This is a genomic window from Streptomyces sp. SID12488 (assembly GCF_010548275.1).
Taxonomy (GTDB): Bacteria; Actinomycetota; Actinomycetes; order Streptomycetales; family Streptomycetaceae; genus Streptomyces.
Window position 1 is genome coordinate 1 of record NZ_JAAGLT010000012.1, and the last position, 57,671, is coordinate 57,671.

34 protein-coding genes and 1 tRNA gene are annotated in these 57,671 nt (G+C 70.5%); 23 read left to right on the forward strand and 12 right to left on the reverse strand.

Annotation, left to right across the window (positions count from 1 at the left end):
• Nucleotides 1-97: 97 nt before the first annotated feature.
• Complete coding sequence (locus tag G3I56_RS19745; protein ID WP_164410680.1) at nt 98-1,111, reverse strand: substrate-binding domain-containing protein; 1,014 nt, start codon at nt 1,109-1,111, stop codon at nt 98-100.
• Nucleotides 1,112-1,394: 283 nt separating this feature from the next.
• On the opposite strand from G3I56_RS19745, the gene iolC reads away from it, so the two are divergent.
• The 5 genes from iolC (at nt 1,395) to G3I56_RS19770 (ending at nt 7,070) form a co-directional block, all read left to right on the forward strand.
• Nucleotides 1,395-2,375: a 5-dehydro-2-deoxygluconokinase gene (iolC, locus tag G3I56_RS19750; protein WP_164410682.1), complete on the forward strand. Its 981-nt coding sequence runs from the start codon at nt 1,395-1,397 to the stop codon at nt 2,373-2,375.
• A 70-nt stretch (nt 2,376-2,445) separates the two neighbouring features.
• Nucleotides 2,446-3,324 (forward strand): deoxyribose-phosphate aldolase, encoded by an 879-nt coding sequence (locus G3I56_RS19755; protein ID WP_164410684.1) that lies wholly within the window; start codon nt 2,446-2,448, stop codon nt 3,322-3,324.
• Nucleotides 3,325-3,421: 97 nt separating this feature from the next.
• The gene (gene iolB, locus G3I56_RS19760; RefSeq protein ID WP_164410686.1) at nt 3,422-4,318 is read left to right on the forward strand and encodes a 5-deoxy-glucuronate isomerase; all 897 of its coding nucleotides are present in this window, start codon (nt 3,422-3,424) and stop codon (nt 4,316-4,318) included.
• On the forward strand, nt 4,318-6,195 hold the full coding sequence (gene iolD, locus G3I56_RS19765; RefSeq protein ID WP_164410688.1) for a 3D-(3,5/4)-trihydroxycyclohexane-1,2-dione acylhydrolase (decyclizing): 1,878 nt from the start codon (nt 4,318-4,320) through the stop codon (nt 6,193-6,195). The genes iolB and iolD overlap by 1 nt, the downstream gene beginning before the upstream one ends.
• Before the next feature lie 89 nt (nt 6,196-6,284).
• Nucleotides 6,285-7,070 (forward strand): GntR family transcriptional regulator, encoded by a 786-nt coding sequence (locus G3I56_RS19770; RefSeq protein ID WP_164410690.1) that lies wholly within the window; start codon nt 6,285-6,287, stop codon nt 7,068-7,070.
• 83 nt (nt 7,071-7,153) lie between these two features.
• On the opposite strand, the gene G3I56_RS19775 is transcribed toward G3I56_RS19770, so the two are convergent.
• The 4 genes from G3I56_RS19775 to G3I56_RS19790 all read right to left on the reverse strand — a co-directional run bounded on the left by G3I56_RS19775 (nt 7,154) and on the right by G3I56_RS19790 (nt 28,074).
• Entirely contained in the window at nt 7,154-7,390 is a 237-nt protein-coding gene (locus G3I56_RS19775) for a hypothetical protein (RefSeq protein WP_164410692.1), read from the reverse strand.
• Nucleotides 7,387-8,961: an amidohydrolase gene (locus G3I56_RS19780; RefSeq protein WP_164410693.1), complete on the reverse strand. Its 1,575-nt coding sequence runs from the start codon at nt 8,959-8,961 to the stop codon at nt 7,387-7,389. Before G3I56_RS19780 ends, G3I56_RS19775 begins: the two co-directional genes overlap by 4 nt.
• A 67-nt stretch (nt 8,962-9,028) precedes the next feature.
• Nucleotides 9,029-9,256 carry an MbtH family protein gene (locus tag G3I56_RS19785; protein WP_164410694.1) on the reverse strand — a complete coding sequence of 76 codons (228 nt, stop codon included), beginning with the start codon at nt 9,254-9,256 and terminating at the stop codon, nt 9,029-9,031.
• A gap of 53 nt (nt 9,257-9,309) precedes the next feature.
• A complete protein-coding gene (locus tag G3I56_RS19790; protein ID WP_343240008.1) occupies nt 9,310-28,074 on the reverse strand; it encodes an amino acid adenylation domain-containing protein in 18,765 nt (6,254 codons plus the stop codon).
• A 167-nt stretch (nt 28,075-28,241) separates the two neighbouring features.
• Here G3I56_RS19790 and G3I56_RS19795 point away from each other — a divergent pair, with 167 nt between their 5' ends.
• The 4 genes from G3I56_RS19795 (at nt 28,242) to G3I56_RS19810 (ending at nt 32,056) form a co-directional block, all read left to right on the forward strand.
• Nucleotides 28,242-29,267, forward strand: a complete 1,026-nt coding sequence (locus G3I56_RS19795) for an iron chelate uptake ABC transporter family permease subunit (RefSeq protein ID WP_164410695.1) — start codon at nt 28,242-28,244, stop codon at nt 29,265-29,267.
• A 2-nt stretch (nt 29,268-29,269) separates the two neighbouring features.
• A complete protein-coding gene (locus tag G3I56_RS19800; RefSeq protein ID WP_164410696.1) occupies nt 29,270-30,370 on the forward strand; it encodes an iron chelate uptake ABC transporter family permease subunit in 1,101 nt (366 codons plus the stop codon).
• A 97-nt stretch (nt 30,371-30,467) separates the two neighbouring features.
• The gene (locus G3I56_RS19805; RefSeq protein ID WP_164410978.1) at nt 30,468-31,319 is read left to right on the forward strand and encodes an ABC transporter ATP-binding protein; all 852 of its coding nucleotides are present in this window, start codon (nt 30,468-30,470) and stop codon (nt 31,317-31,319) included.
• Entirely contained in the window at nt 31,319-32,056 is a 738-nt protein-coding gene (locus G3I56_RS19810) for a hypothetical protein (RefSeq protein WP_164410697.1), read from the forward strand. Before G3I56_RS19805 ends, G3I56_RS19810 begins: the two co-directional genes overlap by 1 nt.
• 155 nt (nt 32,057-32,211) lie before the next feature.
• Here G3I56_RS19810 and G3I56_RS19815 read toward each other — a convergent pair whose 3' ends face one another.
• Both G3I56_RS19815 and G3I56_RS19820 read right to left on the reverse strand, forming a co-directional pair.
• Nucleotides 32,212-32,757: a GNAT family N-acetyltransferase gene (locus G3I56_RS19815; protein ID WP_164410698.1), complete on the reverse strand. Its 546-nt coding sequence runs from the start codon at nt 32,755-32,757 to the stop codon at nt 32,212-32,214.
• Between the two features lie 72 nt (nt 32,758-32,829).
• The gene (locus tag G3I56_RS19820) at nt 32,830-33,777 is read right to left on the reverse strand and encodes a methionyl-tRNA formyltransferase (RefSeq protein ID WP_164410699.1); all 948 of its coding nucleotides are present in this window, start codon (nt 33,775-33,777) and stop codon (nt 32,830-32,832) included.
• 85 nt (nt 33,778-33,862) lie between these two features.
• Between G3I56_RS19820 and G3I56_RS19825 the strand changes: the two genes are divergently transcribed.
• The 4 genes from G3I56_RS19825 (at nt 33,863) to G3I56_RS19840 (ending at nt 39,898) form a co-directional block, all read left to right on the forward strand.
• Nucleotides 33,863-35,215 carry a lysine N(6)-hydroxylase/L-ornithine N(5)-oxygenase family protein gene (locus tag G3I56_RS19825; protein WP_164410700.1) on the forward strand — a complete coding sequence of 451 codons (1,353 nt, stop codon included), beginning with the start codon at nt 33,863-33,865 and terminating at the stop codon, nt 35,213-35,215.
• 98 nt (nt 35,216-35,313) lie between these two features.
• The gene (locus tag G3I56_RS19830; protein WP_164410702.1) at nt 35,314-37,011 is read left to right on the forward strand and encodes an ABC transporter ATP-binding protein; all 1,698 of its coding nucleotides are present in this window, start codon (nt 35,314-35,316) and stop codon (nt 37,009-37,011) included.
• Complete coding sequence (locus G3I56_RS19835) at nt 37,008-38,837, forward strand: ABC transporter ATP-binding protein (protein ID WP_164410704.1); 1,830 nt, start codon at nt 37,008-37,010, stop codon at nt 38,835-38,837. Before G3I56_RS19830 ends, G3I56_RS19835 begins: the two co-directional genes overlap by 4 nt.
• The gene (locus G3I56_RS19840; protein WP_164410706.1) at nt 38,837-39,898 is read left to right on the forward strand and encodes an iron-siderophore ABC transporter substrate-binding protein; all 1,062 of its coding nucleotides are present in this window, start codon (nt 38,837-38,839) and stop codon (nt 39,896-39,898) included. The genes G3I56_RS19835 and G3I56_RS19840 overlap by 1 nt, the downstream gene beginning before the upstream one ends.
• A 66-nt stretch (nt 39,899-39,964) precedes the next feature.
• Here the strand turns inward: G3I56_RS19840 and G3I56_RS19845 are convergent, their stop codons facing one another.
• On the reverse strand, nt 39,965-41,452 hold the full coding sequence (locus G3I56_RS19845; protein ID WP_164410708.1) for a family 43 glycosylhydrolase: 1,488 nt from the start codon (nt 41,450-41,452) through the stop codon (nt 39,965-39,967).
• Between the two features lie 293 nt (nt 41,453-41,745).
• Between G3I56_RS19845 and G3I56_RS19850 the strand changes: the two genes are divergently transcribed.
• Nucleotides 41,746-46,962, forward strand: coding sequence for a family 43 glycosylhydrolase (locus G3I56_RS19850; RefSeq protein ID WP_164410710.1), 5,217 nt, complete (start codon nt 41,746-41,748; stop codon nt 46,960-46,962).
• Nucleotides 46,963-47,462: 500 nt separating this feature from the next.
• On the opposite strand, the gene G3I56_RS19855 is transcribed toward G3I56_RS19850, so the two are convergent.
• Together G3I56_RS19855 and G3I56_RS19860 are read right to left on the reverse strand one after the other, a co-directional pair.
• Nucleotides 47,463-47,777, reverse strand: a complete 315-nt coding sequence (locus G3I56_RS19855) for a hypothetical protein (RefSeq protein WP_164410712.1) — start codon at nt 47,775-47,777, stop codon at nt 47,463-47,465.
• 181 nt (nt 47,778-47,958) lie between these two features.
• Nucleotides 47,959-48,032, reverse strand: a tRNA-Pro gene (locus G3I56_RS19860).
• 101 nt (nt 48,033-48,133) lie between these two features.
• Between G3I56_RS19860 and G3I56_RS19865 the strand changes: the two genes are divergently transcribed.
• The 3 genes from G3I56_RS19865 (at nt 48,134) to G3I56_RS19875 (ending at nt 51,673) form a co-directional block, all read left to right on the forward strand.
• Nucleotides 48,134-48,670, forward strand: a complete 537-nt coding sequence (locus G3I56_RS19865) for a DUF309 domain-containing protein (RefSeq protein WP_164410714.1) — start codon at nt 48,134-48,136, stop codon at nt 48,668-48,670.
• A gap of 47 nt (nt 48,671-48,717) precedes the next feature.
• Nucleotides 48,718-49,506: a precorrin-6A synthase (deacetylating) gene (gene cobF / locus G3I56_RS19870; protein WP_164410716.1), complete on the forward strand. Its 789-nt coding sequence runs from the start codon at nt 48,718-48,720 to the stop codon at nt 49,504-49,506.
• A gap of 76 nt (nt 49,507-49,582) precedes the next feature.
• Nucleotides 49,583-51,673 carry an MDR family MFS transporter gene (locus G3I56_RS19875; protein WP_164410718.1) on the forward strand — a complete coding sequence of 697 codons (2,091 nt, stop codon included), beginning with the start codon at nt 49,583-49,585 and terminating at the stop codon, nt 51,671-51,673.
• A gap of 13 nt (nt 51,674-51,686) precedes the next feature.
• On the opposite strand, the gene G3I56_RS19880 is transcribed toward G3I56_RS19875, so the two are convergent.
• Nucleotides 51,687-52,481, reverse strand: coding sequence for a sulfite exporter TauE/SafE family protein (locus G3I56_RS19880; protein WP_164410720.1), 795 nt, complete (start codon nt 52,479-52,481; stop codon nt 51,687-51,689).
• 158 nt (nt 52,482-52,639) lie between these two features.
• On the opposite strand from G3I56_RS19880, the gene G3I56_RS19885 reads away from it, so the two are divergent.
• The 4 genes from G3I56_RS19885 to G3I56_RS44765 all read left to right on the forward strand — a co-directional run bounded on the left by G3I56_RS19885 (nt 52,640) and on the right by G3I56_RS44765 (nt 54,873).
• Complete coding sequence (locus tag G3I56_RS19885; protein WP_164410722.1) at nt 52,640-53,488, forward strand: alpha/beta hydrolase; 849 nt, start codon at nt 52,640-52,642, stop codon at nt 53,486-53,488.
• Nucleotides 53,489-53,599: 111 nt separating this feature from the next.
• A complete protein-coding gene (locus tag G3I56_RS19890) occupies nt 53,600-53,842 on the forward strand; it encodes a WhiB family transcriptional regulator (protein ID WP_164410724.1) in 243 nt (80 codons plus the stop codon).
• 36 nt (nt 53,843-53,878) lie between these two features.
• Nucleotides 53,879-54,361 carry a DNA starvation/stationary phase protection protein gene (locus G3I56_RS19895; protein ID WP_164410726.1) on the forward strand — a complete coding sequence of 161 codons (483 nt, stop codon included), beginning with the start codon at nt 53,879-53,881 and terminating at the stop codon, nt 54,359-54,361.
• A 386-nt stretch (nt 54,362-54,747) separates the two neighbouring features.
• On the forward strand, nt 54,748-54,873 hold the full coding sequence (locus G3I56_RS44765) for a hypothetical protein (protein ID WP_275406763.1): 126 nt from the start codon (nt 54,748-54,750) through the stop codon (nt 54,871-54,873).
• 124 nt (nt 54,874-54,997) lie between these two features.
• Here G3I56_RS44765 and G3I56_RS19900 read toward each other — a convergent pair whose 3' ends face one another.
• Nucleotides 54,998-56,164, reverse strand: coding sequence for a histidine kinase (locus G3I56_RS19900; protein WP_164410728.1), 1,167 nt, complete (start codon nt 56,162-56,164; stop codon nt 54,998-55,000).
• 154 nt (nt 56,165-56,318) lie between these two features.
• Here G3I56_RS19900 and G3I56_RS19905 point away from each other — a divergent pair, with 154 nt between their 5' ends.
• Both G3I56_RS19905 and G3I56_RS19910 read left to right on the forward strand, forming a co-directional pair.
• Nucleotides 56,319-56,687, forward strand: a complete 369-nt coding sequence (locus G3I56_RS19905; RefSeq protein WP_164410730.1) for a DUF4333 domain-containing protein — start codon at nt 56,319-56,321, stop codon at nt 56,685-56,687.
• 35 nt (nt 56,688-56,722) lie between these two features.
• Entirely contained in the window at nt 56,723-57,409 is a 687-nt protein-coding gene (locus G3I56_RS19910) for an ABC transporter ATP-binding protein (RefSeq protein WP_164410732.1), read from the forward strand.
• Nucleotides 57,410-57,671 lie beyond the last annotated feature (262 nt).

The window sequence follows — 57,671 nt, forward strand, 5'->3', positions numbered from 1 at the left end:
CGCCCCAGGGACCGCTGGTTGGTGCGCCCGTCCTTCTGAGCGGCCGGCGGAGCCGGCGGCGAGGAACTCGCCGCCGGAGCCGTTGCCTGACTCGACATCACCGAGTGCCCTTCGCGGCGAACGCGGCGATCTTCTCGACGTTGGACTTGTCGACGAACGCCGGGCCGGTCAGCACGGGCTGCTCACCGCCACCGCTGTAGTTGCCGTTGTTCTTGAACAGCCACATCGAGTCGACGGCCAAGTAGCCCTGGAGGTAGGGCTGCTGGTCGACCGCGAACTGGATGTCGCCCTTCGTGATGGCGTCGGTCATCTCCTTGTTGAGGTCGAAGGTCGCGACCTTGGCCTTGCTGTTGGCGTCACCCACCGACTGCACGGCGGTCAGCGCGTAGCTGGCGCCGAGCGCGACCACGTAGTCAATGGCCTTGTCCTGGTTGAGCTTTGCGGTGATCGTCGACTTCACGGACGGCATGTCGGTGCCGTTGACGTTGAGGACCTCCAGCGTGCCGGTGAACGTCTTCTTCACACCGTCACAGCGCTGGGTGAGGCCGACGTTGCCCTGCTCCTGGATCACACAGACGGCCTTCTTGGAACCGAGCTCGTTCAGCTTCTTGCCGAACGCCTCGCCCGCGACGGACTCGTCCTGGCCGAAGAACTGCTGGAGGCCCAGCCTCTTCCAGTCGCTCAGACCCGAGTTGAGGCCGACCACGGGGATGCCCGCCGCCGTCGCCTTGGCCACGACGTCCTTCATGGCGTCCGGCTTGGCCAGCGTGATGGCGATGCCGTCGACCTTCTGGTCGATCGCGTTCTGCACGAGGTTGGCCTGGTTGCCCGCGTTCGGGTCGGCCGAGTAGACGAGCTTGATGTTGTCCTTGTCCGCGGCGGCCTGGGCACCCTTGCGGACGATGTCCCAGAAGGTGTCGCCGGGCGCCTGGTGGGTGACCAGGGCGACGGTCATCCGAGGGGTGGTGGCCTTGCCCGCCGAAGCGTCGGCGCTGCTGTCCTCGGACTTTTTGCCGCCGGAACTGCTGGAGCAGCCCGCGAGGACCAAGGCCGCTGCCGCGGCAGCGGCGACGACGGGGGCGATTCTGCGGGAGCGAGAAGAGCGGTCCATCTTTCCTGCACCTCACTGTGCGACCGGGGAGAGGGAGGGATCTCAGCGATCCCTGGCCCGGGTCCCGGAGGTCCGGGCCGTGTGCCGCGAACACGGCGGTCGTGCTGGGACCGAATCCAAATCCTTGGACATGTCCGCTGTCAATACTTTGTTAAGACATCATTTCACGAGCAGGTCAGAATGTAAGAACAAACTCTTGACAGCGTCACCCTTCGAGTCCTACACCTGGGAGGACGACAGGCCCCTCGGGACCCGCATCCTCCGCAGCTCGAAGGAGCATCGCATGACCGAGTCAGCCCCGCCCTTCGACCTGGTCACCATGGGCCGCATCGGAGTTGATCTTTATCCGCTGCAGTCCGGCGCACCGCTGACCCTAGTGCAGACGTTCGGTAAATTTCTCGGTGGGTCGGCCGCCAACGTCGCGGTCGCGGCGGCCCGTCTGGGCCGTTCCTCGGCCGTCGTCACCCGGACCGGCGCGGATGCCTTCGGCGACTATCTGCACCAGGCTCTGAAGGAGTTCGGGGTCGACGACCGCTGGGTAACTCCGGTCGAAGGGCTGCCGACCCCGGTCACGTTCTGCGAACTCTTCCCGCCGGACCATTTCCCGCTCTACTTCTACCGCCAGCCCACCGCGCCTGACCTGCAGATACGCACCGAAGAGCTGGATTTCTTCGGCATCCGGGCCGCCCGCGTCCTCTGGATCACCGGCACCGGTCTGAGCGAGGAACCTAGCCGCTCGGCCACGCTCGCCGCCCTCAAGGCCCGCGACCGGGCGGGCATCACCGTGTTCGACCTGGACTGGCGACCGGCGCTGTGGAGCGACGCGGCCTGGAGCGACCCGGATGAAGCCCGTCCGTACTACGCCGAGGCACTGCGCCACGCGACCGTGGCGGTGGGCAACCTCGACGAGTGCGAGATCGCCACCGGTGTACGCGAACCGCGCGCCTGCGCGGAGGCGCTGCTGGCGGCCGGGGTCGAGCTGGCCGTCGTCAAGCAGGGCCCCAAGGGTGCGCTGGCGGTGCACCGCGACGGCACCAGCGCCGAGGTACCGCCGGTACCCGTCGAGGTCGTCAACGGCCTGGGCGCGGGTGACGCGTTCGGCGGCGCCCTGTGCCACGGACTGCTGTCCGGCTGGGAGCTCGAGCGGACCATGCGGTACGCCAACGCGGCCGGCGCCCTCGTCGCCTCCCGTCTCGCCTGCTCGTCCGCGATGCCGACCGGGTCCGAGGTCGACGACCTCCTCGCGAGCGGATCGCCCCGATGAGTGAACGCCGGACCGCGACGATTTCGAGGGCGCTCGAACGGGCGCCCCGCACCCCTGAACGGAGCCAGTTTTGACCATCAGCATCGCCGACCTCGCCACGGTCAGGGCCCGGCACCCGGAGGCCGTCGCGGAGGCCGCCGCCCGCCGGGTCCGGCGACCGCTGATCGGCGACAGCGGACGGCTCATGATCGTGGCCGCAGACCATCCGGCACGCGGCGCCCTGGGCGTAGGCGACCGTCGGCTCGCCATGGCCAACCGCGCCGACCTGCTGGAACGCCTGTGTACGGCTCTGTCGCGGCCCGGTGTGGACGGGGTGCTGGCCACCGCCGACATCCTGGACGACCTGCTGCTGCTCGGGGTCCTGGACGGCAAGGTCGTCATGGGGTCGATGAACCGCGGCGGGCTGGCCGGCGCGGTCTTCGAGATGGACGACCGCTTCACCGGGCACCGCGCCCAGGACATCGCCCGGCTGCGCTTCGACGCGGGCAAACTGCTGCTGCGCGTCGACTACGACGACCCGGGTTCGCTCACCACCCTGGAGTCCACCGCCCGGGCCGTGGACGAGATGGCGGCGCGCCAACTGCCTTTGTTCGTCGAGCCGTTCATCTCGCGCCGGGTCGACGGCCGGGTGCGCAGCGATCTGTCAGCCGAGGCGGTCACCCGCTCGATCGCCATAGCGTCGGGGCTCGGCGGCACCTCCGCATACACCTGGCTGAAACTCCCCGTGACCGACGACCCGGACGACATGGCCGAGGTGCTGGAGACGTCGACGCTGCCCACGGTGTTGCTGGGCGGTGAGGTCGGCGACGACCAGGAGGGGGCGTACGAGCGCTGGCGCAAGGTGCTGCGGCTGCCGACCGTGCAAGGGCTGGTCGTGGGCCGGTCGCTGCTCTACCCGTCTTCGGGCAGTGTGGAGTCAGCCGTGGACACGGCGGTGGGACTGCTGTGAACCGCATCAACAGCGACGCTGTTGTGAACCGAGATGACAAAGGTATGGCCGTGAACTGGGTCAACACAGGACCCGCTGTGAACAGGAGTGACAGATCATGACCACCGCCTACCACCTCCCGGCCGGCAAGGCTCTCGGCGGCCCGTACGTCGTCGACGTCAACCCCGAGAAGGCCGGCTGGGGCTACTCCAGCCTCCGGGTGCTGGAACTGCCCCCGGGCGGCTCGCACACCTTCTCCACCGGCGACAGCGAGTGGATCACGCTGTCCCTGAACGGCGCCTGCACGGTCGAGACGACCGACGATTTCGGCCACACCACCTTCGAGGTGCACGGCCGCGACAGCGTGTTCAGCGGCGTCAGCGACTTCGTGTACATGCCCCGTGACGCGCGTACGACCATCACCTCCGCCGCAGGCGGGCGCTTCGCGCTCACCGGCGCGCGCTGCACCCGGCGGCTGCCCGCCCGCTACGGGCCCGCCTCCTCCGTCCCGGTGGAGCTGCGCGGCACCGGGAACTCCTCCCGGCAGGTCAACAACTTCGGCGCGGCCGGCGTCTTCGAGTGCGACAAGCTGATCGCCGTCGAGGTGATCACACCGGGCGGGAACTGGTCGTCCTTCCCGCCGCACAAGCACGACGAGCACCGGCCCGGCGAGGAGTCCGTCCTCGAGGAGATCTACTACTTCGAGTTCGCCGACCACGAGGGCACGCCCGGCCTCGGCTACCAGCGGGTGTCCCCGTCCGGGCAGGGCCGGAACACGGATGTGCTGGCCGAGGTGCGCGGCGGGGACGTCGTCCTCATCCCCGACGGCTGGCACGGGCCCTCCATGGCCGTGCCGGGCCACCACATGTACTACCTCAACGTCATGGCGGGCCCCGAGGCCGACCGCGCCTGGCTGATCTGCGACCACCCCGATCACGCCTGGGTCCGCGGCACCTGGCCCGAGCAGCCCGTCGACCCCCGTCTGCCCCTCTACACGGCCCCGGAGAAGTCCTGATGAGCACCACCCCTGTCCGCCGTCTGACCGTCGCCCAGGCGCTGGTGCGGTTCCTGTCCGTTCAGTACACCGAGCGCGACGGCGTCCGCCACCGGCTGATCGCCGGCACGTGGGGCATTTTCGGCCACGGCAACGTGGCGGGCCTCGGTCAGGCGCTTCTGGAGGCCGGTGAGGACGCGATGCCGTTCCACCAGGGCCGCAACGAGCAGGCGATGGTCCACGCGGCCGTCGGTTACGCCCGTCAGCTCAACCGGCTCTCGACACAGGCCGTCACCACGTCCATCGGCCCGGGCGCCACCAACCTCGTCACCGGCGCCGCCCTCGCGACGATCAACCGCCTTCCGGTGCTCCTGCTCCCCGGCGACTACTTCGCGACGCGCACCGCGGACCCGTTGCTCCAGCAGCTGGAGCACCCGGTCGAGGCCGATCTGTCCGTCAACGACACCCTGCGCCCGGTCTCGCGCTACTTCGACCGGGTGACGCGCCCCGAGGCGCTGATCCCGTCCGCGCTGAACGCCGTGCGCGTCCTCACGGACCCGGTGGAGACCGGTGCGGTCACGCTCGCCCTGCCTCAGGATGTGCAGGCGGAGGCGTACGACTGGCCGGAGGAGTTCTTCGCCGAGCGCGTCTGGCACGTCCGGCGTCCCGCGCCCGACCCGTACGAGCTGGCCGAGGCGGTGAAGGCGATCCGGGCCGCCGAGCGCCCGCTGATCGTCGCGGGCGGCGGGATCCACCACAGCCAGGCCGAGGACGCGCTGAAGGCCTTGGCGGACGCCACCGGCATCCCCGTGGCGTCCACCCAGGCAGGCAAGGGTTCCCTGCGCTACGACCACCCCGCCGACCTGGGAGGCATCGGCCACACCGGTACGGCTGTCAGCAACGATCTGGCCCGTTCCGCCGATCTGATCATCGGCGTCGGCACGCGCTACACGGACTTCACGACCGCCTCGAACACCCTGTTCCAGAACCCCGCCGTGCGGTTCCTCAACGTCAACATCACCGCCTTCGACGCCCACAAACTGGCGGCACGGACGCTGGTCTGTGACGCGCGGGCGGGCCTCAGGGCGTTGACGGAGGCACTGTCCGGCCACCGTGTGAACTCGGCTTACGAGACCGAGTACCGCGTAGGCAAGGACCGCTGGGAGCAGGTTGTCGACGCCGCTTTCACAGCTGCCGACGACTCCGCTGTGCCCACCCAGACACAGCTGCTGGGCGCCCTGGACTCGGTCGTCGGTGACGACGACGTGATCATCAACGCGGCCGGTTCACTCCCCGGCGACCTGCACAAGCTGTGGCGGGCCCGCAGCCCCCGCCAGTACCACCTGGAGTACGGCTACTCCTGCATGGGCTACGAGATCCCGGCGGGGATCGGCGTCCAGCAGGCCGCCCCGGACACACCCGTCTGGTCGCTGGTCGGCGACGGCACCTATCTGATGATGCCGACCGAGATCGTCACCGCCGTCCAGGAGGGCCTGCCGGTCAACCTGGTCCTCATCCAGAACCACGGCTACGCCTCCATCGGCGGCCTCTCCGAGTCTGTCGGCGGTGAGCGCTTCGGCACCCCCTATCGCTACCGGGCCGCCGACGGCACCTTCACCGGGGAGCCGCTGCCGGTCGACCTCGCGGCCAACGCGGCCAGCCTCGGCATGGACGTCCTGCGCGCCAAGACCGTGGGCGAGCTGCGCACGGCCCTGGCGACGGCCCGCGCCTCGGACCGGCCGACCTGCGTGTACGTCGAGACGGACCCGACGCCGACCGCTCCTCCGGCGGAGGCCTGGTGGGACGTACCGGTCGCCGAGACCGCCACCCGCGAGTCCGCCGTACGGGCCCGCGAGGAGTACGACCGCCAGGTCGTCGATCGTCGACGGCACCTCTGACTCCCCGGTGGACGGCGGTATCAACCTCGTTCCCCCCAGCTGCTCCTGACACATCGTCATCGAATGAAGGAAATGAAGGGAGGTGCCCGGTGGCGACACCCGGTGATCGTTCCCGTGCGGTGTCCGGCTCCCCGCTCGACACCCTGGACTTCACGCTGGACCGCTCCAGCCCGGTTCCGCTCTACTACCAGCTTGCTCAGCAGCTGGAGGCGGCGATCGAGCACGGGGTCCTGGCGCCGGGCAATCTCCTCGGCAACGAGATCGACCTGTCGGTCCGCCTGGGCCTGTCCCGGCCCACGGTCCGCCAGGCGATCCAGTCCCTGGTGGACAAGGGCCTGCTGGTGCGTCGGCGAGGCGTGGGTACGCAAGTGGTGCACAGCCAGGTCAAGCGCCCGCTCGAACTGAGCAGTCTGTACGACGACCTGGAGTCGGCCGGACAGGGGCCCACCACCCAGGTCCTGCGCAACGAGCGGCAGCCGGCGTCCGCCGAGGTCGCCGCCAACCTCGGGGTGAAGGAGGGCAGCGAGGTCGTCGTGCTGGAGCGGCTGCGCTGCACGCACGGCGAGCCGGTGGCGTTCCTCTGCAACTATCTGCCCTCCGGGCTCCTCGAACTCGACGGCGCCCGGCTGGAGTCGACGGGCCTGTACCGGATGATGCGCACCGCGGGCATCACCCTGCACAGCGCCCGCCAGACCGTCGGCGCCCGCTCGGCCACGGCGGCGGAGGCCAAACGCCTGGAGGAGGCGGAGGGTGCCGCCCTGCTCACCATGCAGCGCACGGCGTACGACGACACCGGACGCGCCGTGGAGTTCGGCACGCACATCTACCGGGCGTCGCGATACGCCTTCGACTTCCAGCTACTGATGCGCCCCTGAGGCGTCCCCGGTCCCCGACCCTGTTCCCGCTCCCGTCCCTGTTCCCGCTTCTGTTCCTGTTCCTTCCACCGTCGTTCGTACGGTCATCGGGAACAGGGGCGGCCCGGGTACTCCGCGCTCTCCGGTACGCCCGCCGCGCGCATCCGGCGCAGCACCTCGGCCCGGATCGCGTGGTCGTCGATGTAGAGGGGGCAGTTGACGTCCCGGTCGAACACCAGAACGTCCCCGGCTGTGTCCCAGAGCACCCACCGAGGTGCGTGGGGCGAGTCCTGCCACAGCTGGGTGTACTCGCCGATGACGTCCGTCGTCGGAGCGCTCACAGCGTTCCCTCCTCGCTCTCCCGGCCGTCGACGAGTGTCGCCACGACCTCGATGTCCCCGATACGTGAGCTGTCGACGCTTCGGGGGTCGTCTCCCAGCACGACCAGATCGGCCCGCTTGCCGGGCGTGACGCTGCCCGCGCTGTCCTCCCAGTGGCAGGCGTGTGCGCCGTCGACGGTGTACGCGCGCAGCGCCTCGTCGACGGTGATCCCCTCGTCCGGCCCGATCAACTGCCCGGACAGCGAAGCCCGTTCAACCATGAACTGGATGGCTCGCAGCGGCGACCCGTCCGCCACCGGCCGGTCGGAACTCCCCACCAGCCGGATGCCGTGCTCCAGGAACCCCCGCCCCCGGTACAGCCAGGGCGCCCGCTCCTCCCCCATGATCGACGCGTAGTCGTCGCCGAAGTACCGCAGGAAGTTGGGCTGTACGACGGCTGTCGCACCGAGCCGTGCCAGCCGGGGCAACTGGTCGGGACGGATCAGCCCGGCGTGCTCGATCCGGTGCCGGGCGTCCGGCCGGGGCCGCAGCCGCTGCGCCTCCTCCAGCGCGTCGAGGGCGACATCGGCGGCGCGGTCGCCGATGGCGTGCACGGCGAGCTGCCAGCCCGCGAGATGCCCGTCCACGATGGTCCGCTTCAGGAGTTCGGGGTCCTCCTGCAACTGCCCTGCGGTGTCGAGCCCTTGATAGGGACTGGTGAGGGCGGCGGTACGGGCCATCATGCCGCCGTCGGTGTACACCTTCAGCGCGCCGACGGACAGCCAGTCGTCGCCGAACCCGGTACGCAGCCCGAGGTCGAGCGCGCGCGGGATGCCGTCGGCCTCGTGGGCGGTGACGGAGTGCAGCCGGTCGGCGGCCACCATCAGCTGGACCCGCAGCGGCAACAGGCAGCGTTCCCGGGCGAGTTGGTAGGCGCCCAGCTCGACCGGGCTGTTGCCGAGCAGGGCGCCGCTGATGCCCGCCTCGGCGCACGCGGTGACGCCCTCGGCCAGGCAGGCGCGGGCGGCGCGTCCGATCGCCTCCGCCAACTCCTCCTGGGAGTGCGGCAGTCGAAGGGCTCGGGCCGCGCCCATGGCTCCCTCGGCGAGGAAGGCGCCCTCGTGCGGGATCACACCGGGCAGCAGTTCCAGCACCGGACTGCTGACCGCGCAGCCGTGTCCGGAGTCGTGCATGAGCAGCACCTTGCGCCCGCCGGCGGCCTTGTCGAGCTCGGCGAGGGTCAGATGCCGGCCGAGTCCCCGCTGGTCGTACCCCGCGACGTCCACCCAGCCGCCGGGCGGTACCTGAGCCGCGGCCTGCGCGACGACCGCGAGCACGTCCTCGACCCGGACGCAGGGCGCCACCGTGGGCGTGGCCGCCTTGAACCCCGTCCAGGCCAGGTGCACATGGCTGTCGATGAACCCGGGCAGCACGGTCGCGCCCTGGAGGTCGATCACCCGCTGCGCGGGCAGCCCGGTCACCGCCTCGTCCAGGCCCACGATCCGGCCCCGCCAGATGCCCAGGTCGTGGGCGACGGGGTGGTCGGGGTCCATGGTGAGGACGCGGGCGTTGGTCAGTCGCGTGGTGAGCATGGGAAGTCAGTTCCTCGTTCCGGTTCCGAAGCCGATCCGGTCCATCGGATCAGATCCGATCACGGCCTCAGCCGGTCCGCTCCATGCGTTCCGCGAGGCTCTTGGGCCGCATTTCCGTCCAGTTGGCCTCGATGTGGTCCAGGCACTCCTGGCGGGGCGCCGGGCCGTGCACGACGGTCCAGCCGGCCGGTACGTCGACGAAGTCGGGCCACAGGCTGTGCTGGCCCTCGTCGTTGACGAGCACGGAGTAGACGCCGTCGGGGTTCTCGAAGGGGTTGGTGCTGCTGCCGCTCATGCGGGTCCTCCTTGGTTGGGGTGGATGAGTGGGGTCGGTGCCGGTCAGAGGGATCAGGGCCGGTCAGGGGATTCGGCGCGGGAGACGAGGGCCCTGAGTGCCCGGAACCAGGTCTCCGCCAGGTCCCGGACCGACTCCTCGGACAGGACGGCGGCGGGCCAGGACCAGTGCGCGGCGAGGACCGGGCCGTCCGCGCGGTCCTCGGTGACGACGTTGATGCCGAGGGCGTGGCCCTCCCGCATCCCCGGTTCGGCGCCGATGTCCGAGACGTCCTCCTCCGGGGCGTACGACCAGTCCGTCGCTTCGGGGATGCCGAAACGGCCGAGGTAGTTGAACTCGATCGCCGGTGCCGCGAAGCCCGCCAGGACGGGCGCCGTACGGGGGTTGAGGTGGCGGAGCATGCCGTATCCGGCGCCGTTCGCGGGCAGCGAGCCGAGGTGGGCGCGCACCCGGGCGAGCGCCTCCTCGATCTCCGGACCGCCTGCCAGGGCCGCGTCCAGGTCGACGGGACCGGGATCGAGGAGGACCGGGAAGACGCTGGTGAACCAGCCGACCGTACGGGACAGATCGGCGTCGCCCGCCAACTCCTCTTCGCGGCCGTGGCTTTCGAGGTCGACCAGGGCCGGACCGCCCTTGTCGTCCCCGTGCCGCCGCCGCCAGTCGGCGATGGCAAGGCCGAGGCCGGTGAGCAGCACGTCGTTGACGTTCACGGTGAAGGCGGACGGCACGGCGGACAACAGCGGGCCGGTGATCTCGGCGGGCAGCCGCAGTTCCAGGTTCCGTACCGTGCCGGTCGTGTCGCGGGCCGGGTCGAGCGGCCTGTCGAGCGGGAGGGGCACGGCTCCTTCGAGTACGCCGGTCCAGAACGGCAGTTCAGCCTCGCGGGCCGGATCCTGGGCCAGCTCTTCGAGCGTGCGGGACCAGGTGCGGAAGGAGGTCTCGACGGGCGCGAGTTCCGCCGGCCGCCCGGCCTCGACGTCGGTCCAGGCAGCCGCCAGGTCGGGCAGCAGGACTCGCCAGGACACGCCGTCGGTGACGAGGTGGTGGCCCATCAGCAGGAGCCTTCCGGGTTCCGTGCCGGCGTCGAACCACACGGCCCGCACCATGGCGCCCGTGTCCGGGTCCAGTGCCGCGCGGGCGGCGTGCGCACTGTCTCCGACGACCGCCCGCAGCTCCTCCGCGTCCAGTCCGGCGACGTCGACCCGCTCGATCCACGCCCCGGTGTCCACCGATCCGGCCGCCGGCACCTCCAGGGTCCAGTGTCCGGCTTCCGTGCGGACGAGGGTGCTGCGCAGCATGGCGTGCCGGTCGGCGAGCGCCAGGAGCACCGCGGCGAGCTTCGGCCGGTCCAGGGCGGCGGGCGTCTGGACGAGGGCCGACTGGTGGTAGCCCTTGAACGGGCCGCCCAGTTCGCGCAGCCAGTGCATGACCGGCGTGAGAGGCACGGTGCCGGTTCCGTCGTCCACGGGACGGACGGCGGCGGAGCCGGTGGTGGTCGCCACTTCGGCGAGACCGGCCACCGTACGGTGACGCAGCACGAGTCGCGGGGTGATGCGTACGCCCACCGCCCGTGCCCTGCTGACCAGTTGCATCGCCATGATGCTGTCGCCACCGAGGGCGAAGAAGTCGTCGTCGACGCCGATCTCCTCCAGACCGAGCACGTCTGCGAGGACACCGCACAGAGCCTTCTCCAGGGCGGAGCCGGGAGCCCGGCCCGTGGAGAGGGCGGCGAAGTCCGGGGCGGGCAGGGCCGATCGGTCCAGCTTGCCGTTGGCGAGTTCGGGCAGCCGGTCCAGGAGGACGACGGCGGCCGGCACCATGTGGTCGGGCAGTTGCCGGCCGACCTGACCACGCAGCCGCCCCGGATCGGGCAGTTGCCCCGGGACGGGGACCACGTAGGCCACCAGCAGCTTCCGCGCGCCGTCCTGACGAACCGTCACCACGACCTGCGCCACGTCCGGTTCGGCCGAGAGTACGGACTCGATCTCGCCGGGTTCGATACGGAACCCCCGGATCTTGACCTGGTCGTCGGCCCGGCCGAGGTAGTCCAGGTATCCGTCGGCGGTCCACCGGGCCAGGTCACCGGTCCGGTAGAGCCGGGAGCCCGGCGCGCCGAACGGGTCGGCGACGAAGCGCTCGGCGGTCAGCGCGGGGCGGCCCAGATAGCCACGGGCGAGGCCGCCGCCGGCCAGGTACAGCTCGCCCGTCACGCCGGGCGGTACGGGCTGCAGCCGGTCGTCGAGGACGTACGCCCGGGTGCCGGCCACGGGACGGCCGACGAGCGGCCGGTCGCTGTCGCGCACCCGTGCCACGAGGGCGTCGACGGTGGACTCGGTGGGTCCGTACAGGTTGAACGCCTCGGTGCCGGTCAGGCGCCCGAGCCGCTCCCACAGCGCCACCGGTACGGCCTCGCCGCCGACGCCGACGACGCCGAGAGGGCAGCTTCCGTCGTCACGGACGAGGCCCGTCTCGGCCATCTGTGCGAAGAACGACGGCGTGACCTCGAGGAAGTCGAAGCCGTGCTCGACGACGGCTGCCGCGAGCAGCTCCGGGTCACGGCGGGTCTCGTCGGACACCACGTGCACGCAGTGCCCGTCGAGCAGCCACAGCTGCGGCTGCCAGGAGGCGTCGAAGGAGAACGCCCAGGCGTGTCCGGCCCGCAGATGACGGCGGCCCGCGACGGCCTTCGCCGGTGCGTACAGCGTCTCGCGGTGGCTGTGGAAGAGGTTGCCGACGGTCTCGTGGGTGATGACCACGCCCTTGGGGCGGCCGGTGGAGCCGGAGGTGTAGATGACGTACGCCGGGTGGCGCGGGGTGAGGGGTGCGAGGCGGTCGCCGTCCAGGAGGTCGGTCGTGGCCTGGGCAGCGAGCAGTTCGGTGGTCGCCGGGGCGTCCAGCTCCAGCATCGGCGGGCCGTCGGCGGGCAGCAGCCGCGCGATGTTCCGCGTGGTGAGCGTCAGTACCGGGCAGGCGTCGTCGAGCGTGTCGCGGAGGTGACCGGCCGGGGCGTCCGGGTCCAGCGGCAGATAGGCGGCGCCCGCCTTCTGTACGGCGAGGATGGCCAGCAGCGTGCGGGCGGTTCGGGGCAGGGCGAGCGCCACGAGCCGCTCAGGGCCTGCGCCCCGCGCGACGAGCAGCCGGGCGAGCCGGTTGGCCTCGGTGTTGAGCTGCGCGTACGTCAGCTCGATGCCGTCGGAGGCGACGGCGGGAGCGTCCGGGGACAGTGCGGTCTGCCGCTCGAAGAGAGCCGGCACTGTCGTCGGTTCGGCGAGCAACGGCCGGGCGTTCCACTCGGTGAGGATCCGGTGGCGTTCGGCGGTGCCGAGGATGTCGATGCGGCCGATCGGGGTGTCAGGGGCGGCGACCACCGCCCGCAGGAGACGGACCAGGCGCTCACCGATCGCCTCGGCGGTCGCGGCGTCGAAGAGGTCGGCGCTGTACTCCAGCACACCGTCGACGCCGTGTCCGCCGGCACGTTCCACGAAGTCGAAGGACAGGTCGAACTTGGCGCCGGTGGCGCCGAGTTCCTCCCGCCTCGACTCCAGCCCGGCGAAGCCTCCTTCGTCCGCACCTGCGGCCAGGTACACCACCATGACCTGGAAGAGCGGATGCCGGGAGAGCGAACGGGCGGGGTTGAGGATGTCCACCACCCGCTCGAACGGCACGTCCTGGTGGTCGAAGGCGGCCAGGTCGGTCTCCCGCACCCGGGCGAGCAGTTCGCGGAACGCGGGGTCGCCGGAGGTGTCGGTGCGCAGCACCAGGGTGTTGAGGAAGAACCCGACCAGATCCTCCAGCACCTCTTCGGTGCGTCCGGCGATCGGGCTGCCGAGCGGGATGTCCGTACCGGCGCCCAGTCGGGTCAGCAGTGCGGCCACCGCCGCCTGGACGATCATGAACATACTGACGTTGTTCGCCCGGGCCAACTCGCGCAGCCCGGCCGTCAGTTCCTCGTCCAGCGCGATGTCCGCCATGCCGCCGCGGTAGGTGGCCTCCAGCGGGCGCGGCCGGTCGGTGGGCAGCGCGAGTTCCTCGGGGACCCCGCCCAAGGTCCGCTTCCAGAAGGCAAGTTGACGGAAGGCCAGGCTCTCCGGGTCCTTCTCGTCGCCGAGCATCGCCCGCTGCCACAGGCTGAAGTCGGCGTACTGCACCGGCAGTGGTGCCCGCTCCGGTGCCCGGCCCGCCGCGCGCGCCTCGTAGGCGGCGGCCAGGTCACGGGTGAGCGGCGCGTCGGACCACTCGTCGCCCGCGATGTGATGGAGCAGGAGCAGCAGTACGTGCTCGTCCTCGGCGGTGCGGAAGAGGTGCGCGCGCAGCGGCGCTTCCCGGTCCAGCTCGAAGCCGTACGAGGCGGCCTCGGCGAGGCGTTCGGCAAGATCCTCCTCGTTCGTGGCTGCTGCCGTCCGCAACTCGATCCCGGTCTGTCCCGGCTCCAGGATCAGCTGGTACGCCCGCCCGTCCTCCTCCGGGAAGACGGTGCGCAGCGGTTCGTGCCGGGCGACCAGATCGTCGACGGCCAGTCGCAGCGCGTCGGCGTCGAGCTGTCCGTTGAGCCGCCAGGCGAGCGGGATGTTGTATGTGGGGCTGGGGCCCTCCACCCGGTACAGCACCCACAGGCGCTGCTGCGCGAAGGAGAGCGGCAGCCGCTCCGGCCGCTCGGCCGGAGCGAGAACGGGCAGGCCGACACCTGTCTCCTCGCCGCCTTCCCGGAGGCGCTCGGCGAGCCGGGCGACCGTGGGCGCCTCGAACACCGTACGCAGGGAGACCTCGGCGGCGAGCGCGGCCCGGATCCGCGCGGCCAGTCGCATCGCGACGAGGGAGTGCCCGCCGAGGGTGAAGAAGTCGTCGTGGACGCCGACGCGTTCGAGGCCCAGGACGTCCGCGAACAGGCCGCAGAGGATCTCCTCGCGCGGGGTGCGCGGCAGTCCCTCGCCCGTCCCGGTCGCCGCCGCTGTGAAGTCGGGGGCGGGGAGGGACTTGCGGTCGAGCTTGCCGCTGGGGGTGAGGGGCAGCGCGTCGAGGACGACGATGGCCGCGGGGACCATGTGCTCGGGGAGCGCGGCGGCCGTGTGCCGGCGGAGTGCGGAGGTGTCGACGGGAGCGGATGCGGCGGCCGGCACCACGTAGGCGACGAGCTGCTGGTCGCGGGCGACGACAGTCACCTGGGCGACGGTGTCGTGGCGAGCGAGGACGGACTCGATCTCGCCCAGCTCGACACGGAAGCCTCGGATCTTGACCTGGTCGTCGGTCCGGCCCAGGTATTCGAGTGTTCCCTCTGTTGTCCAGCGTGCCAGGTCACCCGTGCGGTACATGCGTGAACCGGGTTCACCAAAGGGATCTGCTGTGAACCGCTCCGCCGTGAGCCCCGGGCGGCGGAGATAGCCACGCGCCAGCTGCACACCCGAGAGATACAGCTCCCCCACCACACCCGGCGGCACCTGGCGCAGGCCCGCATCAAGGACGTACGCACGCGTGTTCCACACCGGACGGCCGATCGACACCCGGTCGGTCGCCTCCGTCACCTGAGCCGCGGTGACGTCGACCGACGCCTCCGTCGGCCCGTACAGGTTGTGCAACTCGGCCGGCAGTACCGCCCGGAACCGCTGGGCCAGTTCGTCGGGCAACGCCTCTCCGCTGCACATCACCCGCCGCAGCCCGAGGCAGGCCGACGCCGAGGGTTCCTCCAGGAACATCTGGAGCATCGACGGTACGAAGTGCGCGGTCGTGATGCCCTGGTCCTGGATCAGCCCGGCCAGGTAGACGGGGTCCTTGTGCCCCTCCGGCTTGGCGACAACGAGGGCCGCTCCGGTGATCAGCGGCCAGAAGAACTCCCAGACGGACACGTCGAAACTGGTGGGCGTCTTCTGCAGGACGCGATCGTCCGCGCCCAGCCCGTACTCACCCTGCATCCACTGCAGACGGTTCGCGATGCCCTCGTGCGGCACGACAACACCCTTGGGCGTGCCGGTCGAACCTGAGGTGTAGATGACGTACGCGGGACTCGACGGGTCGTAGAACTCGGGGAGTTCGGCCTCCGTCTCCGCCGCATGGAGGGCCGCCTCCGGGAGGGCGTCCCGGATCACGACCACCGGCTTGGCGTCCGCCAGCATGAAGGCCAGCCGCTCCGCCGGATAGTCGGCGTCCAGCGGCAGATACGCCCCGCCCGCACGATGCACCGCCAGCAGCGCGACCACCAGGTCCACGGAACGGGGCAGCGTGACGGCGACCGTGCGCTCCGGGCCCACGCCCATACCGGCCAGCACGCGGGCGGTCCGCTCCACGCGCCCGTCCAACTCCGCGTACGTCAGCCGCTGTTCGCCGAACACCAGCGCCAACGCGTCCGGCGTACGGGCCACCTGGGCCCGGAACAGCTCGGGCAGGCTGGTGGACGCCACCTCTTGGGCGGTGTCGTTCCAGTCACCCAGAACGGCCCGCTCGGACTCCGCCAGCACCTCCAGGTCCCGCACCGGCACGTCGGGCTGGCCCGCCACCTGCTCCAGCAGCCGCACCAGGCGCCCCGCTGTCCGGGTGGCCGTCGGTTCGTCGCAGAGGTCGGTCGCGTACTCCAGGAGAAGGGTCAGGCGGTCCGGCTCGTCCACGAAGGTGAAGTGGAGGTCGAACTTGGCCATGCCGGTGTCCATGTCGAACCACTCGGTCGGCATGCCGAGCACGTCGGGGTCGCCGTCGGGCCGGTAGTGGTAGCCCAGCATGACCTGGAAGAGCGGATTGCGGCCGGACACGCGGGCCGGGTTGAGCGCCTCGACGACCTGGTCGAAGGGGAGGTCCTGGTGCTCGAACGCGGCCAGGGACGACTCCCGTACGCGGGCCAGGAGTTGGCGGAACGTCAAGTCTCCGCCCGACAGGTCCGTCCGCAGCACCAGCGTGTTGACGAAGAAGCCGACGAGGTCGTCGAGGGCGTCGTCCGTGCGGCCCGCGATGGGGGCGCCCAGGGGGATGTCGTCCCCGGCGCCCAGGCGGTGCAGCAGCGCGGCCGTGGCGGCCTGGAACAGCATGAACATGCTGGTGCCGGTGGTGCCGGACAGGTCACGCAGAGCGAGACCGGTGTCTGTCGGCAACTCCAGCCGGACCTTGCCGCCACGTCCGGTGGGCTCGGCCGGGCGCGGCCGGTCCAGGGGCAGCCGCAGTTCCTCCGGGAGGTCGCGCAAAGTCCCGGCCCAGTGGGCGAGTTGGTCCGCGCCGACCTGGGCGAGCAGTTCGTCCTGCCAGAGGGTGTAGTCGGCGTACTGGACCGGCAGCGGTGCCCACTCGGGGGCGCGGCCCGCGCGCCGGGTCCGGTAGGCGGTGGTGAGGTCGGCCAGGAACGGACGGTCGGACCACTCGTCGGTGGTGATGTGGTGAAGGACGACGGCCACGACATGGTCGGCCGGGCCGACCCTCAGCACCTCGCAGCGCAGCGGGAGTTCGGCGGTGAGATCGAAGGGACGGCGCTGGGCCGCCTCGATCCGGTCCGCCAGCTCCCCCTCCCCGCAGTCCGTCACGGTGAACTCGGGGTCGGCCTCGGCCGCCGGGACGATCAGCTGGTACGGCTCACCGTCCTGCTCGGGGAACAAGGTCCTCAGCGCCTCATGGCGTTCGGCCACATCCCGTACGGCTGCCCGGAGCGCGTCGAGGTCCAGGTCGCCGCGGAGGCGGAAGACCAACGGGAAGTTGTAGGCGACGCCGCTGCCGGTGATCCGTTCGACCAGCCACAACCGGCGCTGGGCGGCCGAGAGCGGGATACGCTCGGGCCGGGCGGCGGGGGTGACGGCCGGTCGGGCCGGGCGTGAGGTGTCCGCGCGGGCCGCGAGTTGCTCGGGCGTGGGCGCCTCGAACAGGTCCCGGATGGCCAGTTCGGCACCCAGTTCGGTGCGGGCCCGGCTGATCAGACGGGTGGCGAGCAGGGAGTGACCACCGAGGTCGAAGAAACCGTCCTCGGCGCCGACTTCGGGCAGACCCAGCACCTCGGCGAAGAGCCGGCAGAGCACCTCTTCCTGCGGGGTGCGCGGCCCCCGGCCGGTGCCGAGGGCGACGGCCGGTTCGGCGTCCGGCAGGGCGCGCACATCCAGCTTGCCGTTGTCGTTCATGGGCAGCCGGTCGAGGGTGACGAACGCGGCCGGGACCATGTAGTCGGGCAGCCGCTGCTTGAGGTCGTCACGGAGCCGCCGGATCAGGCTGTTGGCATCGCGCGCGGCCGTCGGGGAGTTGGCGTACGGGGCCTCTCCGCCGCCGGGGAGATAGAGCCCGGCGGTCAGCGGAGGTACCTCGCCGGTGACGAACACGGCGTCGAAGGTGCCCTGTTGGCCGGACCAGGTGGTCAGGACGCGGTGTCCGAGTCCGGCGACAAGGTCACGCAGGGTCTCCGGGTCGACTCCCCCGGCGGCGCCGATACGGGCGTCGGGGATGCCGGTGAGGCGCAGCGGGACCGCGGTCAGCAGCTCCGCCAAGTCATCGCTGTTGGCGCCAAGTTGCTGGTCGTTGAAGGGGACGGTCGGTACATCTGTCAACCGCAGGCCCGGCTCGTCGGCGTACAGCACGGCGTCGTAGCGGTATCGGGTGAGTTCGTTGTGGTGGCGGGCCTGCTTGGTGCGCAGGTCGACGCCGTAGCCGAGGGTGGTGAAGTAGTCGGGGTCGACCAGGAGTTCCTTCTCCAGGCGCAGGCCGCGTTCGACGGCCCGGCCCAGCGCGTCGCCGGTGACGCCCTTCGTCTCCTGGATCTCGGTCTGGAAGGTGCGGGCGAGTCGCAGGTTGCGGACGTCGCCGACGAACAGCGCGCCGCCGGGTGCCAGCAGCTCCATCGCGCCCCGGATCACCGAGGTCAGGTAGTCGATGCTGGGGAAGTACTGGATGACGGAGTTGATGACGATCGTGTCGAAGTAGCCGTCGCCGGGCAGGCCCGTGAGGTCATCGGCAGGCTGGGCGCGGAGTGTGACCCTGGACGCCAACTCCGGGTCCTGGAGCAGCTCCTGGCCGATCTTGCGGATGACGGGGGCGGCGAAGTCGGTGGCCCAGTAGGCCTCCGCGTCCGGGGCGAGCCTGGACAGGAGAAGGCCCGAGCCGACGCCGATCTCAAGAATCCTGCGGGGCTTCAGCGAGCGGATCCGCTCCACCGTGGCCTCGCGCCACTCCCGCATGTGGTCGAAGGGGATGGGCTGTCCGTCGTAGGAGGAGTCCCAGCCGGCGTACTCCTCGGTGAAGACGGCGGTGCTGATCTCCTCGTACTCGTCGGAGTAGATCTCCTGCCACTCGCCGACCTGGTCGCGCTCGGCGAAGGCCCGGTCGTCGACGGTGAGCTGGGCGGGGACGACGTATCCGACGAGGCGTTCGTCGCGGACGATCACGGCGGCGTGGGCGACCCGGTCGTGCTGGGCGAGGGCGGTCTCGATCTCGCCGAGCTCGACGCGGTAGCCGCGGATCTTGACCTGGTCGTCGGTGCGGCCGAGGAAGTCGAGGTTGCCGTCGGGGTTGCGGCGGACCAGGTCACCGGTGCGGTACATGCGCTCGCCCGGTTCACCGAACGGGTCGGCGACGAACCGCTCGGCCGTGAGGGCGGGCCGGTCCAGATAGCCGCGGGCCAGGCCGATTCCGGCGATGTACAGCTCACCCGGGACACCCTCGGGGACCGGGCGCAGCCAGGCGTCCAGGATGTGGGCGCGGGTGCCACGGATCGGACGGCCGACGGTGGGTGTGGCGCTGTCGAGCGTGCCGCCGCCGAGCGTGTTGATGGTGTACTCGGTCGGCCCGTAGAGGTTGTAGCCGTATGTGCCCTCGGTGTCGCGCAGCCGGTTCCACACCGTCTCCGACACGGCCTCGCCGCCGAGCAGCACCAGCGGCGGGCGATGGCCCTCCAACAGGCCTTCCTCGATGAGGAGATGGGCGTAGGTCGGGGTCACGTTGACGACGTCGACGCGATGGCGCTCGCAGTAGGCGACCAGGGCCTCGGCGTCGCGCCTCAACTCCTCGTCGCAGATGTGGACTTCATGCCCCTCGACGAGCCACAGCAGTTCCTCCCACGACATGTCGAAGGCGAAGGAGACGGTGTGCGCGATGCGCAGCCTGCGTCCGCCCGACGACGCGATCGCCGGTTCGAAGATCTCCTTCTGGTGGTTGAGCTGCATGTTGGTCAGACCCCGGTACGGCGTGACGACGCCCTTGGGGCGGCCGGTGGAACCGGAGGTGTAGATGACGTACGCCGGGTGTTCCAAGCTGAAGGTGCGGGAGACCAAGTCGCCCGGTAGCGCATCGAGTTCGGCGGCGGTCTCCGGGTCGTCGAGGAGCACGCGAGGTGTGTCGCCCACCAGTCGCGCGGACACGGCGGCCGTGGACAGCAGCATCGTCGGCCGGGCGTCGTCGAGCATCGCGGCGAGCCGGTCGTCCGGGTAGTCCAGCTCCAGCGGCAGATAGGCGGCGCCCGTGCGCAGTACGGCGAACAGGGCGACGACCATGTCGAGCGAGCGGGGCAGCCCGAGGGCGACGACCCGCTCGGGGGCGGCGCCCCACGCGATCAGGAGCCGGGCCATCTGGTTGATACGGCTGTCGAGTTCGGCGTAGGTCAGGGTGCGGTCGCCGAAGACGACGGCCGTGGCATCAGGGGTGGCGGCGGCCTGGGCGGCCAGCAGGTCGGCGATGGTGTCCGTGGGGTCGGGGACCCGTCCGGAGGCCCGCTCGTGCCCCAACTCGGCCTGCTCGGCCGGGAGCAGTGGGTCGAGGCCGCCCACCGGGGCGTCGAGGTCGTGGGTGAGCCGGTCCAGGAGGAGGGTGAAGCGGTCGAGCAGGTCCTGTGCCTGGGGGCGGGCGATGACGTCGGCGCGGTGGGTCAGGGTGACCCGGATGGAGCGGCCCGGGGTGACGACGAGGTTGACCGGGTAGTGGGTCGCGTCGACGTTGGCGACGGCCGTGGCGCCGTGCCGGCTGCTCAGCTCGGCGAGCCGCTCCTCGGTGTCGTTGTTGCGCAGCACGAACAGCGTGTCGAACAGCCGTCGGTGCCCGGTCTCGGCCTGGAGCACACCCAGACCCAGATACTCGTACGGCATCACGGCGAGCCGCTCGTCCTGGACGCGGCGCAGCAGCCCGAGCACCGGCTCGGCCGGGTCATAGGCGATGCGGGCCGGGACGGTGTTGAGGAACATGCCGATGACGTTCTCGATGTCCGGCACCTCGCTCGGCCGGCCGGCGACGGTCGTGCCGAAGACGACGTCGGTACGGCCGGTCGCGCTCGCCAGGGTGAGCCCCCAGGCCGCGTTGAGCACGGTGTTCAGGGTCAGCCCGTGGAGCCGCCCGATGGCGCGCAGCCGTTCGCCCACCTCGTCGGGGACGAGGACGTCGAGGCTTTCCGGGATGTCGGGTTCCAGGCCCTGGTCGGCGGCGGCGAGCAGGGTGGGTTCGTCGAGTCCGGCGAGGGCGCGGCGCCAGGCGCCGGTGGCGACGGCCGTGTCCTGGACCTCCAGCCAGGTCAGGTAGTCACGGTAGTTGCCGGGGGCGGGCAGGGTGCTCGCGTCGCCGCCGTTCTCGTACAGGGCGAAGAGCTGGTCGAGGAAGATCCAGGCCGACCAGCCGTCCCAGAGGAGCAGATGGCGCCCGACGACGAGCCGGTCGCCCCGGTCCGCGCCGAGGCGGACGAGGAGCATACGGAAGAGCAGGGGCCGGGTGAGGTCGAAGCGACGGGAGCGTTCGGCGTCGGTCAACTCCCGCAGCCGTACGTCCTGTTCGGCTTCCGGCAGCCCGGACAGGTCGACCTCTTCGAGCGGGATCTCGGGGTCGCGCACGATGAACTGCACCGGCTGGCGCAGACCCTCGCTGGTGAACCCGGCGCGCAGGCTGGGGTTGCGGGCAAGCAACACCCGTACCGCGGTGCGGAGTCGGTCGGTGTCGAGGGGTTCGGCGAGGTCGAAGGACTCGTGGACGGTGTAGACGTCCAGGGCGCTGTCGTCGTACGTCGAGTGGAAGAACAGGCCTTCCTGGAGCGGGGCCAGCGGCCAGATGTCCTCGACGGGGGCGGGGCTGAGCCGGTGGACGCGCTCGGTCTCCTCGGCCGTGAGGGTGAACGAGGAACGCAGGGCGGACACTTCGGCCACCGGCGCCGCCGCTGCCGCGAGGGCGGCCGGGGTGCGGTACTCGAAGACGTCACGCGGGTTGAGGTCGAGGCCCGCCCGGCGGGCACGGCTGGAGACTCCGATGGAGGTGATGCTGTCGCCGCCGAGCATGAAGAAGTCGTCGTCGATACCGACGCCTTCGAGCTTCAGTACGGCGGCGAAGATCCCGGTGAGGGCGAGTTCCCGCTCGTTGCGCGGGGCGCGCGTCTCGGCTCGTACCGCGTGCGGGGCGGGCAGCGCGGCCCGGTCCAGTTTGCCGCTCGGAGTGAGCGGGAGGACGTCGAGGACGACGTAGGCGGCCGGGACGACGGCGGCGGGCAGCTCCTGGGCGAGCGCGGCCTGGAGTTCGGCGGGCGGCGCGACATCGGCATCGTGGGCCGGCACGACGTACGCGACCAGTTGGCCGCCGTGCACGGTGACGGCGGACTGAGCGACCGTCGACTGACGGCTCAACGCGGCCTCGATCTCGCCGAGTTCGATGCGGTTGCCCCGGATCTTCACCTGACGGTCGGTGCGGCCGAGGTACTCGATGACACCGTCGGCACGTCGGCGCACGAGGTCACCGGTGCGGTACATGCGTGCGCCGGGCTCCCCGTACGGGTCGGCGACGAACCGCTCGGCGGTCAGCTCCGGCCGGGCGTGATAGCCGCGCGCCAGCTGGACGCCCGTCAGGTACAGCTCGCCGGGGGTCCCCTCGGGCGCCGGGCGCAGGCAGGAGTCCAGGACCCGCAGGCCCGTGTTCCAGACCGGGCGCCCGATGGGCACGGTGGTGCCGGGCGTGCCGTCGTAGGGGTGGTACGTCACGTCGACGGCCGCCTCGGTGGGGCCGTACAGGTTGTGCAGCGGTACGCCGGTCAGCTCGCGCCAGCGGGCGGCGGCGGCGCCGGGCAGCGCCTCGCCGCTGCTGAAGACGTTGCGCAGGGACGCGGCCCAGGCCGGGTCGGCGGTGATCTCGTCGGACTGGAGGAAGGCCTCCAGCATCGACGGCACGAAGTGCAGTGCGGTGACGCCCTGTTCGCGGATCAGCCCCGCGAGGTAGGCGGGGTCACGGTGTCCGTCCGGGCGGGCGAGGACCACGGCGGCGCCCTCGCGCAGCGCCCAGAAGAACTCCCAGACGCTGACGTCGAAGCTGGCCGGGGTCTTTTGCAGCACCCGGTCGCCGGCGGTCACTCCGTACTCACCCTGCATCCACGCAAGCCGGTTGAGGATGGCCCGGTGGGTGACGACGACGCCCTTGGGGCGGCCGGTGGACCCGGAGGTGTAGATCAGGTAGGCCGGGTCGTCGGGGTGTGCGGGAAGGGGAGGGAGCGGTTCGGGGCCCGCCTTCGACGGGGCGTCGAGCAGCACAAGGGCGTGCCCTGTGGGGAGTTGGGGGGCGGTCGCCGAGGTGGTCACCACGGTCTCGGCACCGGAGTCGGCGAGCATGTGGGTCACCCGGTCGGCGGGATAGTCCACGTCGACCGGGAGATAGGCGGCGCCCGACTTCAGTACACCGAGCAGCGCGACCATCAGCTCGGCCGAGCGCGGCACTGCGACGGCGACAACAGTGCCGGGCCCGGCACCCCGGGCGGTCAGTCGACCCGCCAACTCGCCCGCTCTGGCATCGAGTTCGCGATAGGTGAGCGTCTCACCCTCGTACACGACCGCCGTGGCCTGCGGGCTGCGGGCCACCTGTGCCTCGAAGGCCGCCGCGAGGGTCGTGCCGGGGATGTCACGGTGTTCGCCGGTCGGGTGGGCCTCGAGGAGTTCCTCGGCCGACAGCAGGTCCACGTCGGCGACGGACTGCCCCGGGTCAGCGGCAAGGGCGTGCAGGATTCGGGAGAGTCGCTCCGCGATCCGGCGTACGGCCTCGGCGTCGAGCCGCTGGGCGTGGTGCTTGAGCCGCAGGTCGAGACGTCGGCCCGGCTTGACGATCAGGGCGAGCGGATAGTGGACGGCGTCGTGGAACTCGTGGCCCGTGAGCCGGAGCGTGCCGGTCGGGTCGGCGAGGCCGGTCGCGGCCGGGTAGTTCTCGAACACGACCAGGGTGTCGAAGAGTTCACCGGCGCCCGCGAGGCCCGCGACGCGCTGGAGTTCAGCGAGGCCGAGGTGCTGGTGGTCCAGCAGCTGGGCCTGCTCGTCCTGGAGTCGGCCGAGGAGATCGGCGAGCGTGTCGGAGGGCTCCCAACGGAAGCGCGTCGGGAGGGTGTTGATGAACAGGCCGATCATGGACTCGATGCCCTCGACCTCGGCGTCACGCCCCGAGACCGTCGTACCGAACACCACGTCCTGGCGTGCGGTGAGCCGCCCGATGAGCAGCCCCCAGGCGCCCTGGACGACCGCGCCCAGGGTCACTCCGTGCTCCCGCGCCCGCGCCGCGAGACGGGCGGTCACCTGCTCGGACAGTTCGAGACGGATCTGCGCGGGCTCGACGGGCGTACCGTCGGCCGGGGCCTCGACGAGCCGGGTGGGCTCCTCGACCCCGGCGAGGGCCGTACGCCAGGCCGTGCGCGCGGCCTCGCGGTCGGCGGTGGCCAGTCGGCGCAGGTAGGCGCTGTACGGCGCGGGCTGCGGCAGCGCGGCCGGGGTGTCCCCATATGAGGCCATCAGCTCGCGGTGCAGGACGGGCAACGACCAGCCGTCGGCGACGATGTGATGGAACGTCAGGAGAAGTCGACTGCGGTGCCCGTCGAGGCGGATCAGCGCGCAGCGCATGAGAGGCGGGTTGGCGAGGTCGAAGCGGCGGGCGCGTTCGGCGGCGGCGGCCGCGTCGGCGAGCGGTGTGCGGGCGGGCCCGTCGTGGACGGTCAGGTCGACTTCGCGCCAGGGCAGTTCGAGGTCCGCGGCGATGATCTGCACGGGCTGCCCGTCCGGGCGGCGGCGGAAGCAGGCGCGCAGCGGGGCGTGCCGGTCCAGGACACGCTGGGCGGCCCGGCGCAAGGCTGTGCCGTCGACCGGTCCGGTCAGTTCGAGGGCCTGCTGGACGACGTACGCGTCGAGGTCCGCGCCGTCGACGAGGGAGTGGAAGTAGAACCCCTCCTGGAGCGGGCTCAGCGGCAGCGACTCCTCGATGGTGACCGGGAAAGCGCCCTGGATCTCAGCGAGTTCGGCATCGGTGAGGCTGATGAGCGGGGCGCCCGGCGCCGCGTCCTGAGGGTCTTCGCGGACGAGATCGCCGGCTGCCGCCGCGAGCGCCGCGACCGTGCGGTGCTTGAAGACGTCCCTTGAGGTGAGGCGCAGGCCGGCGCGGCGGGCGTGGACGAGGAGCTGTATGGCGGTGATGCTGTCGCCGCCAAGGGCGAAGAAGTCGTCGTCGATGGTCGCGGAGCGCAGGCCGAGGACATCGGCGTAGGCCGCGCACAGGAGTTCCTCGCGGGTGTCGCGGGGCGGGCGGCCGGTGCTGAGGGCGCCGTAGTCGGGGGTCGGCAGCGCGGCGGCGTCGAGTTTGCCGCTGGGGGTGACCGGGAGGCGGTCGAGGGGGACGACGGCCGCGGGGACCATGTACTCCGGCAGCTGGTCGACCGCGTACGAACGCAGCGCCCGCATCAGGGCGTTGACATCCCGGAAGGGTGCCGGGCGGTTGGCGTGCGGGGCGTTGCCGGACGGGCGGTAGAGGCCGGTGAGGGGGGTGTCACCGAGGGCGAAGACAATGTCGAGGCTGCCGTCGTCGGCGGTGCCGTTCCAGGTGACGGCGGTCCGGTGGCCGTACCGCGCGCCGAGCGCGTGGAAGACCTCCGGGTCCGGGGCGTCCGCCGTGCGGCTGCTGTCGTCCAGGGCGGACAGCGCGGCGAGGTCCTCGGCGAGACGGGCGTTGGGAACGCCGGTGACCCGGAGCAGCGAGGGCCCCTCGGCCAGGCGGGCTTCGAGTGCCTCCGGCCCGCCCCAGACGATCTCCTCGGCGTCGGCAGGCTCCCGGGCAGCGGTTCGCTTGCTGAGCACCACGTCGTAGCGGTACCGGGTCAGTTCGTTGTGGTGGGCGCCGCGCTTGACGTGGATCTCGGCGTCGAAGCCGTCGAGGGCCGCGAAGTAGTCGGGGTCCAGGAGGAGTTCGCCCTCCCAGGCGACCGACCGCTCGACGGCGGCCCGCAGGGCCTGCTTGTCCTCCGTGTCGCCGGTGCGGCGGCTCTCGACGGCCGCGCGCAGGCAGCGCAGCAGCCGGGCGTTGCGCACATCACCGATGAACAGCCGGCCGCCGGGGGCGAGGAGGGTACCGACCGCCCGGACGACGTCGGTCAGATAGTCGGCGCTCGGGAAGTACTGGGCGACGGAGTTGATGACGACGGTGTCGAAGTGGCCCTGCGGCAACCCCGTGGTGTCGTGGGCGGGCTGGGCGGACAGCCGGACCCGGTCGGCGAGTTCGGGTATCGCGTCGACCTGGGTGCGCAGGGCGCGCACCGCCTCCTCGGAGAGGTCGGTGCCCCAGTACTCCGCACAGTCGGGTGCGATGCGGGAGAGGATCAGGCCGCTGCCGACGCCGATCTCCAGGACACGGCCGGGCGCGAGTTCCCCGATGCGGGCGACGGTCGCCGAGCGCCACTCGCGCATCTCCGCGACGGGGATGGGCAGCCCGTCGTACATGCTGTTCCAGCCCGCGAAGTTCTCGCGGAACCCGGCGAGTTGTTCCTGGCTGCCCTCTGATCCGGCTGCCGCGTAAAGGAGTTCGTGGAGGTCCTTCCACTCCCGGACCTGCTCGGTGGCGTCCGGGACGGTCTCGCCGTCCAGGGCCGGGACGATGTACGCGGCGAGCCGCCGGTCCCCGGGCCGGTCCTCGCGTACGACGACCGCCGCCTGGTCGACGGCCGGGTGGCCGCGCAGTACGGACTCGATCTCGCCCGGCTCGATACGGAAGCCGCGGATCTTCACCTGGGAGTCGGCGCGGCCCAGGAACACCAGACGGCCGTCGGCCTGCCAACGCACCAGGTCGCCGGTGCGGTAGAGGCGTTCGCCGGGGGCGCCGAACGGGTCGGCGACGAACCGCTCGGCGGTCAGGTCGGGGCGCCCGAGGTAACCGCGGGCCAGTCCGGCGCCGCCGAGGTACAACTCGCCCGGAACACCGGCCGGGACGGGCTCCAGGCGGGCGTCCAGGACGTACGCACGCGTGCCCGGGTCCGGGAGGCCGATGGGGACGATGGAGCCGGCCGGGATGTCCGGGTCGCACAGGCCGAGGGTGGAGTTGGTGGTGGCCTCGGTCGGGCCGTACGCGTTGAACATCATCCTGTCGCGCGCGTACCGTCCGACCAGCTCGGGCGAGACGCGTTCGGTACCCGCGAGCAGGGTGGCGGGCGGGAGTTCGACGTCCTCGGGCATCGCGGCGAGCAGCGCGGGCGGCAGGATCATGAACGTGATGCCGTGCGCGTGGGCGTAGTCGGCCAGCGCCGGGCCGGGTACCCGGCGTTCGGACGGTACGACGACGAGCCGCCCGCCGGACAGCAGGCCGAGGCACAGGTCCCAGAACGCCACGTCGAAGCTGGGCGAGGCGAACTGGAGCACCCGGCTGTGCGGGCCGATCCCGAACCGCTCGGTCTGCGTGGCGACCAGCTTGGCGACGCCCGCGTGGGTGAGGACGACGCCCTTGGGGCGACCGGTGGAGCCGGAGGTGTAGATGACGTAGGCGGCGTTGGCGATGGTCAGCGCGCTCGGATCGGCGCCTGTGGGCCGACGCTCCGCCAGTTCACCTATGACGTCGGGCGAGTCGAGGACGACGACGGCCATGCCGTCGTTCGCCGGGAGGTCCGCGGCGACCTCGGCGGTGGTGACCAGGCAGACGGGGTCGGCGTCGGCCAGCATGTAGGAGATGCGGTCGGCCGGGTAGTCGGTGTCGACCGGCAGGTAGGCGGCGCCGGACTTCAGTACCGCGACCTCGGCGACGATCAGTTCCGCCGAGCGAGGTACCGCGAGGGCGACCACACGCTCGGGTCCGGCACCCCGGGCGATCAGTGCGGACGCCAACCGGCCCGCACGGTCGTCGAGTTCGGCGTAGGTGAGCGAGGTGCCCTCGAAGACCAGCGCGATGTCGTCCGGGCGCAGCTGTACCTGGTCGGCGAACATCTCCGGCCAGGTGCGCAGCGGGATGTCGTGGCCGGTGTCGTTCCACTCGAGCAGGACGCGGTGGCGCTCCTCGGCGCCCAGCAGCTCCAACTCACCCACGGGGGTGTGCGGGTGGGCGAGGGCGGCGGTGAGCAGGGTCGAGTAGTGGTCGGCGATGCGCTCGGCGGTCGCGGTCTCGAAGAGGTCCTGGCGGCAGGTCACATACAGGTCGCCGGCGCGGACTCCGAGCACGAGGTCCAGCAGGTCGTCGTCACCCCGCATGTCACCGAACGCGGTGTTGAACAGCAGGCCGCCACCACGGGTGGGCTCCGGGCTCAACCAGCCGACCAGTGTGGCATGTTCGACCCGGTGGGCCCGCAGGTCCTCGCACGCCCGGGCCACCTGACGTACGAGGTCCGTGAAGGACGCGCCGCCGTCGACAGCGATCCGGAGCGGCAGACCGTCGTACCCGAAGGTGATGTCGTGGCCGCCGCTGTAGCGGTGCAGGAGTGCGGCGTACGCGGCCAGGAGGGTCGATTCGTCCGCCTCCACCGCCAGCGGGCGGCGGAGGGTGTGCCGTTCACCGGTGGGGCGCAGCGGGTACGGGAAGTCGACCGGGACAGCGGTCTCCTGCGGGAGCGGTGCGAGGCGCCGCCGCCAGAAAGCCGCTGGCGCGCCTTCCGCGTCGTCGTCGACACCGGGCACACGTACTTCGAAACCGGACACAGGCGACCGTGCCTCCAGGGTGTACGGACCGGCTGAGCCGGAGGACCGCAGGCCATACTAAGGTAAGCATTACCTAACCAAAAGACCCCACTCTCGGCGGACCCGCCTCTCACCACTACTATTAAGGCCTGCCTAACCTAAGGGAGTTATCCGGTGGAGACCGCACGGTGACGCCGGGGAGAAGGGTTCGCCCCGTTCTTCTCGTGGCAGTTCTCGGCGCCGTCCTGCTCGGACTGTGTCTTCTGTCACTCGCCCTCGGCGCGGCCAGCATTCCGCCCGATCAGGTGGTGCGGGCACTGTTCGGTGACGCGCCCAGCCGGTTCGTGGACAACGTCATCTGGACGGCGCGGGTACCTCGTACGGCGCTCGGTCTGACCGCCGGGGCGGCGCTCGGTCTGTCGGGCGCGCTCATGCAGGCGCTGACACGCAACCCGCTCGCGGACCCCGGGATCCTCGGGGTGAGTGCCGGTGCCTCGTTCGCGATCGTGCTGGCTGTCGGAGTGTTCGGAATCGGTACGTTCTACGGATACGTGTGGTTCGCGTTCGCGGGTGCGATGGCGGCCAGTGTCCTCGTGTACCTGCTGGGCGGCCTCGGGCGCTCCGGGCTCACACCGGTCAAACTGGCGCTCGCGGGCATCGCCGTGACCTCCCTACTCTCCTCCTTCACCAGCGCGATCGTGCTCACCGACCCCGACGCGCTCAACCGCTACCGCTTCTGGTCGGCAGGTTCGATGGCCGACCAGGACGGCGAGACCGTCCTGCGGATCCTGCCCTTCCTCGCGGTGGGCGCGCTGTTGGCCTTCGCCACTGCTCCCGCCCTCAACAGCATGGCCCTGGGCGACGACGTGGCCGCCTCCCTCGGCCGGCGGCTGGGCCTGGTACGGCTCCAGGGCGTCACCGCGGTCACCCTTCTCACCGGGGCCGCCGTCGCGGTCATCGGCCCGGTGGTCTTCATCGGGCTCGTGGTGCCCCATGTCGCCCGCGTGCTCGCCCAGATGGCGGGGATCGGCCCCGACCAGCGCTGGCTGCTGCCGCTGTCCGCCGTACTCGCGCCGAGTCTGCTGCTCGCCGCGGACATCATCGGGCGCATGGTGGCCCGGCCCATCGAGGTCCAGGCCGGTGTGATCGTCGCCTTCATCGGCGGACCGTTCTTCATCGCCCTGGTGCGGCGCCGGAAACTGGCGGAGGTGTGAGGATGACGAACCCCAGGTCCGCCGTCGACGCCGCCACGTCGGCACCCGCTGCCCCTTCCCTCCGCGTTCAGCGGACCTACCGGCTGGCCGTCCCCCCGGTCTCCGGGATCTTCCGCCCCCGCCTGGTCACGGTGACCGCGCTGCTCGCCGTAGGCACGTTCCTCCTCGTCTGCTGGAGCCTGACGATCGGCGACTACCCGATCGCGTTCACCGACGTCGTACGCGCCCTGGCCGGCTCCGGCGACCCCGGCACCGTGCTCGTCGTCCAGGAACTGCGGCTGCCGCGCTCGCTGGTGGGGCTGCTGGCCGGCATCGCGTTCGGCATGTCCGGCGGGCTGTTCCAGACCATGACCCGCAATCCGCTGGCCAGCCCCGACATGATCGGGCTCACGCAGGGCGCGGGCACGTTCGTCGTCGCGGGCATCGTCCTGGGCTGGGACGGCGGTCTCGGCACCCAGGGACTCGGTCTGCTCGGCGCGCTGACCACGGCCCTCGTCGTGTACGCGCTGGCCTGGCGGCGTGGCACCACCGGCTACCGCATCATCCTGGTCGGCATCGGCGTCGCCTGGATCTGTACGAGCGCCACCGACTACCTGGTCGCGAGGGGCGGTCGGTTCCAGGCACAGGCCGCGCTGGGCTGGCTGGTCGGCAACCTCAACGGCCGTACGTGGTCGGATGTCGGGCCGCTCGCGATCGCCCTGGCCGTCCTGCTGCCGACGGCACTGCTGCTCGGTCGGCTGCTGCGCACGCTCCAGTTGGGCGACGATGTGGCGACCGGCCTCGGCACCCGCGTACAGCCGGTACGCCTCGCCGTCCTGCTCGTCGGCGTCGGGCTGATCGCCTTCGCGACCGCAGCCGCCGGACCCGTCGCCTTCGTGGCGCTGGCCGCCCCGCAGATCGCCCTGCGCCTCGCGCGCACCGCCTGGCCGCCCACGCTCGCCTCAGGACTGACCGGGGCGCTGATGGTCCTGGGCAGCGACCTGATCGCCCGTACGCTCATCTCCGGCACGGAACTGCCGGTCGGAATCGTCACCGGCGTGCTCGGCGCGCCGATCCTGCTCTGGCTGCTCGTCCGCGCCAACCGCGCGGGTTCAGGAGGCTGATCGCATGTCGACGGACCCCACGATGCCGACCGACGCCCTGTCGACGGCCAAAGCCACGACTACGGTCACCGCCACGACCACGACCACCGAGGACGCCATGCCGGTCGATCCCCTGCCCAGCACCACGGAACCGGCCGCCGACCCGGACCTGAGGGCGACGGGGCTACGGCTGTCGTACGACAACCGGGTGGTCGTGGACGGCCTCGACCTGGCGATACCGCCCGGCCGGATCACGGCCATCGTCGGCGCCAACGCCTGTGGAAAGTCGACGCTGTTGCGCGCGCTGGCCCGGCTGCTCGCGCCCCGCGAGGGTGCCGTCCACCTGGACGGCCGAGCCCTCCAGTCCATCCCCACCCGGGAGTTGGCCCAGCGTCTGGGCATCCTGCCCCAAAGCCCGGTCGCGCCCGAGGGGTTGACGGTGATCGACCTCGTGAACCGGGGCCGCTCGCCGCACCAGACGTGGTGGCGACAGTGGTCCAAGGCCGACGAACAGGCCGTGCACGAGGCGCTCGCCGCGACCGACATGACCGACCTGGCCGACCGCCCGGTGGACGAGCTGTCCGGCGGCCAGCGGCAGCGGGCGTGGATCGCGATGGCGGTCGCCCAGGGCACCCCCGTACTCCTCCTGGACGAGCCGACGACGTATCTCGACCTGGCCCACCAGATCGACGTACTGGACCTGATCACGGACCTCAACCGCCGTGAGAACCGTACCGTCGTGATGGTCCTCCACGACCTCAACCAGGCCTGCCGGTACGCCGATCACGTCGTCGCCATGAAGTCCGGCCGGATCGTGGCGGAGGGGCCGCCGGCGAAGGTCATCACGGAGGAGACGGTGGAGGACGTCTTCGACCTGACGTGCCGCATCACCCTCGACCCGGTCAGCGACACCCCCATGGTGATCCCGATGGGCCGCCACCATCAGGATCTGCGTGCTAGAACGTCCTGATGACCTTGAGGACCGAGCGAACCGACGCGCGTACGTGGCCGGTTGAGCAGCTGAAAGAGCTCTTCAGCGAGAGTTTCCCGGAGTTCATCACGGCCGACCGGCTGGTGTCGGAGTACATAGGCCGGGTCCGGGAGTGGTTCCCCGCCTGGGACCTCACGCTGGTGGACGAGGGTGAGGTGCCGGTGGCGGCGGGCTGGGGTGTGCCGGTCCACTGGGACGGGTCGGTCGAGGCTCTCCCGACCGGGTACACGGACTCCCTGGCACGGGCGGTGGAAGGGCGGGAACAGGGCGTGGCACCGGACACACTGGTGATCTGCGGCGCGGTGGTCACACCCTCGCTCAAGGGGCGCGGACTCGCTGGCGAGACTCTGACGGCACTGCGCCGGACCGCCCTGGACGCCGGGCTGACCAGAGTCATCGCACCGGTCCGCCCGACCACCAAGGCGCGCTATCCCCTGACACCGATAGAGACCTTCATGCGCTGGCGCCGCCCCGACGGGACTGCCCTCGACCCCTGGATCCGCACACATGAGCGTCTGGGCGCCGAGATCCTGGCTGCCGCCCCGGCCTCCCAGACGATGACCGGCACGGTCACCCAATGGGAGAAGTGGACCGGCCTCGACCTTCCCGCGTCGGGCGAGTACGTCGTCCCGGACGGCCTGGGCCTGCTCCGCGTCGACCTCGCCGCCGACGAGGGTGTGTACCAGGAGCCCAACGTCTGGATGCGGCACGTCTGAGCGAGGGCGCGGCAGCGGCCCTAAGGGGCGCGGGGCTGTATCGATCTGCGGCTCCGCCGCGTGGGCGCGACCAGCCACGACGGACGCGCGGACGACTCACCGACTTCGGCGCCGACAGCGCAGGACGCCGCCGCACAGAACCCTGCGGGTCCGGGTCACCCCCAGGCGCCGGCCCGAAGCCTCCACACCACGTGCCGGCGCAGTGGTCCTTCCGGCACGGTCAGGTCGTCGAAGTCCTTGGCCGGGTCGTGGGTCATACCGAGGCGGCGCATCACCGCCTGCGAACGGAGGTTGGTGGCAGTCGTGATCGCCAGGACCTCTTCGAGGCCGAGGCCCTTCTCGTCGAAGGCGTGGGCAACCACCGCCCGGGCAGCCTCGGTCGCGTATCCGTGCCCCCAGGCGGACCGGGCCAGCCGCCACCCCGCCTCGACCCCGTCGAACGCCATGTCGTCCTCGACGGGGTCCAACCCGGCGAACCCGATGAACTCACCGGTGCCCGTGACCTCCACCGCCCACCATCCCCAGCCCCGTTCGTCGAGGCCGGTCTGGAAGTGGGCGGCGGAGGCTTCGCTCTGTTCACGGGTGAGGATGTCCCCGAGGTGCTCGCGGACCTCCGGGTCCGCGTTCATGGCCGCCCAGGGGACAAGGTCGGACGGGCGCCAGGAGCGCAGGACGAGGCGTTCGGTTCGCAGGTCTGGCATGGCGCCATCCTGACGTGATCGCGTACCCGCGTCGACCGGAAATCGGCCCACCCGCGAACCCGGCCTCCTCGGTCAGGGACGCGCCGTCAGATACCCACCCATCGTGCGGAAGTAGTCCGTCGCCGCGAGCTCCGAGCCGTCCTCCGTCCGTACCCGCTTCACCAGCAGCCCTCGCAGGCGCCCGTTCCGGGCCTCCGTGCCCGCGACCACGACGATTCCGTCGCCCTCGCGGATGAAGATCCGGCCGGGGGTGCCGCCGTAGCAGCCCTCGGACACCTCGGCGTCGACGATGCGTATCCGCTGCCCCTTGTGATGGGTGAACGCGTTGGGATACGGGTCCGACTGAGCGCGGATCAGGCGTTCCAGGGACTCCGCGGGCCAGGTCCAGTCGATGCGGCTGTCCTCCAGGGAACGCTTGTGGAAGAAGCTCGCCCGGCTGCGGTCCTGGGGAATCCACTCCGCACGGCCTGAGGCGATGAGCCCGAGAGACTCGTGGACGACCGGTGTGATCAAGTCCACAGTGCGATTGAAGAGGTCTGTCACCGTGTCGCGCGCGCCCACCGGGACCGCCCGTTGCAACAGCACGTCACCGGCGTCGAGCTCTGCGTTCATACGGTGGGCGGTGACACCGACCTCCCGTTCGCCGTTGATGAGCGCCCAGATCAGCGGGGAGAAGCCCGCGTACGCCGGGAGCAGCGAGTCGTGGATGTTGAGCGTGCCGTGCGCCGGGAGGTCGAAGATCTCGGGGGGCAGGACTGTCCGCCAGTTGTTGGCGACGATCAGATCTGGCGCCAACTCCCCTAGTTTGGCGAGGAGTTCGGGATCATCGGGGCGGTTGCGCAGCAGCACCGGGATGCCGTGCTTCTCGGCGAGGTCGGCCACCGAGTCGTCCCAGATCTTCTCGTACACGTGGTCGCTCTTGGGGTGGGTGACCGCCAGGACCACCTCGTGCTCGGAGTCCAGCAGGGCCTGGAGCGTGCGGTGCCCCCAGGTCTGATAGCCGAACATGACGACCCGCATATTCGATCCTTCCGTAGGACACACCATTGCAAGGTAAGGCTAACCTTATTTAATATCAGTGGCGCCTAGGGGAAGGGAAGTTGCGGTGAACGCACTGCACGACGAGCCGGACGCCATCCATGACGTGCTCGGAATCGGATTCGGCCCGTCAAATCTGGCGCTGGCGATAGCCATCGCGGAACACAACGCACAAGCCGCGCCCGAGGAGCGGATCCACGCCGAGTTTCTGGAGCGCCAGCCACGGTTCGGCTGGCACCGCGGCATGCTCATCGACGACGCGACCATGCAGGTGTCCTTTCTCAAGGACCTGGTCACCATGCGCAACCCGACCAGCGATTTCAGCTTCCTGTGCTTCCTGCGGGACCGCGGCCGGCTGGTGGACTTCCTCAACGCGAAGACGCTCTTCCCGCTGCGGATCGAGTTCCACGAGTACTTCGAGTGGGCGGCTGCCCGGATCGCCGACCAGGTGACGTACGACGCCGAGGTCGTCTCCGTGGAGCCCGCGCTGACCGAGGACGGCGAGGTCCGCTGGTTCGACGTCGTCAGCCGCGTGCCGGGCGATCCGGACCGTACGGTGGTCCGCCGGGCCCGCAACATCTCGGTCGCCGTCGGTCTCGAACCGCACGTCCCGCCGGGCACCGCCCTGTCGGACCGCATCTGGCACAACAGCGAACTGGTCCCCCGCACCCGCGAGTTGACCGGCTCGGGCGCCTCGGTGGGCCGCATTCTGGTGCTCGGCGCGGGTCAGAGCGGCGCCGAGGCGGTCGACTACCTGCACCGCTCCTTCCCCGGCACCGAGGTGTGCGCGGTCTTCGCCAAGTACGGCTACACGCCCGCCGACGACAGCCCGTTCGCCAACCGGATCTTCGACCCGGAGGCGGTGGACGTCTACTTCCGGTCCCGACCGGAGGTGAAGCAGTCCCTGCACGACTACCACCGCAGCACCAACTACTCGGTGGTCGACATGGACCTGATCGAGACGCTGTACGCCACCATGTACCGCGAGAAGGTCCAGGGCACCGAGCGGCTGCGGATGCGCAACGTCTCCCGCATCCGTGACGTCGAGCAGCTGGACGACCGGCTGGACGTCACCGTCGAGTATCTGCCCACCGGAGAACGGGAGGTGCTCTCCTGCGACGTGCTCGTGCACGCCACCGGCTACCGCCCCCGCGACCTCGACACCATGCTGGGCAGAGCCGCCAAGCTGTGCCTCCGGGACGACAACGACGCCGTACGGGTGGGCCGCGACCACCGGGTCGAGGTCACGCCCGAGGTCACCGCCGGCATCTATCTGCAAGGCGCGACCGAGCACACGCACGGGCTCACCTCGACGCTCCTGTCGACGACCGCCGTGCGCTCGGGAGAGATCCTCGACTCCCTGCTCCTGCGTCGCACGAGCGAGGCAGTCACCGGAGCTGGGCAACCGTCTGGAACTTAAGGTAGCCTCACCTAAGTTTTAGCCTGTCCGGGTGCACGCACACGCCCTCGGGCAGGCCCTACTGGCCCGAACTGTCGTCCGATCCCGGAGGGGTAAGGGTGAGTAGTCCTTCACAGCTGTCGGGGCGGGACGTCCTGCGGCAGGCGGTCAGAGGGCAGCGGCGTGACGTCGCCCTCGGCGCGCTCCTCGGCTCCGGCCACCAACTCGGCGAGGTGATGGTGCCGGTCGTGATCGGTCTGGTCATCGACCACGCCGTCGCGGGCTCCGACACCGGCGCCCTGCTGAGCTGGCTCGCCGCCCTCGCCGTCGTCTACGTCGGTCTCGCGCTCAGCTGGCGCTTCGGCGCCTGGTCCGCCGACCGGGCCGCCGCCCAGGCCGAACACACCCTCCGCATCACCCTCGTACGCCGGGTCCTGGCCCCCGGGGGCGGCACCGAGGAGGGCCGCCTGCCGGGCGCCCTCGCCAACATCGCCACGGAGGACGCCAAACGCGTCGGCGCGGTCAGCATGGCGGCCATGGGCGGGATCTCGTCCCTCGTCGGCATCCTCGTCGGCGCGGTGGTGCTGCTGCGCATGTCCGTCACGCTGGGGCTCGTCGTGCTGCTCGGCACTCCTGTTCTGCTGTGGCTGGGGCATCTGCTGAGCAAGCCGCTGGAGTCGCGCAGCGAGGCCGAGCAGGAGCGGGCCGCGCACGCCTCGGCCGTCGCCGCCGACCTGGTGGCCGGCCTGCGCATCCTCAAGGGCATCGGCGGCGAGTCCACCGCACTGGCCCGCTACCGCACCACCAGCCGCGACTCCCTCCAGGCCACCCTGAAGGCCGCCCGTGCGCAGGCCTTCCAGAGCGGCATGGTGCTCGCCCTCACCGGCTGCCTGATCGCCGCCGTCGCCCTGGTCGGCGGCCGGCTCGCCGCCCAGGGGGACATCAGCCTGGGCCAGTTGGTGTCGGCCGTCGGGCTCGCCGTCTTCCTCGTCGGCCCGCTGGAGACCCTCGCGTGGGTCAACGCCGAGCTCGCCCAGGGCCGGGCCTCGGCCACCCGGATCGCGGAGGTGCTGGCCGCCCCGCACAACGTCACCCCGGGCACGGCCACCCTGGCCCAGCCGGTGCGCGGCGCGGTGCGTCTCACCGGCGTCAGCCTCGGCGGGCTCAAGAACCTCGACCTCGACATCGCGCCGGGCGAGCTGCTCGGCGTGGTCGCGACCGACCCCGCGCACGCCATCGACCTGATGCGCTGCCTGGCCCGGCAGGCCGACCCCGATGCGGGCACCGTCGAGCTCGACGGTGTCCCCCTGCGGGACCTGGACCCGGCCGAGCTGCGCACCGCGCTGCTGGTCGCCGAGCACGACGCCGACCTCTTCGAGGGCACCGTCCGCGGCAACGTCACGGCAGCCTCGCCCGACCACGCCGACCCCGGCCGGGCAATGACCGCGGCCGGTGTGGCCCAGGTCGCGCAGTCGCTTCCGGACGGCGAGGATACGGCGGTCAGTGAGCGGGGCCGCTCACTCTCCGGCGGGCAGCGTCAACGCGTCGCACTGGCAAGGGCGTTGGCGGCCGAGCGGCCGGTCCTGGTGGTCCACGATCCGACCACCGCCGTCGACACGGTGACCGAGGTGGGCATCGCAGACGGAGTCCGGGAGATCCGCAAGGGCCGTACGACGGTGCTGGTGACCACCAGTCCAGCGCTGCTGTCGGTCACCGACCGGGTCGTACTGCTGGAGAACGGGCGGGTCACCGACACCGCCCCGCACGCGGACCTGATCGACCGTCACGAGACCTACCGAGCGGCGGTACTGGCATGAGCAGCCATGAATTCGCCGACAAATCAAGGGAGTTGCTGCCCACCGCGACACCCCGTCGCACCCGGGCCGCGGTCCGCGAACTGGTCCGCCCGCGCCGTCGGCTGGCCCTCGGCGCCTTCGCCGTGATGGTCGCGGCGACCGCTGTCGGGCTGCTCGTCCAGCCGCTGCTGGGCCGGATGGTGGACCTTGTCGCCGAGCACCGCCCGCCGGACGACCTCACCCTCCCCGCCGTCCTCCTGGTCCTGGTCGCCGTCGCGCAGGGCGCCGCCACCGCGCTCGGGCTGTCCCTGGTCTCCCGGCTCGGGGAGACCGTGCTGGCCCAGTTGCGCGAGCGGTTCGTCGAGCGGGCGCTGCGGCTGCCCCTGGAGCAGGTGGAGAAGGCCGGGTCCGGCGACCTCAACGCCCGTGTCACCAGGGACGTTTCGGTGGTCGGCGAGGCGGTCCGCAACGCGCTGCCCGAGCTGGCCCGTTCCCTGCTCGCCATCGTGCTGACCTTCGCCGCGATGGCCGTCCTGGACTGGCGTTTCCTGCTGGCCGCGCTGCTCGCGGTGCCCATCCAGGCGGGAACCGCCCGTTGGTACGTGCGCAACGCCGTGCCGCTGTACGCCGAGCAGCGCATCGCCATGGGGGCCCAGCAGCAGCAGTTGCTGGACACCATCGCGGGCGCCGGGACCGTACGGGCGTTCCGGCTGGAGGAGCCGCACACCGAGTCCGTCACCCGGCGCTCGTCCGCCGCGGTCACGCTGACGATGCGGGGCGTGCGGCTGGTGCTCGACTTCTACAACCGGCTGCACATCGCCGAGTACACCGGCCTCGCCGCGGTCCTGGTCACCGGGTTCCTGCTGGTGCGCGCCGACTCCGTGTCCATCGGTACGGCCACGGCCGCCGCGCTCTACTTCCACAGCCTCTTCGGCCCGGTCAACCAGGCCCTCGCGCTGCTCGACGACGCCCAGTCGGCGACGGCGGCCCTGGCCCGGCTGGTCGGCGTCGCCGACGTCCCGGAGCCCGAGGCCACTCCCCCGGCACCCACGGCGCAGCGGCGCGAGCCCGGCACGGTCACCGTGACCGGCGTCCACCACGAGTACCTGCCCGGGCGTCCCGCCCTTCGGGACATCCATCTCACGCTGGCCGCCGGGGAGCGGGTCGCGCTGGTCGGGCCGAGCGGCGCGGGCAAGACCACGCTCGCCAAGCTCATCGCGGGTGTCCACGAGCCGACCTCCGGCACGATTCGACTGACCGGCGTCTCGACATCCGCCGACAGTCTGCAGGTTGCCCTGGTCACCCAGGAGACGCACGTCTTCGCGGGACCGCTCGCCGACGACCTGCGTCTCGCGCGCGCCGACGCCACGGACGAGGCCCTGCGTACGGCCCTGGCCGAAGTCGGCGCGCTGGACTGGGTGCTGGCCCTGCCCGAGGGCCTGGCCACCGTCGTCGGCGAGGGCGGCCACCGGCTCACCGCCGCCCAGGTGCAGCAACTCGCCCTGGCCCGGCTGGTGCTGGCGGATCCGCCGGTCGCCGTACTGGACGAGGCGACTGCCGAGGCCGGCAGCACCGGCGCGCGGCTGCTGGAGAAGGCCGCCGACCGGGCGATCGACAACCGCACCGCGCTCGTGGTCGCCCACCGTCTCACTCAGGCCGCCGACGCGGACCGGATCGTCGTCATGGACGGCGGCCGGATCGTGGAGAGCGGCACCCATGACGAGCTGTGCGCGGCGGCCGGCACCTACGCCTCCCTGTGGCAGGCCTGGTCCGGCACCCGTTCGCCGGCCGAGAAGCCCCCCACGCGTCCCAGCACCGACACAACCACCACCGTGAAGGACCACTGATGTTCGGCTCTCCCAGAGGCACTCGGCTCGCCGCGGCGCTCACCTCCGTACTGCTCCTCTTCGGCACCGCCGCCGCCTGCGGCTCCGACGACGACTCCGACACGGCGGGCTCCGCCGCCGACGCGTCCGCCAACTCCGCCTTCCCGGTGACCCTTTCGCACAAGTACGGCAGCACCAGCATCAAGTCCGAGCCCAAGCGGATCGTCACGGTCGGTCTGACCGACCAGGACGCCGTCCTCGCGCTGGGCAAGGTGCCGGTCGGTACGACCGAGTGGCTGGGCGGCTACAAGGGCGCGATCGGCCCGTGGGCGGCGGACAAGCTGGGCAGCGCGGCGGCGCCGACCGTCCTGAAGGACACCGGCACGGGCCCGCAGACCGAGAAGATCGCCGCCCTCCGGCCGGACCTGATCCTCGCGGTCTACGGCGGTCTGACGAAGGCGCAGTACGACACGCTGTCGAAGTTCGCCCCGGTGGTGGCACAGCCGAAGGAGTACAACGACTACGGCGTGCCGTGGCAGAACCAGACCGAGATCATCGGCAAGGCGCTCGGCCAGGAGGCCAAGGCGAAGGAGCTGGTCACCGGGGTCGAGGCCGACTTCAAGAAGGCGGCGACCGAGCACCCCGAGTTCGCCGGTGCCACCGCCCTGATGGCGACCCCGTACGAGGGCACCTTCGTCTACGGCAGCCAGGACTCGCGCTCGCGCGTCCTCACGGACCTCGGTTTCAAGCTGCCCACCGACCTGGACAAGGTCATCGGTGACGAGTTCGGGGCCAACATCAGCAAGGAGCGCACCGATCTCCTGAACACGGACGCGATCGTGTGGATCGTCGCCGACACCACCAAGGACAAGGCGACGCTGCGCAAGGACCCCCTGTACGCGGACCTGAAGGTCGCCAAGGAGGACCGTGAGGTCTTCGTCAAGGAGTCCAGCGACTACGGCAACTCCGTGTCGTTCGTGTCGGTGCTGAGCCTTCCGTACATGCTGGAGCGGCTGGTCCCGCAACTGTCGGCGGCGGTCGACGGCAAGACGGCCACGAAGGTGACCGAGCCGACCGGCTGACGGCCGGTCATATGGCTGTGGCCCGGCCGGAGTTCCGGTAGGGCCACAGCCGTCGCTGCTACCGGCTCACGTGGTGGGCCTGATCTGCCACTGCTGGCAGTTGTTGTTCAGCCAGGTCCACTGGCGTACGTCGGCGCCGTTCGCGGTGGAACAGTCGGCGACGTCGGCGACCTTGCCCGTGGACTCGTTCACGATCCGGACGTAGTCGCCGGTGGCGGTGTAGACCAGCCTGAACTTCTGGCAGTTGTTGTTCAGCCAGGACCACTGGCGCAGATCGGTGCCGTCGGCCGTGGCGCAGCCCGCGGTGTCCATCACCTTGCCGGTGGCGACGTTGACCAGTCGGCTGGTGTCGTTGGCCTGGTCCTCGATGCGCCACTTCTGGTTGGTGCCGCCGTTGCAGGTCCACTGGAGGATGTTGGTGCCGTCGGCGGTGTTCCCGCCCTCCACATCAAGGCACTTGCCGCTGTTGCGGTTCACCAGCGTGTACGCGGTCGGGGTCGCGGCACTCTCGCCGGACGGGCCGGGCAGCGTGGTGCCGAGCGCGACCGGAGTGCCGAAGTTCGGTGTGCCGTCCGCGTTCCAGGTGAACTTCTGGGCGCGGGTCGTCCGGCCGTTGCCGCAGCCGCCGGAGGCCGAGTCGTTGGCGTGGTAGACGATCCAGTTCTCGGTGCCGTCCGGTGAGGTGAAGAACCCGTTGTGGCCGGGGCCGTAGACCCCGGCGGCGTCGTTGCGCTGGAAGACGGGCGTCTGCTTCTTCGTCCAGGAGGACGCGAGCAGCGGGTCCGTGCCGGTGAGTTCGAGCTGGCCGAGCTTGTAGTCGGCGGTCTGGCAGTAGCTCGCGGAGAAGGTGAGGAAGGTCCGGCCGTCGTGGTAGAGCGGCTCGGGGCCCTCGTTGACGGGCGCCCCTGAGGTCTCCCAGGCCAGTGTCGGCTGCGAGATGAGGCTGAAGGTTGAGCCGCTGACCGTGTACGGGTTGGTCATGGGCGCGATGACCAGGCTCTGCCTGCTGCCGCCGATGGCGCCGCTGCCGACCAGGTAGAGCTTGTTGTTGTACGTCAGCACGGTGGCGTCGATGAGCCAGCCGCCCGGGTCGAGGTTGGACCCGGTGAGCTGGTTCTTGAAGGTGTACGGGCCCATCGGGTCGGTGCCGGCGCTCTCCACGACGTACGTCCGCTGCTGATCGCAGCAGGCGGCCCCGCTCGGCGCGCCGGAGTAGTACAGGTACCAGTGGCCGTCGAAGAAGTGCAGCTCGGGCGCCCAGAAGTTGTTGTTGCGGGTCGAGGTGGTGTCGCTCCAGACCTGCACGCTGGGAGCCGTCGACAGCCCGGCCAGGGTCGGCGACTTGCGCATGGTCAGGACGCCGGTGAAGGACGTGGTGACCAGGTAGTAGTTGCCGTTGTAGTACTCCAGCCAGGGGTCGGCGCCCTTCTGGGACTTGACCGGGTTCGTGTACGGGCGCCCCTCGGCCGCGGCGGCGGGCTGGATGCCGACGACAGGTACGAGCAGCGCCAGCAGCGCTGCCAGGAGGGTCAACCAGTGACGGGTACGGAACACAACAGGTCCCTTCTCATGGGCATATTGTTCGAAATCCCGGACTGTGTACGTAACTTCGACCAGAAGATAGGTACGCGGCGTACACGCGTCAACGTTTGTGACAGGTTCGATTCCGCTTTACGTCCCACGCGTAAAAACTTGTTGTCCGACCCGCCGAACGTTGTTCGAAAACCCTTGACGCCTCAGGTCGCACCGATTGACACTCTCGCAACGCGCGGACACACAGACGAAATCTGATGTCTCCCGTTACACCCCCTACCTCCCACCGTGTCCGAGCAGAGGAAGCCGAAACGATGCAACTCGCGAGATCACGCGGCCGCAGCAGACCATGGTCACCACGGCTCGCCGGACTGACCGCCGCATCGCTTCTCCTCGGCCTCGCCGGCCCGTTGGCCATGTCTGCCCCCGCTCACGCCGACGCGGCCGACATCACCGACGGACTGGCCCTCTGGTACAAGCTCGACGCGGCCTCCGGCACCACCGTCGCCGACTCCTCGGGCAACGGCCGTACGGGCACGGTGACCGGGACCGCCGGTTGGTCCAACTCCGGTGATGGCCTTGCCTTCAACGGCTCCGACACCTACATCAAGGTGCCGGACAACATCATGAGCGGCATGAGCTCGATCTCCGTCTCGATGGACGTGAAGATCGACTCCGCCCAGTCCAACCCGTACTTCATCTACGGCTTCGGCAACACCAACGGCTCGGCCGGCAACGGCTACCTGTTCACCACGGGCAACGCGTACCGGACCTCCATCGCCAGCGGCAACTGGTCGACGGAACAGACGACGCGGAACGCGGGCACGAACCTGCAGCGGGCGGTCTGGAAGCAGATCACCTACACCCAGACCGGCAACACGGGCGTCCTCTACGAGGACGGCGTGGAGGTCGGCCGCAACACGGCGGTCACCCTCACCCCCGGCTCCATCGGCTCGGGCACGACCACCGCCAACTACATAGGCAAGTCGGTGTACCCCGGCGACAACCTGTTCAAGGGCAACATCCGCGACTTCCGGGTGTACAACCGGGCGCTGGCGGGCTCGGAGGTCGAGCAACTCTCCCTCCCCATCGCCGCGCAGGGCGTCGCCGCCGACAAGTCGGCCCTGACACTGGGCGACACCAGCGCGGTGACCGCCGACCTGACCCTGCCGAGCGCGGGCCCGGCGGGCGGCTCCGCCATCACCTGGGCGAGCGACAACGCCTCCGTGGTCTCGGCCTCCGGCGCGGTCACCCGCCCGGCCGCCGGTCAGCCGGACGGCCACGCCACGCTCACGGCGACCATCAAGAAGGGCCCGGCGAGCGACACCAAGACCTTCGACGTCACGGTCCCGGCCACCTTCGACGACGCCACCGCCACTCAGCAGGCCGCCGAGGCCCTGACCGTCCCGAACATCGACGACGTACGCGGCAACATCACGCTGCCGTCAACGGGCCTCTACGGCACGGCGGTTGCCTGGTCCTCGGCGAACACGGACGTCATCGCGACCGACGGTGTGGTCCAGCGCCCCGCGCACGGCGCCGGCGGTACGACGGTCGACCTGACCGCGACGATCACCAAGGGCACCGCCACCACGACCCGCACCCTGACGGCCAAGGTCCCCGAACTCCCCGCGAAGGAAGCCCTCAAGGGCTACATGTTCAGCTACTTCACCGGCGAGGGCACCTCGGACGGCGAACAGCTCTACGCGGCCCTCAGCAAGGGCAACGACCCGCTGAAGTGGCGGGAGTTGAACGACGGCAAGCCCGTCCTCACCTCGACGCTCGGCGAGAAGGGCCTGCGCGACCCGTTCATCATCCGCTCCCCCGAGGGCGACAAGTTCTACCAGATCGCCACCGACCTGCGGATCTACGGCAACGGCGACTGGGACGCCTCCCAGCGCACCGGCAGCAAGTCGATCATGGTGTGGGAGTCCACCGACCTGGTCCACTGGACCGACCAGCGCCTGGTGAAGGTCTCCCCCGACTCCGCCGGCAACACCTGGGCGCCCGAGGCGTTCTACGACGCCGAACTCGGCTCGTACGTCGTCTTCTGGGCCTCGAAGCTGTACGACAACGCCGACCACTCCGGCGACACGTACAACCGCATGATGTACGCGACCACCCGTGACTTCCGCACCTTCAGCACACCCAAGGTGTGGATCGACCGCGGCTACTCGGTCATCGACTCCACGATGATCAAGGACAAGGACACCTACTACCGCCTGTCCAAGGACGAGCGGAACAACAGCTCCTCGACGCCGAACAGCAAGTTCATCTTCGAGGAGAAGAGCGACTCGATCCTCAACCCGTCCTACACCGCCGTCGCCGAGGGCATCGGCAAGGGCGCGATGAGCGCGGCCGAGGGTCCCCTGGTGTTCAAGTCGAACACCGAGGAGAAGTGGTACGCGTTCCTCGACGAGTTCGGCGGTCGCGGCTACATCCCCTTCGAGACGACGGACCTCGCCTCCGGCGTCTGGACCCCGTCCACCGCCTACGACCTGCCGTCCAAGCCCCGGCACGGCACCGTGCTCCCGGTCACCCAGACCGAGTACGACCGGCTCCTGAAGACCTACCAGCCGGACCAGATCATCACGAGCGCCGAGGACGTCAAGGTCGAGACGCGCATCGGTGACGCCCCGGTCCTGCCCGCCACCGTCATCGCCGAGTCGGCGGACGGTGTGAAGCGGCCCGTCGCCGTCACCTGGGAGGCCGTGGCCGAGTCGCAGTACGCGCAGGCCGGCACCTTCACGGTGAAGGGCGACCTGGCGGGCGACTCCGCGATCGCGGTCAGCGCCGAGGTCACGGTCTCCGCCGAGGGCCCGGACGTCCCGGCCGACCTGCTCCTGCACTACGACTTCGACGAGACCGGCGGCAGCATCGCCCGCGACTCCAGCGGTCACGGCTACCACGGCACCTACGTCCGAACTCCCGACTTCGGTACGGGAGTCGAGGGCGGCTCGTTCAAGATGTCCGGCGGCAACAGCAGCTCCAGCTCGCCTTACGTGAAGATCCCCAACGGGGTCCTGAAGGACACCACCAGCGTCACCGTCTCCACGTACGTCAAGTGGAAGGGCGGCGACAACTTCCAGTGGCTGTTCGGCCTCGGCCCCGACAGCAACAAGTACCTGTTCGCCTCGCCCTCCAACGGAGGCGGCAAGCTGTTCTCCGCGATCACCAAGGCCACCTGGTCCGGTGAGAAGCAGATGATCGGCGGCTCCAAGCTCACCGCCGGCGAGTGGAAGCACGTCACCGTCACGTTGAACGGCGCGACCGAGACGGCGATCCTCTACGTGGACGGCGCCGAAACCGCCCGCGTGAACGGTGTCACCATCAAGCCCTCCGATCTGTACGACCCGGCGAAGGACTACTCCGGATACATCGGCAAGTCCATGTACTCCCCGGACCCGTACTTCGGTGGCGAGGTCGACGACTTCCGGATCTACAACCGGGCCCTGACGCCCGCCGAGGTCCTGGAGATCAGCGGCAACACCACCGGGATCGCCGCGGCGACCCACCCGGCGCTCAAGGTCGACGCGATCATCACCGACAAGGACAGCAAGATCGTCCTGCCGCTGAACCCGGGCAGCAACGTCAAGGCCCTGGCACCGCAGTTCACCCTGGCCCACGGCGCGACCATCAGCCCCGCCTCCGGCACCCTGCGCGACTTCACCAAGCCGGTGACGTACGAGGTGACCGGATCCGACGGCAAGAAGCGCACCTGGACGGTGTCGGCCGTGGAGATGAAGAGCCCGGTGCTGCCGGGCCTGAACGCCGACCCGAACATCGTGCGCTTCGGCGACACCTTCTACATCTACCCGACCACCGACGGCTTCGAGGGCTGGAGCGGTACGCAGTTCAAGGCGTACTCCTCCACGGACCTGGTCCACTGGAAGGACCACGGCGTCATCCTCGACCTGGGTCCCGACATCAGCTGGGCCGACAGCCGCGCCTGGGCGCCGGCCATGGAGGAGAAGAACGGCAAGTACTACTTCTACTTCTGCGCCGACGCGAACATCGGCGTGGCGGTGTCGGACTCCCCGACGGGCCCCTTCAAGGACGCCCTGGGCAAGCCGCTGCTGAAGGCCGGTGACCACCCGGGCCAGATGATCGACCCGGCGGTCTTCACCGACGACGACGGCCAGTCGTACCTCTACTGGGGCAACGGCAGGGCCTACGTGGTGCCGCTCAACGCGGACATGGTCTCCTTCGACACGTCGAAGATCACCGACATCACGCCGAGCAACTACAACGAGGGCTCGTTCGTCATCAAGCGCAACGGGACCTACTACCTGATGTGGTCGGAGAACGACACCCGGGACGAGAACTACCAGGTGGCCTACGCGACCGGTTCCTCGCCCACGGGCCCCTGGACCAAGCGCGGTGTGATCCTGCAGAAGGACCTCTCGCTGGGCATCAAGGGCACCGGCCACCACTCGGTGGTCCACGTCCCGAACACCGACGACTGGTACATCGTCTACCACCGCTTCGCCATCCCCGGCGGTGACGGCATGCACCGCGAGACGACCATCGACAAGATGGAGTTCGACGCCGACGGCCTGATCAAGAAGGTGATCCCGACCCTGTCGAGCATCGACCCGGTGACCATCGTCCACGCGGGCGCCGACGCCAAGGGCCAGGAAGGCAGCGCGATCCCGCTCACGGGCACCATCTCCGGTGCAGGCAAGCCGAGTTGGAGCGTGAGCCCGACAACTCCCTGCACCTTCTCCAGCAGGACGACGATCCCGACGTCCATCACCTGCCAGGACAACGGCACGTACGAGGTCACGCTGACGGGTGGTCGCAGCAAGGACACCCTGACGGTGACCGTCACGAACGCGCCGCCGTCGATCACCTCGGTCCAGGGCCCGAAGACCCCGGTCCCGGCGGGCAAGAACACCCCGGCGCGCGTCTCGGCGAAGTTCACCGACCCGGGCCGCGCCGACACCCACACCTGCAGGATCGACTGGAAGGACGGCACCACCCCGACATCCGGCAAGGTCACGAACGGCACCTGTGAGGCGAGCCACGCCTACCTGAAGGCGGGCATCTTCCGCCCGACGATCACGGTGACGGACGACGACAATGCCTCGGCCACCGTTCAGCTCCCCGAGCTGATCGTGTTCGACCCCAAGGCCGGCGTGGCGGGCACCGGCGTGATCGCTTCCCGGCCGGGCGCCTACCCGGCCGACCCGAAGCTGACCGGCAAGGCGGCCTTCTCCTTCGGCGCCTTCTACCGGAAGGGCGCCACGGTCCCGACGGCCACGGCCTCCTTCGACCTCGCGGCGCCCGGCAAGTCCAAGGCGAAGGTGCGGCTGCGCTCCACGTCCTCGGACTGGCTGGTGGTCACCGGCTCCACCGCGGTGTACCAGGGCTCCGGCACGGTCAACGGCAAGGACGGCTACGCCTTCCGCGTCACGGCCACGGACAAGCCGGACACGTTCCGCATCAAGATCTGGAAGAAGTCCACGGGCGACGTCGTGTACGACAACCGCACAGGGACCGCGACGAAGGGCATCGTCTTCCGCCGATAGGCGGGAGGCACACGTCGCGCCGGACACCCGGACCTGAGGGCGCGCACACCGAGTTGGGCCTGACCGCCCGCTCGATGTGCGCGCCCTCGGCGTTGCGCCGCCCGATTCCGGCGATCCCTGTCACAGGGAGAGCCGCTGCCCGGTCTCTCTCAGTACGGAGACCGAACGCGGAAGGAATCGGCAATGAGGATCGTAGTGATCGGTGGAACCGGACTCATCGGCTCGAAGCTGGTCGTCAGGCTCAAGGAGCACGGGCACGAGGCGGTCGCCGCCTCGCCCAACACGGGCGTCAACACGCTGACGGGCGAGGGCCTGGCGGCGGTTCTGGAGGGCGCGACGGTCGTGGTCGACGTGTCCAACTCGCCCTCCTTCGAGGACCGGCCCGTCATGGACTTCTTCCACGCCCCCACGACCAACCTCCTCAAGGCGGAGACCGGGGCCGGTGTGACACACCACGTGGCCCTGTCCGTGGTCGGCACACAGCGCCTCCAGGCGAGCGGCTACTTCCGTGCCAAGCAGGTCCAGGAGGAGCTGATCAGGGAGTCCGGCATCCCGTACTCTCTCGCCCACGCCACCCAGTTCTTCGAGTTCGTCGACACGATCGCGGACATGTCCACCGAGGGCGACACCGTGCGGCCGGCCCCCGTCGGGTTCCAGCCCGTCCACTCCGACGACGTGGTCGCGGCCGTCTGCCGTACCGCGGTCGGCACGCCGGTCGACGGCGTGGTGGAGATCGCGGGCCCCGACCGGTTCCGGCTCGACGAGCTCCTGCGCGAGGTTCTCGCCGCCAGGAACGACCCGCGCACAGTCGTCACGGACCCGCACGCCCCGTACTCCGGTGCCGAGCTGCGGGACACCACACTCGTCCCGGGACCGGACGCACACCTCGGCGAGACCGTTTCGCCGACTGGCTCGCGCGTCGGCAGTAGCCCGGGAACGGCAGAGGGGCTGTTTCGGATTGCTCCGAAACAGCCCCTGAGCTGCGACTCTCTCAAATCGGGACGACAGGATTTGAACCTGCGACCCCTTGACCCCCAGTCAAGTGCGCTACCAAGCTGCGCCACGTCCCGGTGCGTCGTCCCGCGGTTGCCCCGCGTGATCACGCGAGCAGAACCCTACCCCACGTCAAGGGCTGGCCCGCAGGCGGCAGGTGGCGCGCGACAATCGGACTATGAGCAGTGCGTCGGAGGGTCGGGCAGCAGTGAGCGGGCGACGGGATCGGGACGGGGAGGGGCGGGCGCGCAACGCGCGGCCACGGGACGGGCTCGGGCGCCCGCTGCCGTACGGCGAGCACGGCGTGGACCGGCAGCCCGAAGGGGTCGTACGCCGTCCCGAGGACAGCGTCGCCGAGGCGCAGGCGCTGCTGGACGCGGGGAAACCGTTCCACGCGCACGAGGTTTTCGAGGACGCCTGGAAGTCGGGGCCGGAGGAGGAGCGCGGCCTGTGGCGGGGACTCGCGCAGCTGGCCGTGGGGCTCACGCACGCCGCGCGCGGGAACGTGACGGGCGGTGTCCGGCTGCTGCGGCGCGGCGCCGACGCGGTCGAGGAGTGGGCAGCCGTGGACGCGCGACCGCAGCCGTACGGCATGGACCTCGCTGGGGTCGTCACGTGGGCGCGGGAGCTGGCGGCGGAGGTGGAGCGCGAGGCGGCGGCCGTCGACGCGGTGGCCCGGGCACCGCGGCTGTCGAGCCGTACGGTCGGCGGTTGACCTGGGACGAAGGCCGCGTTGTCAGTGGTGTGCGGCAGACTCGGGGCGTGCGGAAGATTCATGTCATCGGTATCGGCGCGGGCGACCCCGACCAGCTCACCCTCCAGGCGGTCAGGGTGCTGCGGGACACCGACGTGTTCTTCGTCCTCGACAAGGGCGAGGCCAAGTCCGACCTCGTGCGACTCCGCCGGCACCTGCTCGACACGCATGTGCTGGAAGGGACGTACCGCCTGGTCGAGGTGCGCGATCCGGAGCGGGACCGGACGGCCGGGGGCGCCGCGTACTCTCCCGCGGTCGGGGACTGGCGGCGGGCCCGGGCCGAGATCTACGAGCGGCTGATCGCCGGGGAGCTCGGCGCGGAGGAGAGCGGGGCGTTCCTGGTGTGGGGCGATCCCTCGTTGTACGACAGTACGCTCGGGATTCTGGAGGAGATCCTCGGGCGGGGCGCGGTGGACTTCGAGTACGACGTCGTGCCCGGCATCAGCAGTGTCTCCGCGTTGGTCGCCCGGCATCGCACAGGGCTCAACCGGGTCGCGCGTCCCGTCCAGATCACCACCGGGCGACGGCTCGCCGAGGGGTTTCCGGCGGGGGTCGACGACGTGGTGGTGATGCTGGACGCCCATCAGGCCTTCCGGGAGTACGCCGACGAGGACATCGACATCTACTGGGGTGCCTACATAGGCACCCCGGACGAGATCCTCGTCTCCGGGCCGATCGCCGAGGCGGCACCCCGTATCGAGCGGATGCGTGCCGAGGCCCGTGAGCGCAAGGGCTGGATCATGGACACGTACCTGCTGCGCCGGAACCCCGGGGAGCCCCCGCCCGAGCAGCCGTAGGCACCGGGGCTCGTGCTGGGCACCCCGCCGGACGCCACCCCTTGCACGGGTGTACCACCGGTGTGATCGTGACCTCGTGACAGTCGCCGAGGACACCGCACCGCCCACCGCCGCGCAACCACCTGTGCTGGACTCCCGCCGCCGCAACGTCGTCTTCGTCACGATCATGCTCGGCATGCTGCTGGCCGCCCTGGACCAGACGATCGTCGGCACGGCCCTGCCGACGATCGTGTCGGACCTCGGCGGTGCCGAGCACATGTCGTGGGTGGTGACGTCGTATCTGCTGGCGGAGACCGTGGCCACGGTGCTGGTCGGCAAGTTCGGCGACCTGTTCGGCCGCAAGGTCGTCTTCCAGGTCTCGGCGATCGTCTTCATCACCGGTTCGTTCCTGTGCGGGCTCGCCACGAACATGACGCTGCTGATCGCCTGGCGGGCCATGCAGGGCATCGGGGCGGGCGGGCTGATGGTCACGGCGATGGCCCTGATCGCTGACGTCATCCCGCTGCGGGAGCGCGGCAAGTACCAGGGCGCGATCGGTGCCGTGTTCGGTGTGGCGACGGTGATCGGGCCCCTGCTCGGCGGCCTGTTCACCGACCATCTGACCTGGCGCTGGGCGTTCTACGTCAACGTTCCCATCGCGATCGTGGTCGTGGTCGCGGCGGCCCGCACCATTCCGGTGGTGAAGTCGGCGGTACGCCCGGTCATCGACTATCTGGGCATCGCGTTCGTCGCGATCGGCGCCAGCGCACTGATCCTGGCGACGAGTTGGGGCGGCAACCAGTACGCGTGGGGTTCCGGCGTCATCATCGCGCTGTTCGTCGGCGGCGCGGTCTCGCTCGGCCTGTTCTGCTGGGCGGAGTCCCGCGCGGCCGAACCGATGCTGCCCATGCGGCTGTTCGGCAACCCCGTCTTCACGGTCTGCTCGATCCTCAGCTTCATCGTGGGCTTCGCGATGCTGGGCGCGATGACGTACCTCCCCACCTTCCTCCAGTACGTGGACGGCGACTCGGCGACGGTCTCCGGCGTGCGAACGCTCCCCATGGTGCTGGGTCTGCTGATCGCGTCCGTCTTCAGCGGCAACGTGGTCAGCAAGACCGGCCAGTACCGCTTCTTCCCGGTCATCGGCTCGGCGGTGATGGGCCTGGGCCTGTATCTCCTCTCCCTCATGGACGCGTCGACCAGCACCTGGCTGGCCTCGCTCTACATGTTCGTCCTCGGCACCGGTATCGGCCTGGGCATGCAGGTGCTGACGATCGCCGTGCAGAACACCGTCGAGTACGCCGACCTCGGCACCGCGACCTCCGGCGTCACCTTCTTCCGTACGCTGGGCAGTTCGTTCGGCACCGCGGTCTTCGGCACGCTCTACACCAACTCGCTGACCCCGAACCTCTCCGAGGGCATCGCAGAAGCCGCCCGCACGGGCACGGCGGACCAGGCCACCGTCACCAGGGCGGCCACCAGCCCGGACGGCCTGCACCATCTCCCCGCCAAGGCGGCCGAGCCGATCATCCGCGCGTACGCGGACACCATCCAGACCGTCTTCCTGTGGACCGTGCCGGTCGCACTACTCGGCTTCGTCGTCGCCCTGTTCCTCAAGCAGGTCCAGTTGCGCGACAGCGCGCGGATGGCGTCGACGGACATGGGCGACGGCTTCGCGACGCCTAGCAACCCGGACTCGCGCCGACTGCTGGAAGCCTCCGTCGGCAAGATCATCGGCAGTACGGATCTGGACACCGCGCGCCGGATCGTCAGCGACTCCGACACCCGCCTCGACATCGCGGGCGCCTGGGCCGTGATGCAGGTCGAACTGTTCACCCGCATGGTCGGCCACGCCAGCCTCGGCCTGATCGCCGCCCGCCGTCACATGCCGCCCGAGGTGCTTGTCCCGGTTTTCGACCGCATGGTCGAGGAGGGCTACCTGACCCGCACCGGCTCCTTCTTCTCCCACACCCAGGCGGGCACCCGCGAGGCCGAAGTGATCGGCAATGCCTGGGGCACCTGGCTGGCCGGCCGAGTGGAACAGGATCTCGGCCGCCCCTCGGGCGACGACCTGCGCGCCGCGGTGGACACGATCGCCAAACGCCTCCTGGTGGAGGACCTCAGCAGCAGCCTGCCGAGCCGTCCCGCGGCACTGTCGGGAGCGGGTGGGGGCGCGTCCGGGTCGTAACCTGCGTCGCTGATCAGCGCAGCAGCAATTGCGCCCCGCCCACCACCGTGGCCGCGATCACCAACTGCTCGAACAGCCGTTGGTTGATTCGGCTCACAGCCCATTTGCCGAGAAACGCACCGGGTATCACGAACACCACGAGCGAGGCGTCGAGCAGGAGCGAGTGGCCGTCGATCAGGCCGAGGCCGGCGCTGAAGGGGACTTTCGAGACGTTGACGATCAGGAAGAAGAACGCCGACGTGCCGAGAAAGCCGAGCTTCCGAAAACCGGCCGAGAGGAGATACATCGACATGACCGGGCCACCCGCGTTGGCGACCATCGTCGTGAAGCCGCCGAGGACACCGTAAGAGCGGGCCTTGAGGCGGCCGGCCGGTGTGCTCACCGCGTCCGGTTCGTCGTCCTCCGATTCCGACGCCGCCTCTGCTTCCGCCCGCCGCCTGCGCCACACCGTCACCCCGGCCATGAACAGGAGGATCGCCCCGATCGAGGTCCGTACGACCTTGTCGTCCGCCCACACCAGGAACACGGTGCCGACGACCACGCCCACCGCGACCGCCGGGAACAGCCGCCACAGGGTCGGCCAGTGGGCGTGTCTGCGGTAGGTCAGGACGGCCAGTACGTCCCCCGCGATCAGGATGGGCAGCAGCACACCGGTGGACTCGCGGGCGGGCAGGACGGCCGCGAAGATCGCCAGACTGACCGTGTTGGCCCCGCTGACGGCGGTCTTGGAGAAGCCGACGAGCACCGCCGCGGCGGCCAGCGCGGCGAATTCCCAGTGCGTAATGTGCCAGAGCGTCATCGTGTTCATGCGGACACCGATGCTAGGCCCACCCAACTGCTGCCGTAAGCACCGTCTCGCCAGGTGACCCCTGCCCCACCCCGACGCGTCAGCGTGGACCGGCCGCCCCGCCCCTGGGAAGATCCACACACACCACGCACCCGTTCAATGACGCACCCGGAGAAGCCATGGCCGAGTCCCGCGAGTACGTCCTCACCGGCACCAGGGGCACGATCGCCGTCCACGAGTGGCCCCGCCCCGCCCGCAGCGATTCCGGACGTCCGCTCGACCCACCTCGCTACCTCGCCCTCCTCTCCCACGGGTACGGGGAACACGTGGGCCGCTACGAGGAGCTCGCCGACGTCCTCGTGGCCCACGGCGCGGCTGTTCTCGGCCCCGATCACCAGGGACATGGCCGGTCGGCGGGCGAACGGGCGGTGATCGTGGACTTCGAGGACGTCGTCACCGACCTGCACACTGTCGCCGACCACGCCCGGGCCGCCCACCCGGACATGCCGGTGGTCCTGATCGGCCACTCCGCCGGCGGCCTGATCGCGGCCCGCTACGCCCAGCGGTACGGCGACCAACTCGCCGCGCTCGTCCTTTCCGCGCCCGTGCTCGGCAGCTGGGACCTCCCGGGGCGGCTGCTCGAACTCGACGAGATCCCCGACCAGCCCGTCAACCCGGCCGCGCTGTCCCGCGATCCAGAGGTCGGGGCGGCGTACACGGCCGACCCGCTGGTCTGGCACGGCCCGATGAAACGGCCGACGCTGGAGGCGTTCGTACGGACCCTGGAGACCGTGGCGAAGAGCGGTGACGTCGGACCGCTACCGCTGCTGTGGCTGCACGGCGACGACGACCGGCTCGTCCCGCTCGCCGGGAGCCGCGTAGGCGTCGAGGAACTGCGCGGCACCGACTGGACCGAGCGGATCTTTCCGGGCGCCCGGCACGAAGTCTTCCTGGAGACGGACAGGGCGGCGGCCTTCGCCGAGCTGACCGCCTTCGTGGACCGGGTGCTCGCGCCCCGAGCCGAATGATCACTCTCCTCCACCTGTGCACCTCACCTCCGGTCGTTGATCGCTCCCGGTCGTCCCGGGTGGCCGGTTCCGTCACGTTTCCGTCCCTCCGACCTGGGCACCCGCGTTTCCATGGAGTGGTTGCGGCGAGCAGCCTGCACGGGAGAGGACCCCGAACTGTTCTTCCCCGTGGGCACGAAGGGACCGGCGGTGCGGGACATCGCCGCCGCCAAGCGGGTGTGTGCCCACTGCCCGGTGACCCCGCAGTGCCTGGACTGGGCACTGCGCAGCGGTCAGACCGCGGGCGTGTGGGGCGGCACCTGCGAAGAGGAACGCGCCGCACTGCTCCGTGCCACGAGAGAACGGGTCCGGTAGCGAGAATCCGGACCGCGAAACGAGGAGGAGCACCCCATGACCGTCGTGAAGAGCAGCCTGCCCGAGCCGGAGCGCCGGATCACCGGCGACGCCCTGCAGGCGACCCTGGTGGATCTGCTGGCGCTGTCGCTGATCGGGAAGCAGGCCCACTGGAACATCGTGGGGCCCAGGTTCCGATCGATCCACCTGCACCTCGACGAGGTCGTGACGGTTGCCCGCGCATTCTCCGACACGGTCGCGGAGCGCTCGGCGGCGCTCGGCGTGTCACCGGACGGCCGCCCGGAAACCGTCGCCTCGGCCTCCGTGTTCCAGGGCCCGAAGGACGGCTGGATCCAGGACACGGAGGTCGTCCAGCTCCTCGTCGAGGCACTGGCGACGGCGATCGAGCGTCTGCGTGAACGCATCGGCGCTACGGAGGAAGCCGATCCGGTGACCCAGGACCTGCTGATCGGCATCACGGCCGAACTCGAGAAGCAGCGCTGGATGTTCGAGGCGGAGAACGCGACCCGCGGCGCCTGACCTGGTTCCCTTCTCCTTCGCCTTCGCATCTCCCTCCCTCACCCAGGTCTCCGTAGGCCCTGTCGACCATGCGCGGGCCTGGGGGAAGGAGGGAGATCTCATCCGGGTTGATTGTGCGGCAGGCCTGACAGAAGACCTGCCCCTCGAAACCCTCAATGCCTTCCGGCGCGCAGGGCCATCAGGATCGGCATCTCGGCCAGGTCGACGCCACACGGTTCGGCTCCGAGGCCGTGGGTTGCGCAGTTCAGTGGCGATCTTGGGGCCAACTTCCTCGGTGATGTCCCCGTCCGGGTGGAAGGCGCACGCAGGATGGTGGTCCCGGCGCGGGCGCGCGTGGGCGGGCCGTCCTTGCCGTGGACTGAGTCGAACCAAGGGGTGCAGAGCTGGTGGTGGAGCTGGTCATGGAGCCGGTGGTGCGCGGCAGCGGAGCGAAGTCCCGGAGGACCGGTTCGCCGCCGCGCACCAGCAGCGTGAAGCGGATCAGCTTGTCCATGGCCCGGACGCCGATGTAGGTGAACGTCATGTCGCGAATGTCGGCGAAGCCGGAGCTGAGCATGTCTCCCAGTCGCACACCGGTTTCAGTGCCTGGAGCCTGGACAGCAGATCCCGGTCGTGCCACCGGAGAACTCCGCCGCGTCATGTCTTCCCCGTGGGGAAGAGTGCCCGTACCTCCCACCCCTGCGTCTGTCCGCCCGGGGGCCCCGCGCGGAGGTCACCGCCCAGGGCCGTGACGCGTTCCATGAGGCCGACCAGGCCGAAGCCGCCACCGTGTGCGGCGGCCGGGAGCTGGGTGCCACCCCGGCCGTCGTCGGTCACACCGACCTCCAGTCGTCGGCCGTCGTGGCGGAGCCGGACGGTTATCTCGCCGGCGTCGGCCGCGTGCCGTCGTACGTTCGTCAGTGCCTCCTGCACCACCCGGAAGGCGGCGGCCTGCACCTCGTGCGGGAGGTCGTCCGGCACCGCGGGGTCCCGGTCGAGGGTGACGCGCTGGACCGGGCTCGCGAAGCCGTCCGTCAGTTCCTCGATGCCGGCCAGGTCACCGACGGGTCTGCGGTCGGCGGCCTCCGGGCCGGTGTCCCGCAGCACGCCGACGGTACGGCGCATCGACGCCAGGGCTTCCGTGGCCGCGCGTTCTATGCCCGCGAGGACGTTGTCCAGGTTCTCCGGCTGGGTGGTGGCCATCATCCGGGCCATCTGGGTCTGGACGAGGATGCCGGTGACATGGTGGGCGACGAAGTCGTGCAGGTCGGCGGCGATCGCCACCCGTTCCGCCCGCCGGGTCTCGACAACCGCCACGGCTCGCCGGTAGTCCTGCGAGCGCAGGAACACGGCCAGGCCGCCGACGACGCCGATCAGGACGAGCGCCACCATCATGAAGCCCAGCAGGCTGAACTCGTCGTCCTGATAGAAGCGCGCGGGTGTACCGAGCAGCGCGGCGCCGTTCAGTACCCCGCAGACGACGGCCCATGGCTGGGGACAGTGCCGTACCGCGATGAACAGCAGACTCAGCAGGACGACCGTCTCGCCCGGGCCGAACGAGGCCTGGCTGCCCAGCAGCAGCGAACCCGCCGTGAACAACAGCGAGGCGGCGGCCGGTGCGCCCGTGCGCAGCTGCGGGGTGAGCCAGTCCGGACGCCGCCGGGCGGGCCACAGCAGGGCGGCGAACCCGGGAACCAGGACGACCGCATGCGGCCAGATCGCGTAACCGCTCTCGCTCGCGTTGAGCACGTCAAGGATCCCGGCCATGACCAGGAGCGTGACGACGAAAGCCGTGGCGCAGCTGCGGGACGAATCCGATCTCATGCGAATCACCGTATGCGCGGACGGCCGCGGCCGTATCGGCCGAAAGGTCGAGGCCCGGGTCCGTGAAAGGTGGCCGGACGGCCGAGGCGCGCGCTCCCGCCCGCGGGACAGAGTGGAGCCACTGCCCACCCCGCCCCACCTTCAGGAGTACGAGATGCAGCGCAAAGCCCTCATCAGCGTGATCGCCAGCGCGACAGCCGCGGTCGCGCTGGCCGGCGTCGGAACCCATCTGCTCGCGGGCACCGAGTCGACGAGCTCCTTGGACAAGTACACGACGGTGGCGGTCGACGGCCACAAGGCGCTGGCGGCGGACATCGTCGCGGGTCGCGCCCAGAGCAAGTTCCACCCGCTGCCCTGGGTGGGCACGAAGGTCTCCCGGGTGTCCTGTCCGACCGGGCTGAAGGCCGTGGCCGGCGCGAGCATCACGTGCACGGGCCGCACCGGCACGGGCAAGGACATCGACATACCGGTGACGGTGGTCACGGCGACGAACACCTCCGTGACCTGGAAGTTCGAGCGCTGAGCGGCGACGGGGCAACCGAGGAGAACGAGAAGACCATGAGCACTGTCCTGGCCGGTCTCGGCCTGACCAAGAAGTACGGCTCCACCGTCGCACTGCACGGCGTGGACGTGAAGGTCGGCGTCCGCGAGTCTCTGGCGATCATGGGTCCATCGGGGTCCGGGAAGTCGACCCTCCTGCACACCCTGGCCGGAGTCGTCCGCCCGGACGGCGGCGAGGTTCTGCTGCATCGTGAGCGCATCGACAACCTGGGTGAGAACCGGCTGAGCGCACTGCGTCGCAAGCGGTTCGGATTCGTTTTCCAGTTCGGCCAGTTGCTGCCCGAACTGCCCGCCGAGGAGAACATCGCCCTGCCGCTGATGCTGGACGGCATGTCCCGTGGCCGGGCCGTCTCCCTCGCCCGCCGTTGGTTCGCCCCGCTCGGCCTCGACGGTCTGGAGAAGCGCCGCCCCGGTCAGCTGTCCGGCGGTCAGGCCCAGCGCGTCGCGATAGCCCGCGCGCTGGTCGTCCAGCCCGACGTGGTCTTCGCCGACGAGCCGACCGGCGCGCTGGACCAGGTCACCAGCGAGGAGGTCGTCCTGCTGCTGACCTCGGTCACCCGTGAACAGGGCGCCTCCCTGGTGATGGTCACGCACGACCCGGACGTCGCCGCCCACTGCGACCGCGTCCTCCAGGTCCGCGACGGCCGGATCACGGGCCACCACCAGTACACCGTCGCGCCCTGAGCCTCGGGCACGCCCTGGCGACGCCCTACCCGGCAAGGGGTCCCCACCACGTTGCCCTCCTCTCTCACCGCTGCCTCCCGTCCTCCGCCTCCGCGACGGACCGCTGCCATCGGTACCGCGACCGCCGACGGCTCCGCCCTCCGACGCACTCGCGCCCCTCCTCCGTCCCGCCCCTGATCACCAGCCGCTCCCGTCCCGCCGCGTCCCACATCCCGCATCCCGGCGCCTGCCCGAGCACGGCCTTCTCCGCCCCTTCCGAGTA

Coding starts and splice junctions, on each gene's coding strand:
- G3I56_RS19905 (WP_164410730.1), top strand. CDS start 56,319: ATGCAGCGCAAAGCCCTCATCAGCGTGATCGCCAGCGCGACAGCCGCG.
- G3I56_RS19800 (WP_164410696.1), top strand. CDS start 29,270: ATGACGAACCCCAGGTCCGCCGTCGACGCCGCCACGTCGGCACCCGCT.
- G3I56_RS19890 (WP_164410724.1), top strand. CDS start 53,600: ATGGAGTGGTTGCGGCGAGCAGCCTGCACGGGAGAGGACCCCGAACTG.
- G3I56_RS19880 (WP_164410720.1), bottom strand. CDS start 52,481: ATGAACACGATGACGCTCTGGCACATTACGCACTGGGAATTCGCCGCG.
- G3I56_RS19850 (WP_164410710.1), top strand. CDS start 41,746: ATGCAACTCGCGAGATCACGCGGCCGCAGCAGACCATGGTCACCACGG.
- G3I56_RS19885 (WP_164410722.1), top strand. CDS start 52,640: ATGGCCGAGTCCCGCGAGTACGTCCTCACCGGCACCAGGGGCACGATC.
- G3I56_RS19780 (WP_164410693.1), bottom strand. CDS start 8,961: ATGCTCACCACGCGACTGACCAACGCCCGCGTCCTCACCATGGACCCC.
- G3I56_RS19835 (WP_164410704.1), top strand. CDS start 37,008: ATGAGCAGCCATGAATTCGCCGACAAATCAAGGGAGTTGCTGCCCACC.
- G3I56_RS19810 (WP_164410697.1), top strand. CDS start 31,319: ATGACCTTGAGGACCGAGCGAACCGACGCGCGTACGTGGCCGGTTGAG.
- G3I56_RS19820 (WP_164410699.1), bottom strand. CDS start 33,777: ATGCGGGTCGTCATGTTCGGCTATCAGACCTGGGGGCACCGCACGCTC.
- G3I56_RS19745 (WP_164410680.1), bottom strand. CDS start 1,111: ATGGACCGCTCTTCTCGCTCCCGCAGAATCGCCCCCGTCGTCGCCGCT.
- G3I56_RS19815 (WP_164410698.1), bottom strand. CDS start 32,757: ATGCCAGACCTGCGAACCGAACGCCTCGTCCTGCGCTCCTGGCGCCCG.
- G3I56_RS19805 (WP_164410978.1), top strand. CDS start 30,468: ATGCCGGTCGATCCCCTGCCCAGCACCACGGAACCGGCCGCCGACCCG.
- iolD (WP_164410688.1), top strand. CDS start 4,318: ATGAGCACCACCCCTGTCCGCCGTCTGACCGTCGCCCAGGCGCTGGTG.
- G3I56_RS19865 (WP_164410714.1), top strand. CDS start 48,134: ATGAGCAGTGCGTCGGAGGGTCGGGCAGCAGTGAGCGGGCGACGGGAT.
- G3I56_RS19910 (WP_164410732.1), top strand. CDS start 56,723: ATGAGCACTGTCCTGGCCGGTCTCGGCCTGACCAAGAAGTACGGCTCC.
- G3I56_RS19840 (WP_164410706.1), top strand. CDS start 38,837: ATGTTCGGCTCTCCCAGAGGCACTCGGCTCGCCGCGGCGCTCACCTCC.
- iolC (WP_164410682.1), top strand. CDS start 1,395: ATGACCGAGTCAGCCCCGCCCTTCGACCTGGTCACCATGGGCCGCATC.
- G3I56_RS19900 (WP_164410728.1), bottom strand. CDS start 56,164: ATGAGATCGGATTCGTCCCGCAGCTGCGCCACGGCTTTCGTCGTCACG.
- G3I56_RS19895 (WP_164410726.1), top strand. CDS start 53,879: ATGACCGTCGTGAAGAGCAGCCTGCCCGAGCCGGAGCGCCGGATCACC.
- G3I56_RS19785 (WP_164410694.1), bottom strand. CDS start 9,256: ATGAGCGGCAGCAGCACCAACCCCTTCGAGAACCCCGACGGCGTCTAC.
- iolB (WP_164410686.1), top strand. CDS start 3,422: ATGACCACCGCCTACCACCTCCCGGCCGGCAAGGCTCTCGGCGGCCCG.